Here is a 53,475-nt window from a genome sequence, read left to right on the forward strand (position 1 = left end):
CGGCGGCCAGGCGGACCATGGCGGCCCAGAGGCGGGTTTTCTTGTGGGTCTTCGGGTCCAGGGAGAGTTCCAGCAGGAGCCGGTCCTCCTCAGGGGTCAGCTGGATCTGAAGAGGGGCTGCCATGTTGACATGATAAGGGGTTGGCACTTAGCTAGTAGGGTAGGGGCCAGGTGCGGAAGTAGTTGCGCATCCTTCCCCAAAGCCCCACCAATCCCAGGGGTTCCAGGATCAGAAAGGCCAGGATGAGGAGGCCGAAGGCCACGTTGCGCCAGGCGGCCAGGGTGGCGGCGTACTGGGGGCCAAGGGCCCCCACCAGGCTGTTCAGAACCTCAGGGATGAGGAGGACGAAGAAGGCGCCCAAAACCGCCCCCAGCACCGTGCCCGCCCCCCCTACGATGACCATGGCCAGGTACTGGATGCTCACCGTGAGGGGGAAGTACTCGGGGGTTACCGCCTTGTAAAGCTGGGTCAAAAGCCCCCCCGCCACCCCAGCGTAAAAGGCGGAAAGGGCAAAGGCCATGAGCTTCACCCGCACCAGGTCCACCCCCGCCACCCTGGCGGAGAGGTCGTTGTCCCGCACCGCCATGAAGGCCCGTCCTGCCCGGGTCATGAGGAGGCGTTTTCCGTAAAAGAAAAGGGGAAGGGTAAAGAAGAGGACCAGGTACCAAAGCTTCTCCGGCGTGTCCAATGCGAGGCCGAAAAGCTCTGCCGGGGGTAGGGTCCTTCCCCGGATACCCCCGGTGACCCCTTCCCAGTTCTTGAAGACGTAATCGGCCAGGAACTGGAAGGCCAGGGTGGCGATGGCCAGGTAGACCCCCTTGATGCGCAAGGAGGGAAGGCCCAGAACCAGACCCAAAAGGGCGGCGATTCCCCCTCCCAGGAGGATGCCCAGGAAGGCCAAAGGGCCGTAAAGGTGGCTTGCGGTGTAGGCGCCTACCCCCATGAAGGCGGCATGCCCCAAGGAGATCTGTCCCGCACCGCCCACGAGAAGGTGGAGGCCCAAGGCGCTTAAGGCGCCAATGGCCACCAGGGTGGCCACGTACATGGGGTAGGGGGAGAGAAGGAAGGGTAGGAGCACGAGAAAAAGCAGGAAAACCCCCAAGGCCAGACGCCCCAAGGGCGTGCTGGCGTAGGCTTCGTCCTCCCGGTAGGTTTCCCGCACCGCCCGGGCGAAGCGGCGGCTAAAGGCATCGGTAAGCTGTTTGCTAAGAGGGTACATCCTAGACCTCCTGCACCTCTAAGGTGGCCTCGAGCCTCCCTTCTCCTTCCAGGTAGCGGATGGGAAGCACCACCTCCACCCTTCCGCCCTCGCCGTAGAGGGCCTGGATCACCGGGCCGTAGCGGGCCTCCACCACCTGGCGGCGCACCTTGCGGGTACGGGTGATCTCCTCGTCGTCGGGGTGGAGCTCCTTGGGAAGGATGGCGAAGCGCTGGATCTTGAGCTTTTCGGGAAGGGTCTGGTTCACCATGCGGATCTCCTCGGCGATCAAGGCCTTGACCTCGGGCCGTTCCGTGAGGGATAGATAGGTGGTAAAGGGAATGCCCCGTTTCCTGGCCCAGTTCTGCACGTTTTCCGGATCCAGCTCGATGAGGGCCGTGACAAAGGGTCTTCCGTGCCCCAGCACCACGGCCTCGCGGATATAGGGGGAGTATTTCAGGCGGTTTTCCATAAACTGTGGGGCAAAGCGGGTCCCATCCGCAAGGGCACCCACCTCCTTCACCCGGCCCAGGATCACCAGATGCCCCCTTTCGTCAAAGAAGCCCGCATCCCCGGTGCGGAAGAAGCCATCCTCGGTGAAGCTTTCCTCGGTGGCCTTCTCCTGGCGGAAATAGCCCTGGAAGACCTGGGGCCCCTTGACCTGGATCTCCCCTTCCTCGCTGATGCGCACCTCCGTGTGGGGCAGGGGTGGTCCCACGGTCTCCGGCGGGGCATCCCCGGTGGTGTGGGCGGTGGTGGCGGCTGCGGTTTCCGACTGGCCGTAGACTTGGCGGATGTCCAGGCCTAGGGCCCGGAAGAAGGTGAAGACCTCGGGGCCTAAAGGGGCACCCCCGGTGACGGCGATGCGGCAGGCGGCAAGGCCTAGCCTGGCCCTTAGGGGCCTGGCGATGAGGGGGTAGAAGAGGGCCCGCTTTAGGTTGAGCCAAAGGCTCACCTTCTCCCCCCGGAACTCGCGGCTCGCCCCTTCCAGAAGGGCTCCCATCCCCACGCGGTAGAAGAAGGCCTTCAGGAGATCGGCATCCACCATGCGGCTTTGGATGAGGCTGGCCATGTCCTCCCAAAGCCTCGGGGGGGCCAGGAAGAAATCGGGCTGGACCTCTTTCAGATCTTCCCGGAGAGTGGTGGGGTCCTCGGGGAAGTGCACGGTGGATCCTTCCACCAGGCCTTGCACCACGGTGAGCATCTGTTCCCCGATCCAGGGGAGGGGCAGGTAGCTGAAGACCCAGGCCCCTTTCTGGAAGCCCAGGGCTTCCCGCAGGGCATAATGGCCGGCGAGAAGATTCTGGTGGGAGAGCATGGCCAGCTTGCTCCTCCCCGTGGTGCCCGAGGTGGGGGCGAGGAGGGCCACCTCCTCGGGGCGGCGCTTTTTCAGGGCTTCCTCGCCCACCCTGGGATCCCCGAAGGCCTGGCTGAAGCGCCGCACCTTGCCCTGGAAGTGACGGGACATCCCCGCCTCCTCCCAGACCAGGACGAACTGCACCAGGTGCAGGTGCGGGTAGACCTTGTCCAGCTGCTCCTCGTCGGAGACCACGATGCCCTTGGCCCCGGTGAACTCCAGGAAGTAGCCCACTTCCTCGGGCATAGCGTCCGCGTAGATGCCCATGGGCAAGGCTCCCAAGGCTTGGGCAGCCAGCTCGGCCTCCACCCACTCGGGGGCGTTGTGCCCAAGAATGGCCAGGACCTCACCTTCCCCCAGGCCCAAGGCCCATAACCCCCCGGCCAGGCTTAGGGTGCGGTCCAAAAGGTCCTTCCAGGAGGTCTTCTGCCAGACCCCAAGCCGCTTCACCCTAAGGGCTGGGGCCTCTGGCTCCCGGCTAGCATGCTGGTACAGGTAAGCGAGCAACGTTCCTTCCATGTTTCCTCAAGGTCAGCCTGCATGGGCTTACTACGCCTGCCCCAGATAGGCCTCCGCCACCTTGGGGTCCTGGCGTACCCCTTGTGGCGGGCCATGGTAGAGCACCTCTCCGTAGGAGAGAACCAAGACCCTGTCGGAAAGCTCCAAAACGGCCCTTAGGTCGTGTTCTACCCAAAGAAGGGTTACTCCCCATTCCTCCTGGGCATCCAGGAGGAAGCGGGCCAGGTCCTGCTTTTCCTCGAGGGACAGACCGGCCATGGGCTCGTCCAGGAGGAGGAGTTTGGGCCGACTGGCCAGGGCCCGGGCCACCTCCACCCGCTTTTGCAGCCCGTAGGGAAGCATGCCCGCAGGGGCGTGGCGGAAGGGGGAGAGGTGGAGGTAGTCCAGAACCTCCTCGGCCCAAGCCCTAATCTGCCATTCCCGCTGGGCCCGGGGGAGGGCCAGGGGGTAGGTGGACAGGGCTAGCTCGGCCCCTAGCTTCACGTTATCCAAAACGCTCATGCCCCGGAAGATCTCCAAGCCTTGGAAGGTGCGGGCCAGGCCCATCCGGGCCCTTTCCTGGGGGCTTTTCCCCCGGAGGTTTTGGCCCAGGAAGGTTACCTCTCCCTCGTCGGGCTCGTACACCCCGGAAAGGACGTTCAAGAGGGTGGTTTTCCCTGCCCCGTTGGGCCCGATCACCGCGAAGAACTCCCCCTCAGCTACGCGGAACTCCACCCCCACCAGGGCCTTGACCCCCTTGAAGGCGAGGTGGAGGTTCTTGGCCTCGAGGATCACACCCATCGCTTCCTCCTGCGGTAGCGCTTGGACTGGCGGAAGCCCACCTCTTCCTTGCCCAGGTAGAACTCCAACACATCCTGGTCCTCCTGGGCAGCTTTGGCATCCCCCTCAAACACCACCCGGCCCCGCTCCAGCACGTAAACCCGGTCCACGATGGAGAGGGCCGCCCGGGCGTTTTGCTCCACCAAGAGGAGGCTCAGGTTTTTCTCCCGCCTTAGGGCCTCCAGGGTGCGCATCACCTCTTCCACCAGCTTGGGGGCGAGGCCCAGGGAAGGCTCATCCACCACCAGCACCTTGGGCCGGGTGAGAAGGGCCATCCCCAGAAGGAGCATCTGCTGCTCGCCCCCCGAAAGGTAGCCCGCCTGCTCGTGGCGCCTTTCGTAAAGCCGGGGAAAGCGGGCGAAGACCTCCTCCATGCCCTCTTTGAGCTCCCGTGGGGAAAGGCGGTGTCCCGCCGCCACCAGGTTCTCCACCGGGGTCAGGTAGCGGAAGATGGGGCGCCCCTCGAGGACCGCGGTAAGCCCAAGGCCCGTGATGCGCACCGGGTCCAGGTGGGTGGTGTCCTCCCTGAAGAGGCGGACGTGCCCGTCCAGCACCCGCCCTTCAAACTGGGATAGCAGGCCGGCTACGGCCCGCACCAAGGAGCTCTTGCCGGCCCCGTTGGGGCCCAACAGGGCCACCGCTTCTCCCTCCCTGACCTCCAGGGAGACCCCATCCAGGGCCAGGATCACCCCCCGGTAGACTACCTTGAGGTTCTCTACAGCTAGGATCATGCTTTGGCAACCTCCATGCCCACGGAGTTTGGAGAAGGGTTCTCCCTGGGTTCCCACCCTGGCGTCAGCCAGGGCGGGGTGGTGTCACGCCCTCTCAATCTGCCGCTCGCCCAATAGCCCATAGGGCCTCACCAGAAGGACCAGGAGCACCACCACGAAGGGCAGGGCCTCGGTGAAACCGGGAAGGAGGGGTTCCAGATAGCGCTGGGAGAGGGCCTCGAGGACCCCAAGGATCAACCCCGCCAAAAGCGCTCCCCCCACCGAGTCCAATCCCCCCAGGATGGCCACGGGGAAGACCTTTAGTCCCAAGAAGACCAGGTTGGGCCCTACCCCGCTGGCCGCAGCCAGAAGGGCCCCGGCGAGGGTGGCCAGGAGGGCGGAGATCCCCCAAACTCCCGCCAGGATGCGGGCGGTGGGGATGCCCAGGGCCAGCGCGGCCACCTCCCGCTCGGAGATGGCCCGGACCAGGATGCCGTAGCGGCTCCGCCTTAAGGCGAAAAGGAGGCCCAAGCCCAGGGGCAGGGCCAGGAGCAGATTCCAGACGGCCCGGGAGGAGACGAAAATTCCCCCAGCCTGAAACCCCAGGTTGGGGAGGCTTCCGGAGAGGTACTTGAGGTCCGGACCCCAAAGGAGCTGCACCACCCCGTCCAAAGCGGCCGCCAGGCCGATGGTGGCCATGATCACCGCCACCACGCTCCTGCCCAAAAGCGGTCGCACGAAACCCCGTTCCACCAGGAGTCCAAAGAGGAAGGCGAGGGGCAAGGCAGCCAGTATCGCCAGGGGTAAGGGGAGGAAGAGGGCGAAGGTATAGGTCAGGTAAGCCCCCACCAGGAGGAACTCGCCGATGGCGAAGTTCACCACGCTGGTGGCCCGGTAGACCAAGACGAAACCCAAGGCCAGAAGGCCGTAGAGGGCTCCGTTGGCTAGGCCGCCGATGAGATACGGTAGAAGGTCGGGCATAGGCGTGTTGGGCTGCCCCCAGGCACGGGAAGCCTGGGGGCGGAACAGGGGTCAGGCCAGCTTGATCCAGTCGGTGATGGCGTTGAAGCGCCCGTCCTTCACGCTGGCCCGGTAGAGCTTGGTATAGGGGAGGCGGTGGTTCACGAACTGGAAGCCCCGCGTTAGGCCCATGGCGTTATAGTCCCCGATCTTCTCCAGTTGCTCCACCAGCCCGGCCCGGGTGAGCTTTCCCGCCTGGGCTGCCCGGCGCATGGCCTCGGCGATGGCCAAGGCCACGGCCACGCTCCCCATGTAGTAGGTGGGCCGGTAGGAGGTGTCCCGTCCCTTTTTCTGGCGGAACTTCCTTAGCTCGTTCACCGCCGGCACCAGGGTGTCGTACCAGTAGGCGTTGTGGTAGGTCACGGTGAAGCCCTCGGCGGCGGGGCCTGCCCGCTGGATGAGGGCCAGCTCTGCCGAGTAGTAGGTGCCCATGAACTGGGCCCTTAAGCCTTGCTCCCTGGCGGTGCGGAGGATCAAGGGTTCCGCGGAAAGGACGTAGCCCTGGAGGATCACGAAGTCGGGATTGGCCCGGCGCAGGTTGAGGACCACGGGGGTGGCGTCCGTGAAGGCCGGGGGCGTGACTTCCTCGTGGACTATCTCCATCCCTAAGGCCTTGGCCCGCTCCTTGGCGTAGGGGATGGGATCGCGGCCGAACTCCGTGTTGGAGTAGACCAAGGCGATGCGGGCCCGGCCCTTTTGCAGGCGTATCTGGCGTAGGAGGGCCTCCATCATGTCGTTGTACGTGGGCCCGAAAACGAAGATGGTGGGGTAGGTCTTGGGATCGGCCAGCTCGTTGGCGAAGCTGGTGGCGGAGTAGGGAAGGCCCATGCGGGCGATCTCCGGGGCCAAGGCTTTGGAGAGCCCCGTGGAGTCCCCGTATACGAAGAGGAGCTCATCGGGGCGTTCCCGGGATACCACCCGGTTGAAGGCGGCCGTGCCCTTGGCCACGTCGTAGCCGGTATCCTCCACAATGAGCTCCAGCTTGCGGCCACCCACGCCCCCCAGGACCTCGTTCACGTAGTCCACCCCATCCACGAAGCCTTCGCGAGAGGCGTTACCTGCAAAGGCGAAGGGTCCTGTGAGGGGAAGGAGTGTGGCCAGCTTCACCGGTCGAGCCTGGGCGGTGGCGATATAGGGCATGCCCACCGCGGCCAATGCACCTACACCCAGCTTCTTCAAAAACTCCCTGCGCTTCATCGTACGCCTCCTTTCGGGTTGTAGTCGGCGAAAAGATACCATGCCCGAAGCCACCCGTCAAGTCCTTCGGGAAGGTCTAGGATGAAAGCATGCGTTGGCACACCGTTTACCGCCGCTTTGTCCTGGGCCGCCACTACCGCTTTGCCCGCGAGGCCCTGGTGCCCCATTTCTTTGATGCCCTGACCGCCTACGCCATGGAGCTTTCCCGGTTGGGCATTCCCAGGGCGGAGGAGGCGGTGGCGGCCCTAAGGGAACTCCGTACCCTTCCGCTTCCCAGCTTCACCGGTGAGGTGGAGGATGTCTTCTTCTCCATCTACGCCCAGCTTTCCGAGCACTGGGGGGAGGAGGTGGCGGGGGCCATACGCCGGGGGCTATCCCGGAACGACCTGGACCTCACGGCCTTTCGCGCTTACCTGAGGGACCGGGTGTTGGCCTTGCTGGGGGATTTCCTCCGCCTGCGGGAGGTGCTTTTGCGGGTGGCGGAAACCCATGCTGGGGTTCCTCTGGTCCTGCGCACCCATCACCGGCCGGCCCAGCCCTCCACCCTGGACCATTACCTTCTGGGGGTAGCGGCCCTTTTGGAGAGGGATTTCCGCCGCCTGAGGCAGGCTTTGGATACCTTGGACCGCTGCCCTTTGGGGGCCAGTGCCCTGGCGGGGAACCCCTATCCTGTGGACCGGCGGCGGCTCGCCGCCCTTTTGGGTTTTGCGGGACCGGTGGAGAACACCTTGGATGCCGTGGCCTCTGGGGATTATGCCCTGGAGCTGGCCTCGGCCCTGGCGGGACTGGGCACCAGCCTCTCCCGTTTCCTCACCGACCTGCTGGCCCTGGCGGAGCGGGGGGCCTTCGTGGTAGGGGAGGGGTTGGCCCAGGGTTCCAGCTTTATGCCGCAAAAGCGGAATCCCGTGGTGCTGGAGCACGCCCGCATCTATGCGGGCCAGCTGGTGGGTGGAATGGGTACCTTAGCTTTCCTAAACCACAATACCCCCTTCACCGACTTGAACGACCACTCCACGGGGGTACTGGAGCCTTTGACGGCCCTTTTGGGAAGCGCCGAGGCGGCGTTGGAGCTTACCCGGGTGGCCCTCGAGGAAAGCCAGTTTGAGCCAGCCCTCCTCCTGGAGGAGCTCTCCCCGGAGGTCCTGGCCTCGGAGGCGGTGGACCTGTTGGTGCGCAAGGGGGTGCCCCTTGCCGAGGCGTACCGGCGGGTACAGGGCGCCCTACCCGGGGTCCGGCCCGAGCTCTTAGGGGTGGAGCGGGAGGAACTCATCGCCTGGATGAGCCTCGAGGGCTTTTTCGCCCGCCGGGAAGTCCTGGGGGGTGTGGGGCCCAAGGCCCGGGCGGAGGCGATGGCCCGGGCCAGGAAGCGGCTTAAGGAAGACCGGAAGGCCTTAGTGGCCCTGAGGGCTCGGGTGCGCCTGGCCAGGCGCCTGTTGGCCAAAGGGCCTGAGGGTTTCCAGGCGGAGGAAGGCGAGAAGGCTACGGATCAGCAGGGGCAGGTAGAAGGCCAGGAGCACCAGGAAGAGCCCCGGGGCTAGGAGGTACAGGAGCCCGCTTCCCCCCATGACCAAGGCGAACCAGGCGGGGTGAAAGAAACGAGCACTCATACCCCCCATCATCTGATAGGGGTGGGGGGTATGTCAACGGGTGCGGAAGTATTCCACGGTGAGCCGGATGCCCTCCTGGAAACCCACCTCGGGCCGCCAGCCGTGGGCCATGAGCTTCAAGGGAGAGAGCACGCTTCTTTCCAGATCACCGGGACGCGGAGGGGCTGGGTTGACCTCTGGATGCTTACCGGCGGCCTCGGCCACCGCCAGGAGGACCTCCTGGGTGGTGTGTCCCTCCCCCGTTCCCACGTTGTAGATTCCCTCCAGACCCTTCAGGGCCAGGTTGTGGGCCCGCACCACGTCGGCCACGTAGATGTAGTCCCGCACGCACCCCTCGTCCCCGGGGGTCCTTCTGGCGTAGAGGGTGACCGGTTCTCCCTTGAGGATCCTTTCCGAGAAAATGGCCACCACCCCGGCCTCCCCGTGGGGGTCCTGCCGGGGGCCATAGACGTTGCCGTAGCGCAGGGACACCCACTTGAGCCCGTAGTTTTGCCCGTAGGCGGAGAGGTAGTGCTCAAAGGAGGCCTTGCTGGCGGCATAGGGGCTTTTGGGTTTGGGGGGCCAGGTTTCCTCGGCCCGTTCCCCTTCGGGAACCTCCCCGTAGATGGCTCCCCCGGTGGAGGCGAAGACCATTTTCTCCGTCCCCCACTTTCGCATGGCCTCGAGGAGGTTCAAACCGCCCAGGAGGTTCACCTCGAAGTCCAGGGTGGGGTTATCCACGCTTACCTTCACCGAGGCCTGGGCCGCCTGGTGGGAAACGTGGGTGGGGCGGAACTCCCTAAAGACCCTTTCCAGGCTTTCCTTGTCCCTGAGGTCCACCTTGTAGAAGTAGATGCCTTTGGGGACGTTTTCCCGTCTGCCCGTGGAGAGGTTGTCCAAGACCGCCACCTCCACACCCTCGCGCACCAGGCTTTCCGCGATGTGGCTACCGATGAAACCTGCTCCGCCCGTTACCAATACGCGCATGCATATCCTCCCCAACCGCCCGTAGCAGGGCGGGGTAAACCGCCTCCATCCTATAAGGCCCTCGTCTGGGGATTAGCCGATTTTGACCTCGGGCTCATTCCCAGGCCGCCACTTGATGGTGCAGCCGATGGCGGGAGCCTCCTTAAGGGGTGGCTCCTCCCCCCTGAGCAGGGCTTCGATGGCGGCCTCGAGGTCATGGCTTTGCACCTGCTCCGGGAACTTGGGGCTGTCGTTGACGCGGCCGTGGTAGCGGAGCAGGCGCCTTTCGTCAAAGAGGAAGACCTCGGGGGTGCGCAGGGCCTTGTAGGCCTTGGCCACCTCCTGGGTTTCGTCCAGAAGGTAGGGGAAGAAGATGCCGTACTCCTTGGCGAACTCCACCATCTTTTCCGGGGCGTCGTCGGGGTAGCGCTCGTAGTCGTTGGGGTTGATGCCCACGAAGGCTACCCGGCCCCGGTACTTCTCCGCCAGGCTCACGATCTCCTGGATGGAGCCCTTCACGTAAGGGCAGTGGTTGCACATGAAGATCACGGCCAAGAGGGGTTCCTGGAACTGGGAAAGCCGGTACCGTCCTCCCCGCGGGTCGGGAAGCTCGGCGTCGATCAAGGGGCTTCCTAGGGGTAGCTCCGGGTACTGCAGCATGGCGCCATCTTACCGCAGGGCCCAGGCGGGGGACAATAAGTCCCCGGCTCTCCAGGTATCATGCCCCTATGCGGGGGCTTACCTCACAGGAGGCGCAAAAACGCTTCGTAGAATACGGCCCCAACGCCCTTCCGGAAAATCCCTCTGAACCCCTTTGGCAACGGTTCCTGCACCAGTTTCAAAGCCCTCTCATCTACATCCTCCTCTTTGCTTTGGCGGTGGACCTGGGCCTTTGGCTCTATGAGGGAGCCCAGGGGCTTCCCCTGGAGGCCTTGGCCATTCTGGCCATCCTGATCCTCAACGCTACCCTGGGTACCCTGCAGGAGAAGCGCTCCGAGGAGGCCCTTAGGCGTCTTAAAGCCCTGGCGGAGCCCATGGCCTGGGTCCTCCGAGATGGTCGCTTCCAGCACCTCCCCAGCCGGGAGATCGTGCCCGGGGATGTGGTGCGCCTGGAGGCAGGGGACCGCATACCGGCAGATGGGGTGCTCCTGGAGGCCAGCGGGGTCTTGGTGGATGAAAGCCTCCTTACCGGGGAAAGCGTTCCGGTGGAGAAGAGGGTAGGGGACGAGGTCTTTTCCGGCACCCTGTTGGTGCGGGGAAGGGCCCTAATGGAGGTAAGCCGTACCGGCCTAAGGAGCGCCATGGGCCGCATCGCGGGGCTTCTTTCGGAGATGGAGGAGGAAAAAACTCCGCTGGAGCGGCGCCTCGAGGCCTTTGGCCATCGGGTGGCCCGCTGGGTGCTGGTCCTCGCCGCGGCCCTGGTGGTTCTGGGCTTTCTGGTGGAGGGCCTTTCCGGCAAGGTCCTCCTCTTCGCCGTGGCCCTGGCGGTGGCGGCGGTGCCTGAGGGGCTTCCTGCGGTCCTCACCCTGGCCTTGGCCCTGGGGGTAGAGCGGATGGCCCGCCGCAAGGCGGTGGTGCGGCGCCTTGCTGCGGTGGAGGCCTTGGGGAGCGTCACCGTTATCGCCACCGACAAGACGGGTACCCTCACGGAGAACCGCATGGAGGTGCAAAAGGTGGTGGGGCCGGACCCCCAAAGGGCCCTTCTCGCCATGGTCCTTTGCAACGACGCCGACCTGGAAACCGGGGCGGGGGACCCCTTGGAGATAGGCCTTTTGCGTTATGCAGCGGAGCACCTGGACGTGAGGCGGGTCCGCCAAGAAAACCCCAGGCTTTCCGAAAGACCCTTTGACAGCGCTTGGAAGTACATGCGGGTTACCACGCCCCAGGGTAGCTTCCTCAAAGGGGCTCCCGAGGCCCTTATCCCTCGCCTTGCTCTAAGCCAAGAGGACAAGGCTTCCCTTTTGGAACAGGCGGAAGCCTATGCAAAGGAGGGCTTTCGGGTGCTGGCCCTAGCCCATGGTGAGGGTGAGAAGGAAGAGGAGTTAAGTTTTCTTGGCTTTGTCCTCCTCCTGGATCCTCCCCGCCCGGAGGTGCCGGAGGCGGTGGCCCAGGTTTTGAAGGCGGGGGTCAGGGTGGTGATGGTGACGGGGGACCATCCGGCTACTGCCTTGGCCATCGCCCGTAAGGTGGGCATTCCTGCCGAAGTGGTGGCCACCGGGGAGGAGATAGGGGAGCTCTCCGATGAGGAGCTTCTTGAGGTAGACGTCTTTGCCCGGGTCAAGCCGGAAGACAAGCTGAGAATCGTGGAGGCTTTCCAGAAGGCTGGAGAGGTAGTGGCCATGACCGGGGATGGGGTGAACGATGCCCCGGCCCTCAAGCGGGCGGACGTGGGGGTGGCCATGGGGCAAAGGGGATCGGACGTTTCCCGGGAGGTGGCGGACCTGGTTCTCATGGATGATAACTTCGCCACCATCGTGGCGGCCATTGAGGAGGGGCGGAGCATCTACGAGAACATCCAGAAGTTCATCCGCTTTCTCTTCTCCACCAACCTCTCTGAGGTCTTGGTGGTGGCCTTGGGGATGGTGTTCGCCGCCCTTTTAAACCTGAGGGACGGAGCGGGCCATTTGCTCCTTCCCCTTACCGCGGTGCAGATTCTCTGGATCAACCTGGTGACCGACGGCCTTCCTGCCCTGGCCTTGGCCTTGGACCGTAATCCCCGGGTATTGGAGCGGCCGCCCAGGCCCAAGGACAGCCCCCTTTTGGACGCCCCCTCCTTGCGGTTCATCCTCCTCACGGGAACCATCAAGGCCGCCTTTGCCTTGTTGCTTTTGGCCCTTCTGCCGGGATGGGGACGGATCCAAGCCCCTTTAAGTGCCACCGAGGTGGCGCGTACCGCCACCTTCCACTTCATGACCCTGGGCCAGCTCTTTTTTGCTTACGCTGCCCGGCACACGCACCTGATACCCCTTCCAAACCCTTACCTGCACGGGGCGGTGGCTCTGGGCATCCTGATCCAGATCCTTCTCGGCACCCTGGCCCCTGGGGTGTTGGAGGCGGTGCCGGTTCCGGTATGGGTCTGGGGATTGGTTTTGGCGCTTGCCCTCTTGGCTTGGCTCATGGCCGAAGGGGTGGACCGGTTAATATGGCGGAAGGAGGCTAGGCGATGAAGGCAAGGGATGCCATGACCGGCCCCGTGGTGAGTACATCCCGAAACCACCCTGGCAGAGGTGGCCCGGCTTATGTTGGAAAAGGGTTGGTCACCACCTTGCCCGAGGCCACCGTGACCCTGGCCGCCGCCCGCCTGGGGGCGGTGGACCTGGCTTTGGGCAACGTGCTGGGGAGCGTCATGTTCAACACGTTTCTTCTCTCCTATGCCGATCCCCTGTTTCCTGGCCCCCTTTTGGCCCAGGTGGAGGGAAGCCACCTTTTCAGCGTCTTGGTCCTCTTGGGTATGGCGGGGACGGTGCTTACGGGGCTCATGTACTAGAGCCTGAGGAAGCTTTGGGTTTTGGCCTACGACTCCTGGGCCATCCTGGTCCTTTATCTACTGGCGGCCTCGCTGCCCCTGGTGCGGTAAGGGACCACCAGGACCGGCTTGGGGCTACGGCGGACCACCTCCTGGGTCACGCTACCCAAAAGCATTGCGTCCAGCCCCGTGCGCCCATGGGTGGCCATGACCAAAAGGTCGTGCTTTTCCGCCTCCTTCAGGATCACCTCTGCCGCCCGCCCCTCCGGGAGATGGGCTTCAAACCCCACCCCCATTTCCTCCGCCATGCGGGTTGCGCGGTCCAGGGCGGCTAGGCCCTCCTTCCGCATATCGTCCACCAGGGCCTGGTAATAGGGCAGGGTTTCTGGGCCTAGAAGCAGCCTGGGTCCCAGGGGCTCCAGTGCGTAAAGGAAGGCCACCTTTGCGCCCAAGGCCTTGGCCAGGCGGAGGCCTTCTTGCACCCCGGCCTCGGCAGCCGGGCTACCGTCCGTGGGTAAGAGGATGCTTTGGTACATGGTCTACCCCTCTATGACCACGGGCAGGATTACGGGGTCCCGACCCGTGGCCTTCTTTAAAAACTTCTTTACCGGGAAGTAGATGTCGTCGCGGATGCGCTCCAAGGGTTTTTTCTCCCGCACCCCGTTTTGCAGGGCCTCGAGGGCCATGCGCTTCACCTCGCCCAAAAGCCGCTCCCCGGCCTTGACAAACCCCCGGGACACCACCTCCACCACCGGGTCCTGGCTCGCTAAGGCGGTGATGACCACGATTCCCTCCTCGGCCATGTGCTGGCGGTCGACCAGGATCTCCTCGGTGATGTCCCCAACCCCCAGGCCGTCCACATAGAGGACCCCGGAGGGCACCTGGCCCACCTTCTCAAAGGTGTCCCGGGTTAAGCGGTAAATGGCCCCGTTCTCCCCGATGAGGGTTTTCTCCGGGGGGCGGCTCATGGACTCCGCCAGCCACTTGAAGTTGGTCTGGTGGCGCACCTCCCCGTGCCAAGGGAGGAAGAAACGGGGGGTGGTGAGGTTCAGGATGAGCTTGAGCTCCTCTTGGGAGGCGTGCCCCGAGGCGTGAACCTTGTAGGTAGGGGGGTAGAGGACGTAAGCCCCCAGGGCGTAGAGCCGGTTGATGACCCGGTTCACCGCCTCCTCGTTGCCGGGGATGGGGCTACTGGAGAGGATCACCGTGTCCCCGGGCTTGATGGCCATCTTGGCGTGGCCTTCAAAGGCCAGGCGGTGGAGGACGGACATGGGCTGCCCCTGGCTTCCCGTGGCCAGGATCAGCACCTGGTGGTCGGGGAGGTCCTTGACCTCCTCCAGGGTGTAGAGGCGGTCCTTCACCTTGAGGTAGCCCAGCTCCATGGCGATGCGGCTGAACCGCACCATGCTCCGCCCCTCCATGGCCACCTTGCGCCCGTACTTCTCCGCCGCCCAGATCACCGCCTGGATGCGATGGATGTGGCTGGCGAAGGTGGTGACGAAGACCCTGCCCGGGGCCCGGCCGATGACCCGGTCCAGCTCCTTGGCGATCTCCATCTCGCTCGGGGTGTAACCGGGGCGCTCGGCGTTGGTGGAGTCGGCGATGAGGAGCAAGACCCCTTCCGCCCCCGCCTGGGCCACCTTGGCCAGGTGGGAGAGTTTACCGTCTATGGGGGTGGCGTCCAGCTTGAAGTCCCCGGTGTGCACGATGGTGCCGACGGGGGTGCGGATGACCAGACCGGAGTTATCGGGGATGGAGTGGGTCATGCGGAAGAGGTCCAGGGTGAAGTAGCGCCCCACGCTGATGCGGTCATCGGGGGAGATCTCCTTGAGGTTGAAGCTTCCTGACCTCAAACCGAACTCTTCCAGCTTCCCCTTTAGGAGGCCCAGGGTGAGCTTGGCCCCGTAGATGGGCACCTGGCTTTCCTTTCCGAAGACCATGGGGAGGATGAAGGGAAGCCCCCCGATGTGGTCCTCGTGTCCGTGGGTCAGGATCCAGGCCTTGATGAGGTGCCGGTTTTCTATGAGGTAGTCCACCCGGGGGATGAGGAGGTCCACCCCGGGCATGGCTTCGTCGGGGAAGGCAAGCCCCCCGTCCAGCACGAAAATCTCGTCCCGGAAGCGGAAAACGGTGATGTTCTTGCCGATCTCCCCCATCCCCCCTAGGGGAATGATCTCCACATAGTCCTTGCCCTCTCCAAGGCCCAGGGAAGCGGCGTCCGATGGCCTTCTGCGCCGTCTTTTCCTTGGCTTGCGTTCTTTGTTTTCCATAAACCTCCCATCTCCCCGGCCTGGCCGGGATCTTGCCCTAAGGAAAACCCCCCAGGGCTAGCTGCGCCGCCTGGGAGGGATCTTGCCCTCCAGCTCGGGCCGGATCAGGTCGATCTTGCCCCGCTCGTCGATGCGGTGCACCTTGACCTTGATCACGTCCCCCACCTTCAAGTGGTCCTCCACCCGCTCCACCCGGCCGGGGGCGATCTGGCTGATGTGAAGGAGCCCTTCGGTGCCGGGGAACAGGCTCACGAAGGCCCCAAAGGGGGTGATCTTGGTGACGGTACCCTCGTAGATCTCGCCCACCTTGGCCTCCAAGGTGAGCTCCTCTATGCGCTTCTTGGCCTTCTGGGCCGCCTCGAGGTCGCTGGAGTAGATGCGCACCGTCCCGTCCTCCTGGATGTCCACCTCCACCCCAAGCTCCTCGAGGGCCCGCACGTTCTTCCCCCCGGGCCCGATGACGAGGCCGATCTTCTCCACCGGGACCTTTAGGGAGAGGATGCGGGGAGCGAAGGGTTTGAGCTCGGGGCGTGGGGCAGGAAGGACGCTTTCCATGAGGTCCAGGATCTTCATGCGGGCCTCACGGGCCTGCATAAGGGCTTCCTTCAGCACCTCCCGGGGAAGCCCACCCACCTTGTTGTCCATTTGCAAGGCGGTGACCCCTTTTCGGGTTCCCGCCACCTTGAAATCCATGTCCCCCAGGGCATCCTCCAGTCCCAGGATGTCGGTGAGGATCACCGCCCGCTCCCCCTCCCACACCAGACCCATGGCCACCCCGGCCACCGGGGCCCGGATGGGTACGCCGGCATCCATCAAGGCCAGGCACCCGGCACAGACCGTGGCCATGGAGCTACTGCCATTGGACTCCAGCACATCCCCCACCACCCGGATGGTGTAGGGGAAGGCCTCTTCGGGAGGCAGGACCGCCTTGAGGGCCCGCTTGGCCAGGTTTCCGTGGCCTATCTCCCGGCGGGAAACCCCCCTCAGGCGCTTGACCTCCCCGGTGGAGAAGGGGGGGAAGTTGTAGTGGACCAGGAACTTTTCCGTTTCGTCAATCCCCAGGTCATCGATGATCTGCTCGTCCCGTCCCGTGCCCAGGGTGACGGTGCCCAGCACCTGGGTCTCCCCCCGGGTGAAGACGGCGGAGCCGTGGGTGCAGGGCAGGACGTCCACCTCGATCCAGATGGGCCGGAGGTCCTTGGGTGTGCGCCCGTCCGCCCGCTTGCCCTCCTCCAGGACCAGCCGCCTGAGTTCCTTGCGCACCACCTCGGCAAAGGCGCTCTCGTAAAGGGGCTTTTTGCTTTCGTCCGGGGTACCGTCTTCCCCCTTCGGCAGGGCCTCGGCCACCAGGGCCTCGGCAAAGGCCTCGAGGGCCCGGCTCCTCTCCCCCTTGCTGGCGGTTTGGAGCACGGCGGAAAGCCCCCGCTCCACGGCCAAGCGGTAGAAGGCTTCCTTCTCCTCCTCGCTGAGGGCCTCGGGTGGGGTCCAGGCCATCTTGGGTTTGCCCAGGGCCCGGGCTATCTCCTCCTGCAGGTCCAGGATGGGCTGCATCTCCCGGTGGGCGAACTCCAGGGCCTGGACCAGCATTTCCTCGTCCACCTCCTGGGCCCCGGCCTCCACCATGAGGATGGCGTCCCGGCTTCCCGCCACCACCAGGTCCAGGGCGCTTTCCGAAAGCTCCTGCAGGGTGGGGTTCAGGACGAACTGCCCCCCAATGAGGCCCACCCGCACCGCGGCCACGGGGCCTTCCCAGGGAATGTCCGAAAGCATGAGGGCGGCGCTGGCCGCCGTGGGCCCCAGGATGTCCGGGGGGTTCTTCTGGTCGGCGGAGAGCACGGTGACGATCACCTGTACCTCGTGCCGGAACCCCTTGGGGAAGAGGGGGCGGATGGGCCGGTCCGTCATGCGGGCGGAGAGAATGGCCTTTTCCCCAGGCCGCCCTTCCCGGCGCATGAAGCTTCCCGGGATCTTGCCCACGGCATAGTGCCGCTCCTCAAACTCCACGGTGAGGGGAAGGAAGTCCGCCTCTATGGGCTCCTCGGAGGCCTGGGCGGTGGCCAGGACCACGGTGTCGCCGTAGCGCACCAGGACCGAGCCCGAGGCCTGTTTGGCGTATTTCCCTGCCTCCAACACCAGGGGGCGGCCAGCCACCTGGGTTTCGTACCTATGGGCCTGTGGGGTGTTGGGTGTGGCTTCCGGCATAGTTCCCTCAAGCGAAAGGCGGAGCCCTAAGGCCCCGCCCCCGACCTGGTTACCAGTTTACTTCCTAAGGCCCAGTTTCTCAACCAGGGCCTGGTGGCGCTCGGGGTCTTCCCGCTCCAGGTAGCGGAGAAGCCTGCGCCTTTGCCCCACCAGCATGAGAAGGCCGCGGTGGGAATGGTGGTCGTGCTTGTGGACCTTGAGGTGCTCGGAAAGCCGGTTGATGCGCAAGGTGAGTAAGGCCACCTGCACCTCGGTGCTCCCCGTATCCCCGGGGAAGCGGGCGAACTCCTCTATGACCTTTTGCTTTTCCTCTTTGCTGATGGGCATCTCTACCTCCGTCAGGGGGGAAGGCGCTTTTGGCCCCTTCCTCCTCGAGGCCCCGAAGGACCTCTATCAGGTTAGGGCCTGGCCCTCCTTCCGTCAAGCAGGAAAAACAGGAGAGCCAAAAGGGCCAGACCCGCCCCCACGCCGAAGGCCAGCTCAGGCCCATAACTTTGCCAGAGAAAGCCGAAGATCAAGCTGGCCGGCAGGAGCAAAACCCCCACCACCGTGTGGTAAAGCCCGATGGCGGTGGCCTTGGTCTCAGGGGGGACCAAGGTGGCCAAGTAGGCGCGGCTTGCCCCCTCGAAGGCGGCGGAGTACAGGGCGTAAAGAAGCAGAAACGCCACACCCCCCAAAGCCGACTGGGCAAAGGCAAAGCCCAGGTACACCAGGGCATAGAGGGCAAAACCCAAGGCCACCACCCGCCTCAGCCCAATGGCATCGGCTAAGCTCCCGAGGGGATAGGAGAGGAGGGCATATATCAGGTTGTAACCCGTGTAGGCCAAGGTTACAGCCTCCTGGGAAAGCCCGAGCTCCTTCAGGCGGAGGAGCAGGAAGGCATTGGAGGATAGGGCCAGGGCAAAGACGCCGGAAACCAGAAGGAAGCGTCGGTAAGGGGAGGGAAGGGTACCCAGGTAGGTGATGCGGAAGGGGGAAGGCGGGGCCTTAACCCCTTGGGGCTTGGCTTCCTTTACCCAGAAGAGGGCCATGAAGGCTAGAAGGGCCGGTATGGCGGAGATCCAGAATACCCCCCGGATTCCCAGATGCGGTAGAAGGAGAAAGGCCAAAAAGGGCCCCACGGTGGCCCCCAGGGTGTCCAGGCCCCTGTGCAAGCCGTAGGCCCGGCCTAAGGCACCCCGGTCCACACTCTCTGCCAGGAGGGCATCCCGGGGAGCGGTGCGCAAGCCCTTGCCCGTCCGGTCTAGGAAGCGGTAGAGACGTGCCCAGGGGTTTGGGCGAGGGCCAGGATAGGGCGGAAAAGGGCGGGCAGGCCGTACCCCAAGAGAAGGAGAGGTTTTCGCTGGGCCAGGCGGTCGGAGATCCCTCCGCCCACCACCTTGAAAAGGCTGGCGGTGGCCTCGGCGATGCCTTCTACCAGCCCAAGAACACCTGCGCCTGCCCCCAGGCTGGTTAGGAGGAGGGGCAAAAGGGGATAGACCATCTCGCTGGCCACATCCATGAGGAAGCTGACCAGGCCCAGCAGGTATACCTGGGGAGGGAGTCTCATGGTCGGTGGCGGAAGTAAAGCCAAAGGAGGAAGGGCTCAGGGAGGACCATCATCACGGATAAAGGGTCCAGGGGGGCGGGGGAAAGGAGGGCTGGGCCTAGGGGGGTGAGGAAGGGGAGGGGTAGGGTGCGGGTGACCAGGAAAAGAAGAAGGAAAACCGCCGAAAGCCCAACCCCCACTCCCCAGACCAGGGGGGCGAAGGCGGGGTCCTTACCGGGATACATGAGGCGAAGGACCCAAAGCACCAAGGCGTAGGTTACCTTCAAGGCCAGGAGGACCAGGAAGAGCTGGCCGTAAAGGTAGTACTCGTTCACCAAGCCGTACATGACCGCCTCAGCTTCGGAAACCCCCAGGGCGCTTCCGCAAAGCCCCTGGCCCAGCTTATCCCCCAAGCCCAGTCCCAGAAATTGCAGGAAGAAGGGAAGGAGGGAGAGGACCACCGCCCAAGGGAGACTCCTACCAGGGATAAACCCCACGCCCATAGCCTTTTCCTTTGTGGCAAAAAGGTCAAGGGCCGGAAGTCTCCGGCCCTTGCACCACCCATGATCTACCAGAGGCGCATCCCCGGCACCGGGTTCAGGTTGCTGAAGAGCTGCACCAGGGTGGGGCCATAGGCCAGCACCACCAGGATCACCGCCACCAGGAACCAGAAGCCGATCCGGTCCATGGCCTGGACCAAGGGACGGTCCTCGGGGCCGGAGATGACCTCGGCGAAGGGCACCGGGGCCTCGGCCAGCTCTGCCTTGCGCTCCCGGCCCAGAAGGACGCTGAAGAGGCCGTAGATGAAAAGGAGGAGGGCCACCAGCAGGATGATGCCCGCCAGGATGTTGAAAACCATGGGAAGGGCGGCATGGGTGTAGGCATCCGGCACCTGGGCGATGTAGGACCGACGGGGCACGTTGAGGAGCCCCTGCCAGTGGAGCCCCAGGGCCATGACCATCATGCCGATGAACCAAAGCCAGACCACTGCCAGGCCCAGCCGCCTCTGCCCGTCGGAGATGGGCTTGCCAGTGAGGTTGGGGATGAGCCAATAGAGGGAGCCCATGGCGGTGAGGGTGACGAGGCCCGCCACCTGGAGGTGGAAGTGGCCGGGAATCCAGGCGGTGTTGTGGACCACGTAGTCCAGGGTGAAGCTGGCGTTCACGATACCCCCCGCCCCTCCCGGGATGAAGCCCAGGAGGCCCAGGACCGGGGCCACGAAGGCGGGGTTGTCCCAGGGGAGGGTTCGGATCCAGCCCAAAAGCCCCCTGCCACCCCGCATCCTGCCGGCGAACTCCAGGCTGGCGGCAATGGTGAAGGCAGTCATCAAGCTGGGAACGGCTACGAATATGGTGAGGACGGAGTGGATCATCTTCCAGGTGGGATCGATCCCAGGGTCGGCGAACTGGTGGTGGAACCCCACGGGGGTGGAAAGGAGCAGGAAGAGCAGGAAGGCCAGGCGGGCCATGGGATCGGAAACCAGCTTGCCTCCCGCCTGCTTGGGCAGCACGGTGTAAATGAGGGCGTAGGCGGGCATGAGCCAGAAGTAGACGATGGGGTGGCCCGTCCACCAGAAGAGGGTGCGGGCAAGAAGGGGATCCGCACCTTCCACCAGGCCGAAGGACCAGGGCAGGAGAATGAGGACAGCCTCCAGCACCAATCCGATGGAGGCGATGAACCACATGAGCCAGAAGACCACCGCCATGTAGGTGGCCAAGGGGGTCACCTTGCCGGGATTCTGGGCCTTCCAGCGCCGCCAAAGATCCAAGACGAGGTAGATGCTTACCCAGGTGGACAGGACGAAGATGCTGGCCCCAAGGTAGAAGGCCCAGTGGCCTTGGAGGGGAGGGTAGAAGGTGTAAAGGACAGTGGCCTCGTTGGCCAACAAGGGCAAGGCGGCCATGACCAGGCCGATAAAGGCCATCCACCAGGAGAGCCACATAAGCCCCATGTTGGGGCGCATGTTCAGCTCCCTGGCGGGTAGATAAACCATGATGGCCTGGGCGAAGAGCTGGGTAAAGACGATGGCGTTCAGCACCCCGTGCAGGGTCAGGCCCTGGTAGTAGGACTGGACAAAGGGGAGAAGGCGCTTAAGCAGAGGGTAGGCGTCCACGTTCCCGTAGTTCAGGGCCTGGAAGGGGCCGAAAAGGCTCCCGATGATAAGGGCGATGAAGCCCAGGACCAGGAAGTAGAGGGTGGCCTTCTTTTCCGGGTAGGCCTCGTAAACTCGGCTGAAATCAGAGGTACGCACCGCCATGGCTCACTCCTTCACCACGATCTTGCCGAACATGTTTTGATGGCCGAGGCCGCAGTACTGGTTGCAGATGATGCGGTATTCCCCCGCCTTCTTGAAGGTGTACCGCACCGTGGAAACCTCTCCAGGAAGCACTTCTACATTGATGTTGGTGCCTTCCACGTGGAAGCCGTGAATAACATCGGGGCTGGTGATCTTGAAGATGATCTCCGCTCCCTTGGGCACCTCAATGGGGTTGGGCTGGTAGCCGAAGGCAAAGGCCAGGGCGTAGACCGTGTACTGGTTGGGGCCGGTCTGCACCACCGCCTGGGTAGGATCGGCCCACGGGCCTTCTGTACGCACCTTGGTGGGATCAACCCGCTCCAGTTGTCCTGCGGGGATGACCCCGGCGCTGTGGGTGGCCAGGGTGTAGGCGATGAGGGCGATGAAGACCACCAGCATCACCAGAGAAAAGGCCAGCCACCCCTTCTCGTAGGCCAGGATCGCTTTGTGGGCTTTGTGCTCGTCCACCATACCCTACCCCCTAGCGAAAAAGATGGCGTATACTCCCAACCAGAAGACCAGGATGGTGAGGGTAAGAACCACTATCACTCCAATTGCGCCGACCGGTTTTTCCTCCATACCCTTCCTCCCTTACGGCAGGTTGCCGTATACGGGGCCCATGTTAGCCCAAAGCTGAGAAAAGGGTGAAGTACATTTGTCCCTACATGAGAAGGTACTGAGGGAATGAGAGCTCCATGCGAGAAAATAAGGGCGAGGCATCAGGCCTCGCCCCTTGGGAAGGGAGATCCCTAAGTGCTTCCCACTCGGGCCAGCACCTGGCGGCTCACTTCCTTTAGGGTTTCAAAAACTCCTTTACCCTCTGTAGCCACGGCCTCAAAGACAGGAAAGCGCCCTTCGGGGTCCACCACCGCCTGGATCATCTCCACGGGCAGGGCGTCGGGGAGGTCCCGTTTGTTCACCTGGAGCACCACCGGGATGTCCTCCACTTTGAGCCCGTATTCCGCCAGGTTCTCCCGCATGTTGCGCATGCTCTCGGCGTTGGCCCTAAGGCGGTTTGGGGCGGAGTCCGCCACGAAAACGATGCCATCCACACCCCTCAGGATCAGCTTGCGGCTGGCGTTGTAGAAGACCTGCCCCGGCACGGTGTAAAGATGGAAGCGGGTCTTGAAACCCTTGACCTCACCCAGGTCCAGAGGAAGAAAGTCAAAGAACAGGGTGCGCTCGTCCTCGGTGGCCAGGGAAACCATCTCCCCTTTGCGGCCTTCGGGGATGCGGCTGTATATCCACTTGAGATTGGTGGTTTTCCCGGAGAGCCCCGGGCCGTAGTAGACGATTTTGAAGTTGATCTCGCGGTTAGCGAAGTTGATGGTGCTCATGCTAGTTGCCGAAGAGTTCGTCCAAAAGGGCCTTGGCCTCCTCGCGGTACTGGGTGTCCAGGTTCAGCTTGGGTGGGTTGGCCAGGGCTTCCTCGGCCAGGCGGGCCAGGGTTTCCGCCGCCCGCTTCCCGTGGAGCTTGATCTTGCCCAGGGGAGCGTTCTCGTCAAAGACCAGGACCAGGAGGGCCGCCTCGCCGGCTTCGTCCACATAGAGCCCCATGTGTTCCCCTTGGTGCACCACCTCTTGGAAGCGTGCCTCTCCCAGCAGCTTGGCCAGGGCTTGGGTGGCGGCGGCGTTTCCCGCCACCAGGGTGGCCAGGGAATCCAGGGGCGGAGGCTTGGGGGCCCATAGGGCCTCTTTATGGGCCAGGACGAATCCCTTGCGGTCTATGAGGAGGGCGTAGCGGGCCCCGGTTTCCTGAAGAGTGTCTTGCAAAATATCCATGGCCCGCTGGTATAGGGCTCCGTAAAGGACCAGGGTGGGTTCCACCATAGTATGCTCAGTGTACCATGAGGGCTTTTGTGGAGGAGGCCAGGGTGCTTTTGGAGGAGCTGGTGGCCTTGCCCACGGTGAGCGCGGAGGGAAGGGCCCTCGAGGAGGGTGCGGCCAAGGTGGCCGAGGTGCTTCAGGACCTGGGCCTTAAGGCAGAGCTCCATCGGGGTTATGGGCCCCCGGTGGTCTACGCCGAGGGGGGTGAGGGGGAAAGGGTCCTTTTGTTTTACAACCACTACGATGTTCAGCCCCCTGATCCCTTGGAGTTATGGGAAACCGAGCCCTTTCGCCTGGTGGAACGGGACGGCCTCTGGTATGGCCGAGGTACCCACGACGATAAAGGGGAGCTGGTGGCCAGGGTCATGGCCCTGCGCTTATTCCGGGAAAAGCACGGCTTTCTTCCCCGGGTGAAGTTCGTGGTGGAGGGGGAGGAGGAGGTGGGAAGCCCCCACCTGGCGGACTACGTCCGGGATAAAAAGGACCTCCTGAAGTCCGGGGCCATCGTCTGGGAGGCAGGGGGGGTGGACGCCAAGGGGCGCCCCTACCTGTATGCGGGCCTTAAGGGCATCGTGACCCTCGAGCTTCGGGTGCGCACCGCTGCCTTTGACCTGCATTCCTCCTACGGGGCGGTGGTGGAAAACCCCATTTACCGCTTGAGCCGGGCCATCGCCAGCCTGCGGGATGAGGAGGGAAGGGTCCTCATCCCGGGTTTTTACGACCGGGTCCGCCCCCTTTCGCCCAAGGAGATGGAGGTGCTGGCGGAGATTCCCGATGAATCGGAAGCCCTGAAGGAAGCCTTTGGCGTGCGGGACTTCCTGGGCGGGGCCAGGAACCTGGAGTTCCATCAGCGCCTTTATGCGGAGCCCTGCGTCAACGTGAACGGTTTCCACTCGGGGTATGGCGGCCCGGGGTCCAAGACGGTCTTGCCCGCTGAGGCCTTCGCCAAGCTGGACTTCCGCCTGGTGCCCGACCAGGACCCTGAGGAGATCCCTGGGCTTTTGAAGCGGCACCTCGAGGCCCAGGGCTTCCACGACGTGGAGGTGGTGGTCCTGGAGAAGGGAGAGCACCCGGCCCGCTCGGATCTTTCCCATCCCTTCGTGGGCATGGTCCAAAGGGCTTTGGAAGAAGCCTTTGGGGCGAAGGCGGTGCTTTACCCCAACATGGCGGGGTCCGGTCCCATGCATCCTTTTCTGCACCACCTGGCAGCCCCGGCGGTGGGACTGGGGGTGGGGTATCCGGGAAGCCGGGTCCATAGCCCCAACGAGCACATCCGCATCCAGGATTTTGAGCGGGGCACCTTGGCCCTTCTTCGGCTTTTAGAGCTTTACTTCCTTGGGCGCTAGTAGGGGGTCTCATCTGCTAGGCTCTTAGGGGTATGCGTCTGGTCTTTGGCGAGCGCGATACCCCTTACGAGGAGGCCCGGGTGGTGGTCCTGCCCGTGCCCTACGACCTTTCCCTCTCCTTCTTGCCGGGGGCAAGGCGGGGCCCTGAGGCCATCCTCTTGGCCAGCCGGGAGCTGGAGCCCTTTCTCTTGGAGCTTGGAGTAACCCCGGAAGAGGTGGGCATCCATGCCGCAGAGCCGGTTCCCTGGGTGGCGGGAAGCGCGGAGGAAAGCCACGCCTTGATCCGGGAGGCGGCCCTTGGCCACCTGCGGGCGGGCAAGTTCGTGGTCTCTCTTGGGGGCGACCATTCCATCACCCATCCCCTGGTCCAGGCCCACCGGGAGGTCCTGGGGGAGTTTTCCCTTCTCCAGATGGATGCCCACGCCGACCTTTACCCGGTGTGGCAGGGTTCTATTTACTCCCACGCCTCTCCCTTTTACCGCCTGGTGGAGGAAGGGTTCTCCTTGGTCCAGGTGGGGATCCGGGCCATAGACCAAGACTCCTTGGCCTGGGCCAGAGGGAAGGGAGTTGCCCTTTTCCCCGCTCACCGCCTGCACCGGGAGGGGCTTCCTATAAGGGAGATCCTGGAGGCCTTGGGGGAAAGGGTGTATATCAGCCTGGACTTTGATGCCCTGGACCCCAGCGTCATGCCCAGCGTGGGTACCCCCTTGCCCGGAGGGCTTACCTACCGCCAGGTGGTGGACCTTCTGGAGGCGGTTTTCCGGGAAAAGGAGGTGGTGGGCATGGACTTCGTGGAACTATCCCCCACTGGCCAGTTCCACGCGGAGATGACCGCGGCCCAGTTGGTCTATCACGCCATAGGTCTAAAGGGTCTACAGGCCGGCTGGCTCGAGGCTCACGGCTAAACCACCTTCTCCCCTGGCCTTGGCCCTTATCCTGGGGTGGTGGTTCGCTGGATCCTGGGTCTGGGGTTGCTCCTCCAGGGGATGGGGCAGGCCCAGCCCCTCACCATTCCTGACCTCTGGAAGAGGACCTACGGGGAAGGGGGGTTCCGGATAGAGAAGGTCCTGGAGGAGAAATCTCGTTTCAGCCGGGTCCAGTTTTCTTACCTTTCCGATCATCTCCGGGTCCACGGCTTTGCCAACGTGCCCAAGGGCAGGGGCTCGTTCCCCGTGGTGGTGGTGCTCCACGGGTACGTGGAGCCGAGCCGCTATCGGCTGCTGGCCTACACTACTCCCTACGCCGACTTCCTGGCGGAGGAAGGGTATCTGGTACTGCATCCCAACTACCGGGGCCACCCGCCTTCCGAGGGGAAGCCGGCCACGGGCCTGCGCCACGCCTACGCGGTGGATGTGCTGAATCTATTGGCCGAGGTGCGCAAGGGCGTCCTGCCCCAGGCGGATGGGAGGCGCATCGGCCTCTTCGGCCACTCCATGGGTGGGGGGATTGCCCAGGTGGTGGCCCTGGTGGATCCCCGCCTGAAGGGTGTGGTGCTTTACGGGAGCATGAGCGGGGACGAGAGGCGGAATCTGGAGCGGATCCGCTACTGGTCGGGGGGTACTCGAGGCCAGGAGCTTCTCACCCTTCCTCCCAAAACCCTGGCGGAGGCTTCCGCCTGGACCTACCTGGAGAGGGTTGCCGTGCCCTTCAGCGTCCACCATGGCATCCGGGACGCCCAGGTGCCCCCGGAGTGGTCATGGGAGCTTTGCCGAAGGCTTAAGTCCTTGGGGAAGCCAGTGGAGTGCTTCAGCTACCCGGCGGGCCACCTCTTCCGCGGTCCGGTGGACCAGGCGTTCCGCCAAAGGGTTCTGGCCTTTTTCGGACGGGTCTCGCGGTAACCTTGGGCCATGCAGGCCTTCTTTGAGAACCTCGAGGCCCTCTTCTTCGCCCTTGCCTTCGGGAGTGTGGTCTTTGGCCTTCTAGCCCGCCTGCTGGGGGTGCGGCGCACCTGGCCCTTCTTCCTGCTCGCTGCCCTTTGGCTGGTCCTTGGCTTCCTCCTTCGGTTAGAATAGCCCTTCGTGGCCAAGCGCGTGGTTTCCGTGTCCCTGGGGGCTAGCCGCCGGGACTCCGTGGTCCAGGTGGAGCTCCTTGGGGAGGAAGTGGTGTTGGACAGGCGGGGCACGGATGGCGACTTCCAGAAAGCCTTGCGCCTCATTGCTGAGCTGGATGGAAAGGTGGACGCCATCGGCCTCGGGGGCATTGACCTTTACCTTTGGGCAGGGGGGCGGCGCTACACCATCCGGGATGCCAAAAGGCTTAAGGAGGCGGCCCGTAAAACCCCGGTGGTGGATGGCTCGGGCCTCAAGCACACCTTGGAGCGCCGGGCGGTGGCCCAGCTGGCGGGGCTGATAGACTGGAAGAGTACCAAGGTGCTTCTACCCTCCGCCGTGGACCGCTTCGGCCTGGCCGAGGCCCTGCACGAGGCCGGGGCCAAGGTTCTTTACGGGGACTTCATCTTTGCCCTGGGTTTACCCATCCCTCTTTACTCCCTCTCCTTCCTGCAGAAACTGGCCTTCGTCTTCCTCCCGGTCCTTACCCAGCTTCCCTTCCAGCTTCTTTACCCTATAGGGGAAAAGCAGGGGAAGCGGGCGGTGGACTGGCGAAGCCGCTACTACGCCTGGGCGGACCTGGTGGCGGGGGACTGGCACTACATCAAGCGGCACATGCCCGACGAGATGCGGGGGAAGATGGTGCTCACCAACACCACCACGGAGGAGGACGTGGCCTTCTTGCGGGAGAGGGGGGTGAAACGCCTCATCACCACCACCCCCCGCTTGAACGGGCGAAGCTTTGGCACCAACGTCATGGAGGCCCTTCTGGTGGCCCTGGCCGGGCGGGAGCTTGGGGAAGAGGAGTACCTCCGGTATATTGACCTCTTAGGGCTTAGGCCCCAGGTCCTGGACCTTCAGGAGGAAACATGATCAGCGTGACCGACCTTAGACCCGGAACCAAGGTGAAGATGGAGGGCGGCCTTTGGGAGTGCGTGGAGTACCAGCACCAGAAGATTGGCCGCGGGGGGGCCAAGGTGGTGGCCAAGTTCAAGAACCTGGAAACGGGGGCCACCATCGAGCGCACCTTCAACTCCGGGGAGAAGCTGGAAGACATCTACGTGGAAACCCGGGAGCTCCAGTACCTGTACCAGGAGGGGGACGACCTGGTCTTCATGGACCTGGAGACCTACGAGCAGTTCCACCTGCCCAAGGATCAGGTGGAGGCTGCCCGGTTTCTCAAGGAGGGCATGACCGTTCTGGGGGATATGTACGAGGGGCGACCCCTGAAGATTACCCCGCCCACCGTGGTGGAACTCAAGGTGGTGGACACGCCCCCGGGGGTGCGGGGGGATACGGTCTCCGGCGGGAGCAAACCCGCCACCTTGGAAACGGGAGCGGTGGTGCAGGTGCCCCTTTTCGTGGAGCCCGGCGAGGTGATCAAGGTGGATACCCGCACGGGCCAGTACGTGGGCCGGGCCTAGGCCAGGATAAGGGGCCTGGGGGAATCCCAGGCCCCTCTTGCCTCCGGCATATTTTGACCGAGTACAAAAGCCGTTTCGTGGGCACATGGGGTAAGCTTTATGCCGCGAGGTGTACCCATGACGCCTAAGGAGCTGAAACAGATCCTGCAGGCCCTGGTGGAGCACGGGGTGAGCGAGCTCACCCTGGAAACCCCTGATTACAAGCTGACCGTGCGCCGAGGAGGCGAGGTGCAGGTGGTGGCCTTGCCGCAACCGGTAACTGCCCCTGCGGCCCCGCCTCCCTCCCTGCCCACCCCCACCGCTCCCAGCGTCCCTGCCCCTGCGGATTTGGCTCCGGCAGCCGGAGCCCCGGGCCTCGAGGCCCAGGAGGCCAAGGGAGCCAAGGAGGCCAAGGACGAGTGCGCGGGTTGCGTGGAGGTGAGGGCTCCCATCGTGGGTACCTTCTACCGGGCACCGGCCCCGGATGCCCCCCCTTATGTGGAGGAAGGGGACCGGGTGGAAAAGGGACAGGTGCTTTGCATCATCGAGGCGATGAAGCTCATGAACGAGATTGAGTCGGAGGTTTCCGGGATCGTCAAGAAGATCCTGGTGAAAAACGGGGAACCCGTGGAGTACGGGCAGCCCCTCTTCCTCATCCAGCCCCTATGAAGAAGGTGCTCATCGCCAACCGGGGTGAGATCGCCCTCAGGATCATACGGGCGGCCAAGGAGCTCGGCCTCAAGACCGTGGTGGCCCACTCCACCGCCGACGAGAAGAGCCTTCCCGTGCTCCTGGCGGACGAGGCCATCTGCATCGGACCTCCTCCTTCCGGGCAGAGCTACCTGAACATCCCTAACCTGCTTTCCGCGGCCATCGTGACCGGGGCCGACGCCATTCATCCCGGTTACGGCTTCCTGGCGGAGAACGCCACCTTTGCCGAGATGTGCCGGGACCACGGCATCACCTTCATCGGTCCCACCCCGGAGAATATGCGGGCCCTTGGGGACAAGGCCACCGCCAGGAAGGTGGCCCGGGAGGCCGGGGTGCCCACGGTTCCGGGGACGGATGAGCTTACCAGCGTGGAGGAGGCCAAACGGGCCGCCCAGGAGATCGGCTATCCCGTGATCCTTAAGGCCTCCGCCGGGGGCGGGGGCAGGGGCATGCGGCTGGTGCACACCGAGGAGGAGCTGGAAAGGGCGGTCCAGCAGGCCCAGGAGGAGGCCCGGGCTGCCTTTGGCAACCCCGCCATCTACCTGGAGAAGTACATCGAGGAGCCGAAGCACATAGAAATCCAGGTTCTGGGGGACGGGGAGAACGTCATCCACCTTTGGGAACGGGACTGCTCCATCCAACGCCGGCACCAGAAGCTCTTGGAGGAAGCCCCCAGTACCTTGCCTTGGGAAACCCGGAAGGCCATTGCCGAGGCAGCCGCCCGGCTTGCCCGGCACGTGGGGTACGTGTCCGCGGGCACTCTGGAGTTCCTGGTGGATAAGGAGGGGAACTTCTACTTCATAGAGATGAACACCCGCATCCAGGTGGAGCACCCCGTGACCGAGATGATCACCGGCATTGACCTGGTTCAGGCCCAGTTCCGGATCGCCATGGGGGAGAAGCTTTGGCTCAAGCAGGAGGAGGTGGAGGTGCGGGGGCACGCCATAGAGGTGCGCATCAACGCCGAGGATCCGGAGAAGGGCTTCAGGCCCTCCATCGGCAAGGTGGAAACCTTGCTTTTCCCCGGGGGGCCAGGGATCCGGGTGGACAGCCACCTCTATGCGGGCTACCAGATCCCGCCCCACTACGACAGCTTGATCGCCAAGATCATCGCCTGGGCTCCCACCCGGGAGGAGGCCATCAAGCGCATGGAAAGGGCGCTTTCTGAAACGGTGATCGAGGGGCCCGGCCTCAAGACCACCATTCCCTTCCACCAGAAGGTGTTGCAAAACGCCTTCTTCCGCCGGGGGGCGGTCTACACCAACTTCGTGGCCCGGCGGATGGAGATGTAGACTGGGCGTGTGATGGTGGAGTACGAGATCAGCGACCATGCCCTCGAGGGGCTGGTGGCCCATGCCCTTTCCGACCTTCAGGGGGTGCGGCTCTTGGAAACCGCTCCCCGCTCCCTGGGGGAGGTTTTCCGCCGCATGAAGCCCATCAAGGTGGAGCGCACCCCCGAGGGGTTCACGGTGGACCTGGTGCTCTCCGTGGACTACGGGGTTTCCATTCCCGAGGCAGCCCAGGCGGTGCAAAAAGCCGTGGCGGAAGCCCTTTACCTGGCCACGGGGGAGAAGGTGCAGGCGGTGAACCTCACCGTGGCCCAGGTGGAGTACCGGAAGGAGGCCCATGCTTAGGCGAGCCAGGGAACTGGCCATGCGGGCCTTATTCGCCCATACCCAGGGGGGGGTGGATCTGGAGGAGGCCTTCCGCCACGCCTTGGAGGAGATGGGGGGCGAGGAGGACTCCTATGGGGATTCCCTGGACCAGGAGGGCGTGGCCTTCGCCCGGCGCTTGCTGGAGGGATACAAGGCCCATGCGGAAGAGGTGGACCAGGTGCTACGGGATACGGTGGAGGGCTGGGACTTCGCCCAGATGTCCAAAACCGATCTCACGGTGTTGCGCCTGGCAGCCTACGAGATGCTCTACGAGCCCACCCCCTTCGCCCCTTTGATCGAGGTGGCGGTGAAGATCGCCAACCGCTACGGGGGAGAGCACTCGGGAGCGTTTGTCAACGGGGTGCTGGGCCGCTTGTACCGGCGGATCCAGGGGGGTGAGCTGAAGGCGGTGCCCAAGGAGGACTGAGATGACCCTTGCCCGTACCCTTTCCGGCCATGAGGTGGCGGAGACCGTGTATCGGGAGCTGAGGGAAACCCTTAGCTCCCTGCCCTTTGTACCCTCCCTCAGGGTGATCCGCCTAGGAGAGGATCCCGCCTCGGTGTCCTACGTGCGCCTTAAGGACAAGAGGGCCAGGGAGCTTGGACTTTTGAGCCAGGTGGAGGTGTTCCCCGCGGATACCCCGGAGGAAGCCCTACTCGGGCGCATAGAGGCCCTTAACCAGGACCCGGAGGTGGACGGCATCCTGGTCCAGCTCCCCTTGCCCGCTCACATCCGCACGGAGCGGGTTTTGGAGGCCATCTCTCCCCTTAAGGATGTGGATGGTTTTCATCCCCTCAACGTGGGGAAGCTTTGGAGCGGGGGAGAGGGGCTTTTCCCCTGCACGCCCCTGGGTGTCGTCCACCTGCTCAAGCATTACGGGGTGGAGCTAAGGGGCAAGGAGGTGGTGGTCCTGGGCCGGTCCAACATCGTAGGGAAGCCCCTGGCAGGCCTCCTCCTGCGGGAGGACGCCACGGTGACCGTGGTCCATTCCCGTACCCGGAACCTTCCCGAGGTGACCCGGCGGGCGGAGGTGCTGGTGGTGGCGGTGGGGCGGCCCCATCTGGTGCGAAAGGAGTGGGTGCGGCCCGGGGCCATCGTGGTGGACGTGGGGGTGAACCGGGTGGAGGGCAAGCTTCTGGGCGATGTTCACCCCGAGGTGGCCGAGGTGGCCTCTGCCCTCACCCCTGTGCCCGGGGGCGTGGGGCCCATGACCGTGGCCATGTTGATGGCCAATACCGTGAAGGCGGCGTTGCTTAGGCGGCATGGAGCTCCTCGCTAACCAGGTCTTTTGGACAGCCATCCTGGCCAACTTCCTGGCCCAGACCCTAAAGCTTTTCTTTTACTACCTGCTGGAGGGCCGGTTCCAATGGGAGCGCTTCCTGGAAACCGGGGGGATGCCCAGCTCCCACTCTGCTACCGTCAGCGCCTTAGCCATGGGCGTGGGCTTCCAGGAAGGCTTTGGCAGCACCCTGTTCGCCGTGGCCGCCGTCTTTGCCCTCATCGTCATGTACGATGCCACGGGAATCCGCCGGGCGGCTGGCCTGCACGCCCAGCTCCTAAACCAGTTGGTTCAGGAGCTGCAACAGGTGCTGCAGAAAGGTCCTGCCCCTGAACCTCTTAAGGAACTCTTGGGCCACACTTACCTCGAGGTCCTGGTGGGTGCGCTTTTGGGGGCTCTGGTGGCCTATGTGGCGTTTCACCTCTTCCCGGCAGCGTAAAAGGCCAGGGTCTGTCCCAGGAGGAAGACGAGGAGCCCAAGCACGGGGGAGAGAAAGAAGGTGAAGAAGCCTGCGAACAAGGCCAGCACCAGGGGCAGGAGGGGCTTCTTGAAGCGGTGGAAGACCCAGAGGTTCAAAAGGCCGAAGAAGAGGAGGACGCCGAAGGCAACCGTTTCCACGGGGTTTTATTGTACGCCCTTGCCAGCTTGGTGGGATGGGGTAAACTTTTACTGAGTATAAGGAGGTCGTACCCATGCTGACCTTACCGGAGAAAATCCTCTTTATCCTACTCCTGGCCGGAAGCCTCTACTATGCCTACACGGGGTTTCGCCGGGTGTACCTGGCCATCCGCCGGGGACGGGCCGAGGATCGCTTTGACCGCTTGCCCGAGCGCATTGGCCGGGCCCTTTGGCTTACCCTTACCCAGCAGACCGTGTTCAAGAGGCGGCCTCTGGTTTCCCTCCTCCACGCTTTCGTCTTCTACGGCTTTGTCTACTACCTCCTGGTCAACCTGGTGGACCTTCTGGAGGGGTACTTCCCCCTGCACACTCGTGGGGGGCTTTGGAATCCCTATAACCTCGTGGCCGATCTCCTCACCGCCGCCATCCTGGTGGGCATCCTGGGGCTCATGCTCCGCCGCTACCTTCTCGCACCCCAGGATTTCACCTGGAATCCCAAGGTGCCTCTCCACGAACGGGTACGCCAGGGAATCCCCCGGGACTCGGCCATCGTGGGGGCCTTCATCACCTTCCACGTGGGAAGCCGCCTGCTTTCCAAGGCAGCGGGCCTGGCCCAAGGGGAGCCCGACCCCTTCCAGCCCGTGGCCAGCTTTCTGGCCACCCTGCTTGCGGGCCTTTCGCCCTCCAGCCTGGTGGTGTTGGAACATTTCTTCTGGTGGGGTGCGTTGGGTTCCATCCTCCTCTTCCTTCCCTACTTCCCCCGCTCCAAGCACATCCACCTGATGATGGGGCCCATCAACCTGGCCTTCCGCCAGGAGAAGCCCGGGGCCCTCTTGCCCCTGGACTTTGAGAAGGAGGAGGAAAAGTTCGGGGCGGAGAAGCTGGAAGACCTTTCCTGGAAGCGGCTTCTGGACGCCTATGCCTGCATCATGTGCAACCGCTGCCAGGAGGCCTGCCCAGCGTATACCACGGGCAAGGCCCTTTCCCCTGCGGCCATCGTCATCTCCGAGCGCTACGAGCTAAACGAGATCCTTCCCGCCTTTGCCAGCGGGCAGGAGAGCCCGAGGCCCCTCATGGACTTCGCCCTGAACGAGGAGGCCCTCTGGGCCTGCACCACCTGCATGGCCTGCGTGGAGGTCTGCCCGGTGGGCAACGAGCCCATGCTTCACATCCTGGATGTGCGCCGGGCCAAGGTGCTCATGGAGGGGGAGTTCCCCCAGGAGCTCAACAACGCCTTCCGGGGCATGGAGCGCTCGGGCAACCCCTGGGGCATTGGCCAGGATAAGCGCCTGGACTGGGCCGAGGGACTCAACGTGCCCACCGTGGAGGAGAAGCCTCATCCTGAGGTCCTCTACTGGGTGGGGTGTGCGGCCAGCTACGACCCCAGGGCCCAGAAGATCGCAAGAAGCATGGTGGAGATCCTGAACGCCAGCGGGGTGGACTGGGCGGTCCTGGGCCGAAAGGAAAAGTGCACGGGGGATTCCGCCAGGCGGGCGGGCAACGAGTACCTGTTCTTCCAGCTGGCCACGGAAAACGTGGAAACCCTAAACCAGGTGGCTCCCAAGACCATCGTCACCACCTGCCCCCACTGCTTCCACACCCTGGGCAACGAGTACAAGGCCTTTGGCGGGGAGTACCGGGTGGTCCACCACTCGGAGTTCATCGCCGAGCTATTGCGCGCGGGCCGGCTTAAGGTTTCCGAGGAAACCCAGCGGGTGGTCTTCCATGACCCCTGCTATCTGGGCCGGCACAACGGGGTGTACGAAGCACCCCGGGAGGTGCTCAAAGGGGTGGGCTTCGTCCTCAGCGAACCCCCCAGGAACCGGGAGCGGAGCTTCTGTTGCGGGGCCGGCGGAGCCCAGTTCTGGAAGGAGGAGGAACCCGGGGCCATGCGGGTTTCGGAAAACCGCTACCGGGAGCTTAAGGGCACGGGGGCGGAGGTCATCGCCACCGGCTGCCCCTTCTGCATGGCCATGATGAACGTGGAGGTGGCCCAGGACGAGACACCCCCGGAGGTTTTGGACATCGCCGAGCTGGTGGCCCGGGGCCTTAAGGCCTAGGATTTTGATAGACGGCGAAGACCCGGTAGCCCTCCATCCACCCATCCCCGAAGGCCCGCAGCACGAGGCCTGGGGGAGGGGTGAGGAGTTCGTAGGGCTCCCAGTAGAAAGGGCTTTCCGGCCTGTTGCGCCGCACGGCTTCCCGGCGGCTGAAGCCTTCCACCAGGAGAAGTCCCCCTGGGGCCAAGAGGGGAGGAAGGGCCTTAAGGAGAGGGCGGTTGACGTAATAGCTCATGAGGATGGCGGCGAAGGGGCCTTTGGGAAGGTGCATAAGGGCGTTGGGGTCCTCGAGGTCCAGCTCCACCAGGGTCAGGCCGCGGATGCCTTTAAGCTTTCTTAGGGCCTCGAGGCTCCTTTCCACCAGGGTCACGGGGTGGCCCCTTTGTAGGAAGTAGCGGGCATTCCGCCCCAGGCCCCCCGCCAGGTCCAGGACCGGGCCCCTTGGGACAAGGGGTCCATAGGCCCGCACCACAAAGGCGGGGGCGCGCTCCGCAGGGTTTTGGCGGTAAAACGCATCCCAGTCCCTAGGCATGCTTGCGCAAAGCCAGAAGACTTCCCCCCAAGAGGATGAGGAAGGTTACACCCCAGAAGACAGGTTTCGGCAGGCGCCAGGCCAGCTCCGGGCGATGCAGGAGCTCCGCCAGGGTGGCGCTTCCTTCCAGGAGGAGCTTGACCCCGGCCCAGCCCACCAGAGCGTAGGCTACCTTCTCCAGGCTGGGATAGCGTTCCATCACCGCCACCACATAGCCTGCCAGGACCAAGGCGTTGTCCCCGGAGAGGAGGGCCTCGAGGGCCGCCACGGAAAGAAGCGCCAAAAGGGCTTCCTCGTTCATACCTCCCCCAGAAGGTACCTGAGCCCTGGGGCCAGGGCTTGCTTCCAGGTGACCCAGTTGTGTCCCGATGGCCTTTCCCGGTAGGCGTGGGGAACCTTGCGGTCAGCGAGGAGGGCGGCAAAGCGGCGGACTGGGGCCAGGAGCCATTCTAAAAGACCCACCTCCAGATAGATGCGGGGCAGAACCTGGGCTTCGGCGTATCGTTCCAAAAGCCACTCCCGGTCCCGGTAGGCGTCGGTGCCCCCTGGGTGGGCCTTTAGGGCCGGGGAGAGGGCGAGGACCTTTGGGAAGCGGTTCGGGTGGCGCAGGGCCTGCCACAAGGAGAAAAGGCCTCCCAGGGAAGCCCCCACCAGAACGATCTCCCCCAAGGGGCCCTTGCTGCGTTCCACTTCCCCTAGCACCCGGTGGAACTCCTCCTCGTAGGCTTCCGAAAACCGGTACTCCCGGTTCCGGTCTATGGGCTCCACAAAAACCAGGCGCACCGGGGGGATTTCGCCTGCCTCCACCAGGGCCTGGGCCACCTTGTGGAGGCCTGCGGTGCGGTAGAAGGCCACCCCGTCTTGGGCCACCACCGTGGCCTTGGGGGAGGGCCCCGTCTCCGCCACGTAAAAGCGCCTCTCCCCCAGGCGGTGGCGGTGCACCTTGGGCTCCTCCTGGGGCTCTGGCGGGGCCTCGTAGCGGAAGCCGGGAAGCTTTATGGCCCTGGGGTAGCTCCACCACGGGTTTTCCGCCTTCTCGGGGTTGTCGGGGTCGGGAAAGGGCCTTCCCTCCCGGTCCAGGAAGGCATACTCCACGTAGGCCCCTTCGGGGAACTCCAGGGTGAGGGGGCCCTCGAGGGGGATGGGGTTCCTCTCCCAGTCGGTGAAGTCTCCGATGAGGGCGGTGGCCCCTTCCGGCGGGTAAAAGGTGACGCTTCTCCGTCCTACCCGTACCACGGCTATACTCTACCCATGAAGGCTCTACCCATGAAGGTCGGCATCGTGGGGAGCGGCATGGTGGGGAGCGCCGCCGCCTACGCCATGGTCCTTATGGGGGTGGCGCGGGAGGTGGTCCTGGTGGACCTGGACCGGAAGCTGGCCCAGGCCCACGCCGAGGACATCCTCCACGCCACGCCCTTCGCCCACCCGGTCTGGGTGCGGGCGGGGTCGTACGGGGACCTCGAGGGGGCGCGGGCGGTGGTGCTCGCCGCCGGGGTGGCCCAGCGCCCCGGGGAGACCCGCCTGCAGCTTCTGGACCGCAACGCCCAGGTCTTCGCCCAGGTGGTGCCCCGGGTTTTAGAGGCGGCCCCGGAGGCGGTGCTCCTCGTGGCCACGAACCCGGTGGACGTGATGACCCAGGTGGCCTACCGCCTCTCCGGCCTGCCCCCGGGGCGGGTGGTGGGCTCGGGGACGATCCTGGACACGGCCCGCTTCCGGGCCCTCCTGGCGGAGCACCTGGAGGTGGCCCCCCAGTCGGTCCACGCCTACGTGCTGGGGGAGCACGGGGACTCGGAGGTGCTGGTCTGGTCCAGCGCCCAGGTGGGCGGGGTGCCCCTCTTGGAGTTCGCCGAGGCCCGGGGGCGGGCCCTTTCTCCGGAGGACCGGGCCCGCATTGACGAGGGGGTCCGCCGGGCCGCCTACCGGATCATTGAGGGGAAGGGGGCCACCTACTACGGCATCGGGGCGGGCCTCGCCCGGCTTGTGCGGGCCATCCTCACCGACGAAAAGGGGGTGTACACCGTGAGCGCCTTCACCCCCGAGGTGGAGGGGGTCTTGGAGGTGAGCCTCTCCCTGCCCCGCATCCTGGGCGCAGGGGGCGTGGAGGGGACCGTCTACCCGAGCCTAAACGCGGAGGAACGGGAGGCCCTTAGGCGGAGTGCCGAGATCCTTAAGGAGGCGGCCTTCGCCCTAGGGTTTTAAAGTTTTTCCAGGTTTGGGTAGAGGGCGAGGAGCTCCTCTTCCGTGAGGCCCTCGCCCTCCTTCTCCGGCGTCCAGGCCAGGTGGAAGGCGAGGAGGGTGAAGGGGGTGCTTCCCGCGAAGGCGAGGAGGACTTCCTTCGCCTTTCCCCGGTCCAAAGGCCCCTCGGGGGGCAGGCTTCCCCGGACGGCGAGGACGAGGGAGGCCACCAGATAGCGCCCGCCCGGCTCCACCTTGGGGGTGTAGGCCGCCTCCACCTTCTTCCCCTCAAAGTGCCGGAAGGTCTCCCGGTAGGTGCTCCGGTCCTCCAGCATCCAGGCGTCAAACTGGCCCAGGACCTCTTCCTCCGTCCCTTCCCGCGCCTCGTAGCTTGCGAAGCGCCAGGCGGGGGCTTCCCGGAGGAGGACCAGGGCCACCTCGTCCACGAGGTCCGCAAGCCCCTTGGCCGTGGTGGTGTCCGCCTCCTCGGCGAGGCGCCTTAAGGTCCTTTGTACCAGGGGGCGGTGGAGAAGGGCCAGGCGCAGCCGGGCCACGCTGGCCGTAGGGCCATCAGGGTACGGCCCGTGGCTCCCCGCCTGCCTGAGGCCCCGCACCAGGTAAGCGGTCACCAGGACCAGGCCGAGGAAGACCAAAACGGGTAGAATGCCCAGGCTTCCCCCACCCCCTCCGGGATAGACCACCACCGGGCCTGGATAGGAGGGGTACGAGGGCGCCGGGGTGGGGAAAACGGGGGCGGGACCGGGGCTCATGGGGGGTGGGCTTGGACTGTACGGGCGCCCGCCCACCCCACCCCCGCTCTTCTGGGCCAAGGCCAGGGCCAGTACCAGAAGCAAAGCCCAGAGGAAGCGGCGCATGGCTTTAAGCTTACGCCAAGGGTGGGGCCTTTGTGCTAAAGCCCATGATGCAGTAAACTTGACATAGGTAGGCTTAGGATATGGACGAGATCAAGGAAAGGAGGGAAACCATGCTACCAGAAACCCTGCCCGTTTGCCCGGTGAGGGGCTCGGTCATCTACCCCACCATGGTGATGCCCATCGATGCCGGTAGGCCCATCTCCATCCGGGCCATCGACGAGGCCTTGGCCCGGGAGAGGGTGCTTCTCATCGTGAGCCAGAAGGACAAGGAGGTGGAAAACCCCAGACCCTCAGACCTTTACCCGGTGGGGACCGCCTGCAACATCCTCAAGATGCGCAAAAACCCCGATGGCTCGGTCCAGGTCCTGGTCCAGGCCTTTGCCCGGGTGCGGGTGAAGGAATGGCTGGACCTGGGGGACCACCTCGAGGCCAGGGGGGAGGTTCTCTCCGATGAACCCGCTGACCCCACCTTGGTCAAGGCCCTGGTGCGGGAGGTGAAGGACAAGTTCCAGGCCCTCCTTAAGGAGGGTAAGTACCTGGCTCCCGAGGTGGCCCAGTTCGTCCTCAACCTGGAAGACCCGAGCCAGCTCGCCGATTACATCGCCTTCCACATGGACTTCCGCCTGGAGGACAAGCAGAGGGTTTTGGAAACCCAAAATGTGGCGGAGAGGCTAAAGCGGGTTTTGGTTCTCCTCGAGGCGGAGCTGGAGCTCATCGAAACGCAAAGGCGCATCCAGCAACAGGTCAAGGAGGAGATCGACCGTAACCAGCGAGAGTACTTCCTGCGGGAGCAGATGAAGGCCATCCAGCGGGAGCTCCACGGGGAGGAGGGTGCCGAGGAGGTGGAGGAGTTCCGCAGGAAGGTGGAGGAACTCAACCTGCCCCCCGTGGTGCGCCAGGAGGTGGAGCGGGAGCTCAACCGCTTCGCCCGTATGCACCCCGATTCCGCCGAGGCCAGCGTCATTCGCACCTACCTGGACTGGATCGTGAACCTGCCCTGGAACACCCGCACCGAGGACAACCTGGATCTAAACCGGGCCAAGGAGATCCTGGAAAGGGACCACTACGGCCTGGAGAAGGTGAAGGACCGGGTCCTGGAGTACCTGGCGGTGCGGAAGCTAAAGGCGGAGCGGGCCAAGCGGGGGGAAATCCCACCGGACGAGGTGAACAAGGGGCCCATCCTCCTCTTCGTGGGGCCTCCTGGGGTGGGGAAGACCTCCATCGCCAAGAGCATCGCCGAGGCCCTGGGCCGCAAGTACGTGCGGATCTCCTTGGGCGGCGTGCGGGATGAATCCGACATCCGGGGGCACCGGCGCACCTACATCGGGGCCATGCCCGGACGCATCATCCAGGGCCTGCGCCAGGCGGGCACCAAGAACCCCGTCTTCCTGCTGGACGAGGTGGATAAGCTGGGCATCTCCTACCAGGGGGACCCCGCGGCGGCCCTCTTGGAGGTGCTGGACCCCGCCCAGAACAAGGAGTTTGTGGACCACTACCTGGGGGTGCCCTTTGACCTCTCCGAGGTGATGTTCATCTGCACCGCCAACTTTCCTCAGAACATCCCCGCCCCCCTCTGGGACCGGATGGAGGCCATCGAGTTCACCAGCTACATCGAGCAGGAGAAGCTGGAGATCGCCAAGCGCTACCTCCTGCCCCGGCAGATGCGGGAAACCGGCCTTAGCGAGGGCCAGGTGGTGATTACGGAGGCAGCCCTCATGCGCCTCATCACCCATTACACCCGGGAGGCCGGGGTGCGCCAGCTGGAACGGGAGATCGGATCCCTTCTGCGCAAGGCGGCCCGGCAGATCCTGGAAGAGGGCAAGAAACGGGTGCGCATCACGGAGAGGGACCTGGAAAAATACCTGGGCCCGCCCCGCTACTTGCCGGAAACCGAGGCCCGCGAGCCCCAGGTGGGGGTGGCCACGGGCATGTACTACACCCCGGTGGGCGGGGACATCATGTTCGTGGAGGTTTCCGTGATGCCCGGCAAGGGGAACCTGATCCTCACCGGGCAGCTTGGGGATGTGATGAAGGAATCCGCCCGCGCGGCGCTTTCCTACGCCAAGCGGAACGCCGAGCGCTTTGGCATTCCCCTGAAGCGCTTTGAGGAGTCGGACATCCACATCCACGTGCCCGCGGGGGCCATCCCCAAAGAAGGGCCTTCGGCCGGGGTGGCCATCGTGAGCGCCTTGGTCAGCGCCCTCACGGAGGTGCCCGTCCGCCACGACATCGCCATGACCGGGGAGATCACCCTCACGGGCAGGGTGCTTCCCATTGGCGGGGTCAAGGAGAAGGTGCTGGGGGCCAGGCGGGCGGGGATTAGGGAGGTGATCCTTCCCAAGCAGAACGAAGCCGACCTCAGCGACATCCCCAAGCCCCTGCGCCAGAACATGACCTTCCACTTCGTGGAGCATCTGGACCAGGTCCTGGACCTGGCCCTGGTGGGCGGGCTCAAGGCCTTGGAGCATAGGGCCCGGGAGGCCAAGGCCAAGGGATCCAGGGCGCGGTCCAAAAAGGAAGTGGTGGCCCATGCCTAGGGGTGATCTCTAGCGGGTTAAGGGGTGCCCTTTCTCCCCGCCGGGTGGCTTGCCCGGCGGGGCTTTGTTCCTATGATTCAAGGGCCTTTTGGTACACCTCCAGGTAGGCCTGGGTGATCCTTTCAGGGTGAAAGCGGGCGATGGCGTACTCCCGGGCGGCCTTGCGCATGCTGGGGAGCTTGGGATGGGCGAGGAGGTCCAGCACCGCCTGGGCGAAGCCTTCCAGGTCCCCAAGCTCCACCAGCCGACCCACCTCGGGCCGTACCAGCTCGGGAACCCCTCCCACGGCGGTGGCCACCACGGGAACCCCGCTGGCCAGGGCCTCGAGGGCCGCCTGCCCGAAGGATTCCTCCTCCGAGGCCAGCAGGAAAAGATCGGCGGCTCCCAGGATCTCCTCGGGATGGGGAGTGGGGGGATGGAAGGTGACCCAGCGTTCCACCCCGAGTTCTTCCGCAACCCGCTTCGCCTCCCCTTCCTCCGGTCCCTTCCCCAGAAGAAGGAGCCTGGCCTGCACCTTCCTCCGCACCTTGGCGAAGGCCCGCACGATATCCGGCACCCTTTTGATGGGGCGGAAGTTGGAAGCGTGCACCAAAAGCCACTCCCCTTCCTCCGCGTAGAGCTTCTTGCGCTCCGGCCTGGGGTAGAAGCGGTCCGGGTCCACGGCGTTATGGATGACCACGGGGCTGACCCCGAAGGCCTTCTGCGCCTCCTGGGCTAGGGCCCGGCTCACCGCGGTGGTGGCCTTGGCTCTTTGGAGGGCCTTTCGGGTGGGTCCGTGGAAGGCCGGGTCCATCCCTAGCACCGAGACATCGGTGCCGTGGAGAGTATGCACCAGGGGGAGTTCCTCGCCAAGCCCCAGGTAGGCGGCGGCGGCGTGGGGGATGGCGTAGTGGGTGTGAACCAGCTCCAGGCCGAGCCGCCTGGCCTCCCGCTCCAGCACCCCGGCCAGGGAGAGGGTGTAAAGGGGGCCGGGGAAGACAGGGTAAAAGGGCAGGTCCACGGGGATGTAGACCACAGGGCTATCCTTGGGCAGGCGGAAGGGCCTTTCCGTGGCGAAGAGGTAAACCCGGTGGCCCATCTGGGCCAGGCGGTGGGCCAGCTCCGTGGCCACGATGCCGCTACCCCCGAGGCCAGGGTAGGCCACCAGGCCCAGCCTCAGCACCCTCACGCCCAAACCCGCAAAAGGGGAGAGGAGAGAACCCATTCCCCCGGACCCTTGCCCATGGGAGACGCACCTTTAGGATGTTCCCCGATTGGTTGGCCAAAGAAGGTCATGCCCCCAGTTTACCGTAGGGGACGGGGAGCGCTCAGGGCCGCCAGCCTGAGGGGCTTGCGGGATAAGGGGGATTGGCCCCGCGGGGAACCTCGAGGCGGAATAACCGCGATAGAAGGACCACGCCCCCGGTGGTTTGAGCCTGGGTAAGGGCCTGGTGCAGGAGTTGAGAAAGCTCCAGGAGGAAGCGGTCTTGCCGCTCCTTGGGCACAGGAAGGGCTCCAAAGGTGAAGCAAGCAGGGTTCACCGCTGGGCAGTGGGGTTCAAGCCTTAGCTTCCCCCCCAGGAAGTAAACCCGCCAGGCCCCGAGGTCCACCCGGTATCCCGCGCGCAGGTGGTCCTGGTACTGGCTGGAAAGCTTGCGCCAAAGCTCCTGGGCTTCCTTGCCCGAAGGGCCAAGGGTGTACCGCCATTCCCGGGCCCCCGCCTGGGTTAGGGTTTGGCTGCGGGTAAGCCGCCAGTCTTGGGCCAGGGCCCCAGGTAGGGCCAGGAGGGCCAGGATCGCCAGCCACCTGGATATCCGCGCGCCCATGCCTTCATGGTGCCATGACAGGGGCAAAGGGCATGTGAGGAATGGGCCTGAATCTTGGAATAAAGAGGATGCCCTAGCCCCTCAAAGACTTCTCAGGATTTCCTCCCCCTCCTCCATGTAGGCATCCCAGGGAATCAACACGTACTCCTGGCCTGAACGGGCAGCGTAGTAGGAGAGGTCCAGGCGGAGGGGTTGGTGCACCTGCTTAAGCTCCTGCACCAGGGTGGGAGGGGGTTTTAGGTAAACACGAGGACGGAGCCTTTCCAGAAGAAGGCTCAAGCGGAAAACCCAGAGGGTTTTCCCGTTCCCCTTCCGGTGGGAGGCTCCCTGGCGCTTGAGGGGCTTCATGGCTCAGTTCCTTTGGACCTTCTTGTTCAGGAAGTCCAGGAGCAGGTACCGGCCGATGTTGCCGGGGTGGGTGAGGTAGGCCTTACCCCGGGTGATCTGGGAAAGCCTTTTCACGAAGGCCAGGAGCTCGGGTTCCCGGGCCAGCATGAAGGTGTGGATGGGGATGCCTTCCTTACGGGCTAGGGTGGCTTCCTTTAGGGTTTCCGCCAGGATCAGGGGATCGAGGCCCCAGGCGTTTTTGTAGATCTCCCCGCTGGGAAGGGTGATGGCCGAGGGCTTACCGTCGGTGATGAGGATGATCTGCCGCATCTCCCCGCCCATCTTTTTCAAGAGGGTCCTGGCCAGTTCCAGCCCCGCCTTGGTGTTGGTGTGGTAAGGGCCCACCTGGGCCAGGGGGAGCCGGGAAAGGGGGATCTCCTCGGCGGTGTCGTGGAAGAGGGCGAAGCGCACCCGGTCCCCGGGGTACTGGGTGCGGATCAGATGGGCCAAGGCCAAGGCCACCTTCTTGGCAGGGGTGAAGCGGTCCTCCCCGTAGAGGATCATGGAGTGGGAGCAGTCTAAGAGGACCACAGTGCTCATGCTGGCGGTGTACTCGGAGAGGTCGATGACCAAGTCCCCGTGGGAGAGTTCCGTAAGCCCCTTGGCCATGGCCTTTTTGAGGGTTTCCGGCACGTTGAGCTCCAAGGGGTCTCCCCACTCCCACTCCTTGGTTTCCCCTGTCTTCTCCACCCCTGGGGCGTGGTGGGGAGTGGGGTGGAGCCCAGGAGCGTTTCGGCCCAGAGCCCCGAGGAGCTCCCGCAGGCTTTTTAGGCCCAGGAAATCCGAGGCCTTTTCCGTGAGCTCAAAGCGGGCCTCACCTGCCTCGCCCTTGTACCCGCCTTGCGCGGGGTTGGTGGGATCCTCTCCGGGAAGGCGGATATACCCGGCTTCACGGAGCTTTTCCATCAGGCGGGTAATGGCCTGATGGAGCCGGGTTTCCTCCTTGCGGTCGGCGAAGCGGGCTTCCCTAAGCCAGTCCTCCGGCACTAGCTCGTTTTTGAGGAGGGCCTCGAGGAGCGCATCGTAGAGATCCTCCAGGGTGGGCTGGCGCTCGGGGTCAGGGTCGTAGCGCTGGAAGGGATCGGAAAACCCGGAGTCCAGGAGGAAGTCCTCGAGGAGGCTCAGGATCTCCTCGGGGGAGAGGTCCTCGAGGCTTCCCTCGTAGCGGCTATAGCGGATGGCCTTCATCTTTGCAACCTTCCCAAGACCTGTTCCATAAGCCTAGCGTATTCCGGAAGCCGCAGGAAGAGGGCCCGGGCCAGGCTTTCGTTATAGGTGTGGACCGTGAGGTTGCGGTCGTCCACCATGCCTAAGGCCAAGCGGGCCTCTTCCTCTTCCAAAAGCCCCACCTCGCGGGCTAGGCGGATGACCCTTTTGGGGCTTGCTCCCTCCAGCCCCTCCACTTCCCGAAGGTAGGCTTGGAGAGCTTTCCAAAAGGCCTCGAAGGTGTACTCAAAGCGCTGGATGGCCGCGTCCCGCTCCACGGGGCTTGGGTCTTTGAGGAAGGCAAGCTCTGCTAGGGTGGCCAGGGCCTTTTCCGCCACCCGGATCCGCTCTAGAGCTCGGCCCACAGGATTCCCTCCCTAAGCACCCGCTCCCGGAAGGCGGGCTCGGCCTCGGTGAGGTCCACCAGGTCCACCCGCCGCACCACGGGGGCCTCCTCCAGGGCCTCCTTAAGGAGGGGCAGGAGGTCCCTAAGGGGCCTTTCCGAGAGGAGGGCGAGGTCCAGGTCGGAGGCCTGCCGCCCTTCCCCCCGGGCGAAGGAGCCGAAGAGGTAAAGCCGGGTTCCCGTGCCCTGGAGGTAGGGCCTTAGGGCGGTAAGGACAGCCTCTTTGTCCGACTCCAGGCTAGTTGCCATAGCTCCTCGGGCGCTCTGCCGCCTGGTAGCTCGCCTCGCCCCGGGCAAGCTTCCTCCTCCCCACCAGCCCCTCCAGGACGAACTCCGCCGCCGAAAGGAGCACCTCGGGCTCCTGGCTTTCCGCCAGGGTCCTTGCCGCCTCCAGGAGGCCCGGCACCTCCTCCATGGCCTTTAGGGCTTCCTCCACGCTTCCCTCGGGCAGGGTGAGGAGGTTTCCCTCTTCAAAGTAGGCCACGATGGCATCGGTCCTCGGGCGGTAGCGGGGGAGGACCATGCCGAAGGCCCTTTGCACCAGGTCCCGGGCCACCTTTTCCGCCCCCTGGAGCTCCCCTTCGTACTCCAGCTCCAGCTTCCCGGTGATGGCGGGAAGCCCCGCATAGAGATCCAGGGGGCGGGCCACAGGCCGGGTGCCCTGAAGAAGGGCCCGCCTTTCGGCGCTGGCGGCCACCACCTCCAGAAGGCTTATAGAAAGGCGCTGGGAGACGCCGGCCGTCTGGTCCACCCGGCGGTCCTCCCGGGCGGCGAAGGCCACGGCCTCCACGGAAAGGCGGATCCACTCGGGGAGCACCACCTCTTCCGGCACGTAGGCCTCCTGGGCACTGATCCTAAGGCCCTCCTCGAGGGTTTTGGGGTAATGGGTGCGGATCTCGCTGCCGATGCGGTCTTTGAGGGGGGTCACGATCCGTCCCCTGGCCGTGTAGTCCTGGGGATTGGCGGTGAACACCAGCCAGACATCCAGGGGCAGGCGGATGGGGTAGCCCCTGATCTGCACGTCTCCTTCCTCGAGGATGTTGAACAAGGCCACCTGCACCTTGGGGGCCAGGTCCGCCAGCTCGTTCACCGCAAAGATGCCCCGGTTGGCCCGGGGAAGAAGGCCAAAGTGGATGCTTTCCAGGTCCGCCATCCCCGTTCCCTTGCGGGCTGCCTTGATGGGGTCCATGTCCCCCAGGAGGTCGGCCACCGTGGTGTCGGGGGTGGCGAGCTTTTCCACATAGCGCTCCTCCCGGGTTATCCAGACGATGGGAGCCTCGTCTTTGGCCTCCTCCAGAAGCCGCTTCCCTTCGGGCGAGATGGGCCATAGGGGGTTGTCCCTAAGCTCGGTGGCCAGGGCGGGGATCTCCTCGTCCAGAAGGTTAACCAAGCTGCGAAGGATGCGGCTTTTGGCCTGGCCCCGGGTGCCCAGGAGGATGAAGTTTTGCTTGGCCAGGATGGCCTGGACCAAGGCGGGGATGACGGTGTCCTCGTACCCGTGGATGCCTGGGAAAAGCCGCTCCCCTTTGCGGAGCTTTTCCTTGAGGTTTTCCCGGGCCTCGTCCTTGACGGTGCGCTTAAGCTTACCCAAGGGATAGGTGCGCCGGAGTTCGCCGAGGGTCTTGGCCTTCACCCCTCCAGTTTAGTCCGTGCGGCTTTGAAGGAGGGTATTCCCCCTTTCGAACGGGAGGAGGCCTGGGCTCGCCTGAGGGGCCTGGCATCCTTCCCCTCATAACCCTCGCCTAACGCCCTTCTCATCCCCTAGGGGTAAGGTGCCTCTCGTGGAGATCCATGGCACTACCATCTTGGCCGTGCGCAAGGATGGGGTCACCGCCTTGGCCGGGGATGGCCAGGTTACCTTCGGCCAGACCGTTCTCAAGCGGGGGGCGGTGAAGGTGAGGCGCCTCGAGGTGGGGGAGGGCATCCTGGTGGGTTTTGCCGGTGGGGTGGCGGATGCCTTAAGTCTCCTCGAGCGCTTTGAGGAGAAGCTCAAGGAGGCCAGGGGCAACCTGCTCAAGGGGGCGGTGGAAACCGCCAAGCTCTGGCGCACCGACCGGGTGTTGCGTCACCTCCAGGCCATGATCATCGCCGCCGACCGGGAGGGGATGGTGCTCCTCTCCGGGAGCGGCGAGGTCATCACCCCGGAAGAACCTCTTTTGGCGGTGGGGTCTGGGGGTCCCTACGCCTTGGCGGCCGCCAAGGCCCTGTACCGGCACTCCAGCCTTTCCGCTCGGGAGATCGCCGAGGAGGCCCTTAGGATTGCGGCTGAGGTGGACCTTTACACCTCGGGCCAGGTTACGGTCCTCACCCTGGGGGAAGCATGAACCTCACGCCTGCGGAGATCGTCCGGGAGCTTTCCAAGCACATCGTGGGACAGGAGGCGGCCAAGCGGGCGGTGGCCGTGGCCTTAAGAAACCGGTACCGCCGGAAGAAACTTCCGCCCGAGGTGGCCCGGGAGGTGACCCCCAAGAACATCCTCATGATCGGGCCCACAGGGGTGGGCAAGACGGAGATCGCCCGCCGCCTGGCCCGCCTGGCGGGGGCTCCTTTTGTCAAGGTGGAGGCCACCAAGTTCACCGAGGTAGGCTATGTGGGCCGGGATGTGGACGCCATCGTGCGGGACCTGGCCGAGGCCAGCTACCAGCTGGTGATGGAGGAAATGAAGAAGAAGGTGGAGGAAAGAGCCCTGGCCTTGGCCGAGGAGGAGCTGGCCACCCTTCTGCGCGCCTCCGTGACCGAGGTGCGCGCGGGGCGGCTGGATAGCCTCTCGGTGGAGGTGCAGGTGGAGGAGGAGATGAGCCTGCCCTTCATGGGCGTCCTCGGGGGTGAGGGCTTTGGCGGCATGGGGGAGATGCTTAAGGGCCTTCTTCCCAAGCGGCCGGTGCGCAAGCGCATGACGGTGAAGGAAGCCCGGGAGGTCCTCAAAAACCAGCACGCCGAGCGCCTCATCGACAAGGAGGAGTTGAAGGAGGAGGCCAGGAGGCGGGCCCAGGAGGACGGAATCGTCTTCATCGACGAGATCGACAAGGTGGCCCGCCGGGAGGGTACGGTGGGGCCGGATGTGTCCGGCGAGGGGGTCCAGCGGGACCTCCTGCCCATCGTGGAGGGCACGGTGGTTTCCACCCGCATCGGTCCGGTCTCCACCGAGCACGTGCTCTTCATCGCTGCGGGAGCCTTCCATGTGGCTAAACCCTCGGACCTGATCCCCGAGCTCCAGGGCCGGTTCCCCATCCGCGTGGAGCTTTCTCCCTTGGGCCCGGAGGAGTTTTACCGCATCCTGAAGGAGCCGGAAAACTCCCTGATCCGCCAGTACACGGAGCTTTTGAGGGCAGACGGCACGGAACTCGTCTTTCACGAGGACGCCCTGAAGGCCATTGCTGAAGCGGCCTACCGGGCCAATCAGGAGCTCGAGGACATCGGAGCCAGGAGGCTGGCCACGGTCTTGGAGCGGGTGCTGGAGGAGGTCAGCTTCCAGACGGACCTGGGCCGGGTGGAGATCACCCGGGCCTATGTGGAGCAAAGGCTCGAGGCGGTTTTCGCCTCGCCCGACCTGACGCGGTTCGTGCTATAGGAGGGAAAGATGCGCTGGTTCCTTTTGGCATTAGGTTTGTTAGTGGTACCCGGCCTGGCCCAGACCCCGCCTCCGCCAACCAACCAGGTGGAAAAGCAGGATCCCTTGAAGCTGGGCGTGCAGCTTTACGCCCTGGGCCGGTACGAGGCGGCGCTGGAACTCTTTGAGCGCGCCTTGCGGGAAAGGCCTCAAGACCCCGATGTCCTGTACTGGTTGGCTCGGGCCCAGCTGAAAGTGGGGCTTTTGAACCCAGCTTTGGAAAACGCCAAGGGCCTGGTGGCCCGGAACCCCCGGTACATTGGGGGATACATGGTTCTTTCCGAGGCCTATGTGGCCCTCTATCGGGCCTCGGAGGACCGGGAAAAGGGAAAGGCTTATCTGGAGCAGGCTCTGACCGTGCTGCGGGATGCCGAGCGGGTGAATCCCCGCTACGCCCCCCTCTTTGCCCAGCGGGGCTTGGTCTACGCTTTTTTGGGCCAGGTGGACAAGGCGGAGGAGGCCTTTAAGAGGGCCCTTAGCCTGCAGGATTCCGCAGAGGTGAGGGCGGCCTTGGCCGAGCTCTATCTGGCCGCGGGCCGGTTGGACGAGGCCCTAGAGCAGTACGCCAAGGCGGTGGGGCTTTCCCCCAAGGATGGAAGCTTGCGGGTGCGTTATGCCTCGGCCCTTATGGTGAAGGGGCGGGCCGAGGAGGCGGTGCGGGTTCTGGAGGAGGGGCACCGGCTCAAGCCCCTGGACGCGGAGGGCTGGTACACCCTGGGCCAGGCCTATTTCGTCCTGGGCCGCCATAAGGAGGCAGGGGTGGCCCTGGAGAATGCGGTGGCTTTGGCTCCCTTGCGCTTCCCCGCCGCTTACTACTACTTGGGCCAAGTCTACCTGGCTTTAGGGGATGCCCAGAAGGCCAAAAGCCGCCTTACGGTGGCGGTGCGCCTCGAGCCCAAGCGGGCCGAGTACCGATACCAGCTCTGCCTGGCCAACGAGAAGCTGGGGGACAAAGAGGGTGCCCGCTACCAGTGCAAGGAGGCTTTAAAGTTGAAGCCCGGCTACAGGGAAGCGGAGGAGGTGCTTAGGCGCCTGTAGGGTATTGGGTGTGGAAAATGTAACGGGTGGACTCCTGGCTTCCAGTGCCAGGAGTAACCTTTATTGGGGGAAAGAGGATATGGAGGTTTGAAGGAGGCTGCACCTACCCGGGGCTCCCGAGAGGGGGGTGGGGGTGCGGGATAGCGGTTGCGCTGCGGGGCTACGCTATGGTGAACCCAGGCCAGGCTTTCCCCCTTGCCGAAGATACCCCTGGATCCCGAACTTCCCCTGGAGCTCATGGCCCAACTGCACCAGCATGCGGTGCGCTACGCCTGGACCCGGGGCATACATGGAGCGGCCCTCTTTGACCTTTCCGGACAGCTTCTCTACCTCAACGAGGATATCGGCCGCCACAACGCCGTGGACCGCTTGGCAGGGTACATGCTCCTGGAGGGCGTACGGCCTCCCGTGCTCTTGGCGGTAACCGCAACAGCCCCTGCGGTGAGCCTGGCCCAACGCTACGGCCTGGCCCTGGCCGCCTATGTGCGCCCAACAGGCTACCGCCTCTACGCCCCAGGTGGTATGCCGGTGCCCGAGGGAGTCCTCAGGCCTTAGGCTCTTCCTTCTTCTCCTCGCCTTCCTGGAGGCCCTTTTTGAACTCCTTGGCCGACTGGCCAATGCCCCGGGCCAGCTCGGGGAGCTTCTTGGCGCCGAAGAGGAGGAGGATGACGAGAAGGATGAGGAGGATTTCCACCGGACCTAATTGCATGGGGCCATTGTAGCACGCCTTGACCCTCTTGAGGTCAAGTGTTATCGTGGCCTCTGGGGTGGCCTTAGGCCCCGGGGCGTAGCGCAGGCCGGTAGCGCACCTGCTTTGGGAGCAGGGGGTCGCCCGTTCAAATCGGGCCGCCCCGACCACGCGGGAGTAGCTCAGTTGGTAGAGCATCGGCCTTCCAAGCCGAGGGTCGCGGGTTCGAGTCCCGTCTCCCGCTCCAGATGGCCGGGGTGAAGGTTCACCCCGGCTTCGCGTATGGGCCCGTAGCTCAGGGGACAGAGCAGCCGCCTTCTAAGCGGTAGGTCGGGGGTTCGAATCCCTCCGGGCCCGCCATTTCCAGGACGCAATGCTTTACCCCCCGGTAGCATGGCCGGGGGTCTTTGGTACGGTTGAGGTACTGCTTTTGCCGGCGGTTCCCCTTGCCGAGGGGGCTGGGAAGCGGGCTCAGGCGTGGTATCCTCAAGGCCGGCCCTCGAGGCCCGATCCATGCTGAAGCTGGAGAACATCACTAAGCGCTTCGGTTCCGTGGTGGCCAACCGCCGCATCACCCTCGAGGTGGCCCCGGGAGAGGTTCTGGCCCTCCTGGGGGAGAACGGGGCGGGGAAGACCACCCTGGTGAGCATCCTCTACGGCCTTTATGCCCCGGATGAGGGGAGGATTCTGCTGGAGGGCAAGGAGGTGCGGATCCCGTCCCCCAAGGCCGCCCAGCGCCTGGGCATCGCCCTCGTGCCCCAGCATCCTGAGCTTATCGAGGCCCACACCGTGGCCGAGAACCTGGCCTTGGGGCTTGACCTTCCGGCCGTGTTCTCCCGCCGGGCCTTGGTGCGGCGGCTTAGGGCGCTATTGGAAGGCCACCCTTTGGGCGTGGACCTCGAGGCGCCCGTGGCCCGGCTTTCCGCGGGGGAGAAGCAGCGGGTGGAGCTTTTGCGCGCCCTCCTGAACCGCCCCAAGGTCCTCATCCTGGACGAGCCCACCAGCGTCTTGACCCCCAAGGAGGCGGAGGCCCTTTTCCAGGAGATCCAACGCCTGAAGGCCGTGGGCCTTTCCGTGATCTTCATCAGCCACAAGCTGGACGAGGTTCTGGCCATTGCCGACCGCATCGCCGTCCTCCGGGCCGGGGAAAAGGTGGGGGAGGTCTTGCGCCAGGAGGCCGACAAGGACCTCCTGGTGCGCCTCATGGTGGGCCGGAGCCTGGCCCCGCCCCCCAAGGTGCCCCCGCCCCGGGAGGAAGTGATCCTCGAGGTGGAGGACCTTCTGGTGCCCCGGCACGGTTTCCCCGTCCAGGGGGTTTCCTTCAGCCTAAGGGCAGGGGAGGTCTTGGGGATAGCGGGGGTGGCGGGAAGCGGACAGGCCGAGCTGGTGCAGGCCTTGGCGGGCCTTAGGCCCTTCCGGGGAAGGATAAGGTTTAGGGAAGGCCCGTGGCCCCGGGACCCGGCCCGGCTTTTCGCCCTGGGGGTGGCCCACATTCCCGAGGAGCGGAGCATGGGCGTGGTGGAGGGCATGAGCGTGGCGGAGAACCTGGCCTTGAGGACCTACCGCCGCTTTGCTCCTGGGGGCATCCTGAACCACCGGGCCATGGAAAAAGAGGCGGAGGCCCTCATCGGGCGCTACGGCATCCGTACCCCCTCCCCCCGGACCCCTGTGCGTTTCCTTTCCGGTGGGAACGTGCAAAAGGTCATTTTGGCCCGTGAGCTCCAGGTAAGCCCCCGCTTGCTTCTCGCCATGCACCCCACCTATGGGGTGGACGTGGGGGCCAGCGAGGAGGTCCACGGACGCATCCTGGACCTGGTGCAGGCAGGCTCGGCCGTGCTTCTGGTGAGCGAGGACCTGGATGAGATCCTAAGCCTTTCCCACCGGGTGGCGGCCTTGTACCATGGCCGCTTCGTGGGACCCATTCCCCGGGAAGAGGCGGACCGGGAGCGCCTGGGGCGGATGATGACGGAGGGGCGGGTATGAGGTGGGAGCTGGAGCCAAACCCCACCCGGGGAAAGGTGTTGGGAGCCTATGCCCTCTTTCTCCTCCTGGCCCTTTTTCTTTTGGGCCTCATTTTCCTGGCTTACGGCGTACCCCCACTTAAGGCGTACGCCCTCCTTTTCTCCCCCCTCACGGATACCCTGGGCTTGGCGGAGGTGGCGCGGCGCACCATCCCCCTTCTCCTCATCGGCTCGGGCCTAGCCCTGGCCTTCCGGGTGGGCTTTTTCAACATCGGAGCGGAGGGGCAGCTCCTTTTGGGGGCGGTGGGGGCCGCTTACGTGGCCCTTTTCCTTCCCCCGGGTCCTTGGACCCTGCCCCTGATGTTTCTCCTGGGGGGTAGCCTGGGAGCAGTATGGGTGGGGATTGCCGCTTGGCTTCGGGTGCGCTTCGGGGCCAACGAGATCCTCACCACCCTCATGCAGAACTACCTGGCTTACTACCTGGTGGTTTACCTGGTGGCCGGTCCCTGGAAGGGAAGGCAGGTTTTCGGCTTCCTCTATACGGACCGCTTTCCCCCCGAAGCCCAGCTTCCCCGCCTGGGGGATACCTTGGTGCACTGGCCCACCCTGGTTTTGGGGATCGCAGCAGCCTTGCTCCTTCAGACTCTCCTTTTCCGCACCCCTTTGGGCTTTGAGTGGCGCATCCTGGGCGAAAATCCCAAGGCGGCGCGGTACCTGGGCTTGAAGCAGGGAAGGCTCCTCCTTCTGGCCGCGCTTTCTTCCGGCCTCCTAGCTGGGCTTTCGGGGGTGGGGGAGGTGGCGGGGATCCACCTGAGGCTTTTGGAGCCGGCCCAGATCTCCCTGGGCTACGGCTTCACCGCCATCCTGGTGGCCTGGTTGGCCAGGGGGAGGCCTCTCGGGGTTCTCCTCACCGCTCCCCTCTTGGGGCTGGTCCTGGCGGGAGGGGATGCGTTGAAGCTTGCCCTTTCCATGCCCTTCCGGGTGGTGGACGTGGTGGCGGGGCTTTTGCTTTTGAGCTTCATCGGGGCGGAGGCCTTAAGCCGCCACCGCCTGGTCTGGAGGCGCTGATGGAAGAGGCCCTTTTGCGTGCGGTCCTTTTCGGTACCCCCATCCTGCTGGCCTCGCTCGGGGCCCTTCTCTCCGAGCGGGGCGGGGTGGTGAACCTGGGGGTGGAGGGCATGATGGCCCTTGCCGCCCTGGCGGCCTTTGCCGTGGGTCTGGAAGCCCACCCGGTCCTGGGGGTGCTGGCCGGGGTGGGGGTGGGGTCTTTGCTGGGGTTATTCCTGGGGGTGTTCGCCGTTTCCCTGAGGGCCAACCAGTTCGTGGCGGGGCTGGCCCTGGCCGCCTTGGGGCTTGGGGCCTCGGGGCTTTTGGGGAAGCGGTACGAGGGGGTGCCCCTCCCCAACCCCTTGCCGGAAGGGGTTTTGGCGGCGCTGGCTTTGGCCTTGGCCTTCGGCCTTCACCTCCTTTTCTTCCGCACCCGGTTTGGCCTTTACCTGAGGAGTGTGGGGGAAAACCCCAAGGCGGCGGATCTCTTCGGGGTCAGCGTGGATGGGGTGCGCTACGGGGCCTTGGCCCTGGGAGGCGGGCTTATCGGGATGGCGGGGGCCTACCTTTCCCTGGCCTACCGGCCTTCCTGGACGGATGGCATGACCTCGGGGCTGGGGTGGGTGGCCATCGCCTTGGTGATCCTGGCCGCCTGGCAGCCCCTAAGGGCGGTTTTCGGGGCCTATCTTTTTGGCCTTTTGTTCTTCCTGCAGTTCCGGTTGCAGGGCAGTGTACCTATACCGTCGGAGGCCTTCGCCGCCATGCCCTACCTTTTGGTTATCCTGGTTCTGGCCCTTTCGGGCCGTGCCCGGGCCCCTAAGGCCCTGGGCCAGCCCTTTGACCGGGGGAGGTGAAGGATGAGGAAGGCATTAGGCGTTTTGTTGCTGGCGTTGGGGTTGGCATGGGCCCAAGGGGATAAGCTCAAGGCCTGTTTCATCTACGTGGGGCCCATCGGGGATGCCGGGTGGACCTACGCCCACGACCAGGGGCGTAAGAAGGCGGAGGCAGCCCTTCCCTGGCTGGAAACCCGGTATGTGGAAAGCGTGCCCGAGGCCCAGGCCCTTCCGGTCATGGACCGGTTCGTGAAGGAAGGGTGCCAGGTGATCTTTGCCACCAGCTTTGGGTACA

57 protein-coding genes, 3 tRNA genes and 3 pseudogenes (1 of these 63 only partly in view) are annotated in these 53,475 nt (G+C 64.6%); 29 read left to right on the forward strand and 34 right to left on the reverse strand.

All coding sequences use genetic code 11. The features are described 5' to 3' along the window. From F604_RS12860 to F604_RS0103895, 8 genes and pseudogenes are all read right to left on the reverse strand, one after another. Positions 1-124: pseudogene (locus F604_RS12860) on the reverse strand (IS630-like element ISTth6 family transposase); the annotation flags it as partial. A gap of 28 nt (positions 125-152) precedes the next feature. Then, complete coding sequence (locus tag F604_RS0103870; RefSeq protein ID WP_019550495.1) at positions 153-1,220, reverse strand: branched-chain amino acid ABC transporter permease; 1,068 nt, start codon at positions 1,218-1,220, stop codon at positions 153-155. Position 1,221: 1 nt separating this feature from the next. Beyond that, on the reverse strand, positions 1,222-3,075 hold the full coding sequence (locus F604_RS0103875; RefSeq protein WP_015716854.1) for an AMP-binding protein: 1,854 nt from the start codon (positions 3,073-3,075) through the stop codon (positions 1,222-1,224). Between the two features lie 30 nt (positions 3,076-3,105). Next, positions 3,106-3,333, reverse strand: coding sequence for an ABC transporter ATP-binding protein C-terminal domain-containing protein (locus F604_RS13540; protein WP_420804984.1), 228 nt, complete (start codon positions 3,331-3,333; stop codon positions 3,106-3,108). A 6-nt stretch (positions 3,334-3,339) separates the two neighbouring features. After that, positions 3,340-3,855 (reverse strand): annotated as a pseudogene (locus F604_RS0103880) (ABC transporter ATP-binding protein); the annotation flags it as partial. Continuing rightward, a complete protein-coding gene (locus tag F604_RS0103885) occupies positions 3,846-4,622 on the reverse strand; it encodes an ABC transporter ATP-binding protein (protein WP_026328951.1) in 777 nt (258 codons plus the stop codon). The pseudogene F604_RS0103880 and the gene F604_RS0103885, both read right to left, overlap by 10 nt. A gap of 87 nt (positions 4,623-4,709) precedes the next feature. Beyond that, entirely contained in the window at positions 4,710-5,585 is an 876-nt protein-coding gene (locus F604_RS0103890; RefSeq protein WP_015716857.1) for a branched-chain amino acid ABC transporter permease, read from the reverse strand. Positions 5,586-5,636: 51 nt separating this feature from the next. Next, positions 5,637-6,821, reverse strand: coding sequence for an ABC transporter substrate-binding protein (locus F604_RS0103895; RefSeq protein ID WP_019550497.1), 1,185 nt, complete (start codon positions 6,819-6,821; stop codon positions 5,637-5,639). 89 nt (positions 6,822-6,910) lie between these two features. On the opposite strand from F604_RS0103895, the gene F604_RS0103900 reads away from it, so the two are divergent. Continuing rightward, entirely contained in the window at positions 6,911-8,359 is a 1,449-nt protein-coding gene (locus tag F604_RS0103900) for a lyase family protein (protein WP_019550498.1), read from the forward strand. A 102-nt stretch (positions 8,360-8,461) separates the two neighbouring features. On the opposite strand, the gene F604_RS0103905 is transcribed toward F604_RS0103900, so the two are convergent. Both F604_RS0103905 and F604_RS0103910 read right to left on the reverse strand, forming a co-directional pair. Then, on the reverse strand, positions 8,462-9,394 hold the full coding sequence (locus F604_RS0103905) for an NAD-dependent epimerase/dehydratase family protein (protein ID WP_019550499.1): 933 nt from the start codon (positions 9,392-9,394) through the stop codon (positions 8,462-8,464). A gap of 72 nt (positions 9,395-9,466) precedes the next feature. Continuing rightward, on the reverse strand, positions 9,467-10,033 hold the full coding sequence (locus F604_RS0103910) for a thioredoxin family protein (protein WP_019550500.1): 567 nt from the start codon (positions 10,031-10,033) through the stop codon (positions 9,467-9,469). Positions 10,034-10,101: 68 nt separating this feature from the next. Here F604_RS0103910 and F604_RS0103915 point away from each other — a divergent pair, with 68 nt between their 5' ends. Continuing rightward, a complete protein-coding gene (locus tag F604_RS0103915) occupies positions 10,102-12,540 on the forward strand; it encodes a cation-translocating P-type ATPase (protein WP_019550501.1) in 2,439 nt (812 codons plus the stop codon). 86 nt (positions 12,541-12,626) lie between these two features. After that, entirely contained in the window at positions 12,627-12,860 is a 234-nt protein-coding gene (locus F604_RS0103920; protein WP_019550502.1) for a hypothetical protein, read from the forward strand. A 53-nt stretch (positions 12,861-12,913) separates the two neighbouring features. On the opposite strand, the gene F604_RS0103925 is transcribed toward F604_RS0103920, so the two are convergent. From F604_RS0103925 to mglB, 11 genes and pseudogenes are all read right to left on the reverse strand, one after another. Then, complete coding sequence (locus tag F604_RS0103925) at positions 12,914-13,375, reverse strand: universal stress protein (RefSeq protein WP_019550503.1); 462 nt, start codon at positions 13,373-13,375, stop codon at positions 12,914-12,916. A gap of 3 nt (positions 13,376-13,378) precedes the next feature. Continuing rightward, positions 13,379-15,109: a ribonuclease J gene (locus F604_RS0103930; protein WP_019550504.1), complete on the reverse strand. Its 1,731-nt coding sequence runs from the start codon at positions 15,107-15,109 to the stop codon at positions 13,379-13,381. Between the two features lie 57 nt (positions 15,110-15,166). Continuing rightward, positions 15,167-17,311: a polyribonucleotide nucleotidyltransferase gene (pnp, locus tag F604_RS0103935; protein ID WP_019550505.1), complete on the reverse strand. Its 2,145-nt coding sequence runs from the start codon at positions 17,309-17,311 to the stop codon at positions 15,167-15,169. Positions 17,312-17,368: 57 nt separating this feature from the next. Then, the gene (gene rpsO / locus F604_RS0103940) at positions 17,369-17,638 is read right to left on the reverse strand and encodes a 30S ribosomal protein S15 (protein ID WP_015716867.1); all 270 of its coding nucleotides are present in this window, start codon (positions 17,636-17,638) and stop codon (positions 17,369-17,371) included. Between the two features lie 71 nt (positions 17,639-17,709). Continuing rightward, positions 17,710-18,860 (reverse strand): annotated as a pseudogene (locus F604_RS11870) (MFS transporter). Continuing rightward, positions 18,857-19,342 (reverse strand): hypothetical protein, encoded by a 486-nt coding sequence (locus tag F604_RS0103950; protein ID WP_019550506.1) that lies wholly within the window; start codon positions 19,340-19,342, stop codon positions 18,857-18,859. Before F604_RS0103950 ends, F604_RS11870 begins: the two are co-directional and overlap by 4 nt. Before the next feature lie 65 nt (positions 19,343-19,407). Next, complete coding sequence (locus F604_RS0103955) at positions 19,408-21,096, reverse strand: b(o/a)3-type cytochrome-c oxidase subunit 1 (RefSeq protein ID WP_019550507.1); 1,689 nt, start codon at positions 21,094-21,096, stop codon at positions 19,408-19,410. 3 nt (positions 21,097-21,099) lie between these two features. Then, positions 21,100-21,606, reverse strand: coding sequence for a cupredoxin domain-containing protein (locus F604_RS0103960; protein ID WP_019550508.1), 507 nt, complete (start codon positions 21,604-21,606; stop codon positions 21,100-21,102). 3 nt (positions 21,607-21,609) lie between these two features. Beyond that, a complete protein-coding gene (locus F604_RS0103965) occupies positions 21,610-21,714 on the reverse strand; it encodes a cytochrome c oxidase subunit 2A (RefSeq protein WP_019550509.1) in 105 nt (34 codons plus the stop codon). Positions 21,715-21,884: 170 nt separating this feature from the next. Next, a complete protein-coding gene (gene mglA / locus F604_RS0103970; protein WP_015716872.1) occupies positions 21,885-22,472 on the reverse strand; it encodes a GTPase MglA in 588 nt (195 codons plus the stop codon). Position 22,473: 1 nt separating this feature from the next. Next, entirely contained in the window at positions 22,474-22,965 is a 492-nt protein-coding gene (gene mglB / locus F604_RS0103975) for a GTPase-activating protein MglB (RefSeq protein WP_015716873.1), read from the reverse strand. Between the two features lie 17 nt (positions 22,966-22,982). On the opposite strand from mglB, the gene F604_RS0103980 reads away from it, so the two are divergent. The 12 genes from F604_RS0103980 (at position 22,983) to F604_RS0104035 (ending at position 31,844) form a co-directional block, all read left to right on the forward strand. After that, a complete protein-coding gene (locus tag F604_RS0103980; RefSeq protein ID WP_026328953.1) occupies positions 22,983-24,308 on the forward strand; it encodes a M20/M25/M40 family metallo-hydrolase in 1,326 nt (441 codons plus the stop codon). A 32-nt stretch (positions 24,309-24,340) separates the two neighbouring features. Beyond that, positions 24,341-25,213: an agmatinase gene (gene speB, locus F604_RS0103985; protein ID WP_019550511.1), complete on the forward strand. Its 873-nt coding sequence runs from the start codon at positions 24,341-24,343 to the stop codon at positions 25,211-25,213. A gap of 81 nt (positions 25,214-25,294) precedes the next feature. Continuing rightward, entirely contained in the window at positions 25,295-26,146 is an 852-nt protein-coding gene (locus tag F604_RS0103990) for an alpha/beta hydrolase family protein (RefSeq protein ID WP_049775662.1), read from the forward strand. 9 nt (positions 26,147-26,155) lie between these two features. Then, on the forward strand, positions 26,156-26,320 hold the full coding sequence (locus F604_RS13010; RefSeq protein ID WP_015716877.1) for a hypothetical protein: 165 nt from the start codon (positions 26,156-26,158) through the stop codon (positions 26,318-26,320). Between the two features lie 6 nt (positions 26,321-26,326). Next, positions 26,327-27,229 (forward strand): PHP domain-containing protein, encoded by a 903-nt coding sequence (locus F604_RS0104000; protein ID WP_019550512.1) that lies wholly within the window; start codon positions 26,327-26,329, stop codon positions 27,227-27,229. Further along, positions 27,226-27,780, forward strand: a complete 555-nt coding sequence (gene efp / locus F604_RS0104005; protein WP_015716879.1) for an elongation factor P — start codon at positions 27,226-27,228, stop codon at positions 27,778-27,780. Before F604_RS0104000 ends, efp begins: the two co-directional genes overlap by 4 nt. A 117-nt stretch (positions 27,781-27,897) precedes the next feature. Next, entirely contained in the window at positions 27,898-28,428 is a 531-nt protein-coding gene (gene accB / locus F604_RS0104010) for an acetyl-CoA carboxylase biotin carboxyl carrier protein (protein WP_015716880.1), read from the forward strand. Beyond that, positions 28,425-29,762, forward strand: coding sequence for an acetyl-CoA carboxylase biotin carboxylase subunit (gene accC / locus F604_RS0104015; protein WP_019550513.1), 1,338 nt, complete (start codon positions 28,425-28,427; stop codon positions 29,760-29,762). The genes accB and accC overlap by 4 nt, the downstream gene beginning before the upstream one ends. 12 nt (positions 29,763-29,774) lie before the next feature. Continuing rightward, positions 29,775-30,104, forward strand: coding sequence for an Asp23/Gls24 family envelope stress response protein (locus F604_RS0104020; RefSeq protein WP_015716882.1), 330 nt, complete (start codon positions 29,775-29,777; stop codon positions 30,102-30,104). Beyond that, positions 30,097-30,552 (forward strand): transcription antitermination factor NusB, encoded by a 456-nt coding sequence (gene nusB, locus F604_RS0104025; protein ID WP_015716883.1) that lies wholly within the window; start codon positions 30,097-30,099, stop codon positions 30,550-30,552. Before F604_RS0104020 ends, nusB begins: the two co-directional genes overlap by 8 nt. Position 30,553: 1 nt before the next feature. Further along, positions 30,554-31,405 carry a bifunctional 5,10-methylenetetrahydrofolate dehydrogenase/5,10-methenyltetrahydrofolate cyclohydrolase gene (locus tag F604_RS0104030; protein WP_015716884.1) on the forward strand — a complete coding sequence of 284 codons (852 nt, stop codon included), beginning with the start codon at positions 30,554-30,556 and terminating at the stop codon, positions 31,403-31,405. Then, positions 31,389-31,844 (forward strand): divergent PAP2 family protein, encoded by a 456-nt coding sequence (locus F604_RS0104035; RefSeq protein ID WP_019550514.1) that lies wholly within the window; start codon positions 31,389-31,391, stop codon positions 31,842-31,844. Before F604_RS0104030 ends, F604_RS0104035 begins: the two co-directional genes overlap by 17 nt. Here the strand turns inward: F604_RS0104035 and F604_RS0104040 are convergent. Next, positions 31,823-32,023, reverse strand: coding sequence for a hypothetical protein (locus F604_RS0104040; RefSeq protein ID WP_019550515.1), 201 nt, complete (start codon positions 32,021-32,023; stop codon positions 31,823-31,825). The genes F604_RS0104035 and F604_RS0104040 overlap by 22 nt on opposite strands. 74 nt (positions 32,024-32,097) lie before the next feature. Here F604_RS0104040 and F604_RS0104045 point away from each other — a divergent pair, with 74 nt between their 5' ends. After that, the gene (locus tag F604_RS0104045) at positions 32,098-34,083 is read left to right on the forward strand and encodes a (Fe-S)-binding protein (protein ID WP_019550516.1); all 1,986 of its coding nucleotides are present in this window, start codon (positions 32,098-32,100) and stop codon (positions 34,081-34,083) included. Here the strand turns inward: F604_RS0104045 and F604_RS0104050 are convergent. From F604_RS0104050 to F604_RS0104060, 3 genes are read right to left on the reverse strand one after another with little or no spacing between them, the layout of a single operon-like run. Further along, entirely contained in the window at positions 34,073-34,615 is a 543-nt protein-coding gene (locus F604_RS0104050) for a class I SAM-dependent methyltransferase (protein WP_019550517.1), read from the reverse strand. The genes F604_RS0104045 and F604_RS0104050 overlap by 11 nt on opposite strands. Beyond that, the gene (locus F604_RS11875; protein ID WP_019550518.1) at positions 34,608-34,916 is read right to left on the reverse strand and encodes a TerC family protein; all 309 of its coding nucleotides are present in this window, start codon (positions 34,914-34,916) and stop codon (positions 34,608-34,610) included. The genes F604_RS0104050 and F604_RS11875 overlap by 8 nt, the downstream gene beginning before the upstream one ends. After that, the gene (locus F604_RS0104060) at positions 34,913-35,851 is read right to left on the reverse strand and encodes an alpha/beta fold hydrolase (RefSeq protein WP_019550519.1); all 939 of its coding nucleotides are present in this window, start codon (positions 35,849-35,851) and stop codon (positions 34,913-34,915) included. The genes F604_RS11875 and F604_RS0104060 overlap by 4 nt, the downstream gene beginning before the upstream one ends. A gap of 30 nt (positions 35,852-35,881) precedes the next feature. Between F604_RS0104060 and F604_RS0104065 the strand changes: the two genes are divergently transcribed. After that, complete coding sequence (locus F604_RS0104065; RefSeq protein WP_019550520.1) at positions 35,882-36,814, forward strand: L-lactate dehydrogenase; 933 nt, start codon at positions 35,882-35,884, stop codon at positions 36,812-36,814. On the opposite strand, the gene F604_RS0104070 is transcribed toward F604_RS0104065, so the two are convergent. Beyond that, on the reverse strand, positions 36,811-37,665 hold the full coding sequence (locus F604_RS0104070; RefSeq protein WP_019550521.1) for a DUF1517 domain-containing protein: 855 nt from the start codon (positions 37,663-37,665) through the stop codon (positions 36,811-36,813). The genes F604_RS0104065 and F604_RS0104070 overlap by 4 nt on opposite strands. Before the next feature lie 110 nt (positions 37,666-37,775). Here F604_RS0104070 and lon point away from each other — a divergent pair, with 110 nt between their 5' ends. Continuing rightward, positions 37,776-40,202, forward strand: coding sequence for an endopeptidase La (gene lon / locus F604_RS0104075; RefSeq protein WP_026328955.1), 2,427 nt, complete (start codon positions 37,776-37,778; stop codon positions 40,200-40,202). A gap of 70 nt (positions 40,203-40,272) precedes the next feature. On the opposite strand, the gene bshA is transcribed toward lon, so the two are convergent. The 7 genes from bshA to F604_RS0104110 all read right to left on the reverse strand — a co-directional run bounded on the left by bshA (position 40,273) and on the right by F604_RS0104110 (position 45,636). After that, complete coding sequence (gene bshA, locus F604_RS0104080; RefSeq protein WP_019550523.1) at positions 40,273-41,406, reverse strand: N-acetyl-alpha-D-glucosaminyl L-malate synthase BshA; 1,134 nt, start codon at positions 41,404-41,406, stop codon at positions 40,273-40,275. Between the two features lie 103 nt (positions 41,407-41,509). Then, on the reverse strand, positions 41,510-42,007 hold the full coding sequence (locus tag F604_RS0104085; RefSeq protein WP_015716894.1) for a hypothetical protein: 498 nt from the start codon (positions 42,005-42,007) through the stop codon (positions 41,510-41,512). An 81-nt stretch (positions 42,008-42,088) separates the two neighbouring features. Continuing rightward, positions 42,089-42,355, reverse strand: coding sequence for a hypothetical protein (locus F604_RS0104090; RefSeq protein ID WP_019550524.1), 267 nt, complete (start codon positions 42,353-42,355; stop codon positions 42,089-42,091). 3 nt (positions 42,356-42,358) lie between these two features. Beyond that, positions 42,359-43,582: a vWA domain-containing protein gene (locus F604_RS0104095; RefSeq protein WP_019550525.1), complete on the reverse strand. Its 1,224-nt coding sequence runs from the start codon at positions 43,580-43,582 to the stop codon at positions 42,359-42,361. Continuing rightward, positions 43,579-43,965, reverse strand: coding sequence for an HI0074 family nucleotidyltransferase substrate-binding subunit (locus F604_RS0104100; protein WP_026328958.1), 387 nt, complete (start codon positions 43,963-43,965; stop codon positions 43,579-43,581). Before F604_RS0104100 ends, F604_RS0104095 begins: the two co-directional genes overlap by 4 nt. Then, entirely contained in the window at positions 43,950-44,252 is a 303-nt protein-coding gene (gene mntA / locus F604_RS0104105) for a type VII toxin-antitoxin system MntA family adenylyltransferase antitoxin (protein WP_019550526.1), read from the reverse strand. The genes F604_RS0104100 and mntA overlap by 16 nt, the downstream gene beginning before the upstream one ends. Then, positions 44,242-45,636, reverse strand: a complete 1,395-nt coding sequence (locus F604_RS0104110) for a sigma 54-interacting transcriptional regulator (RefSeq protein ID WP_019550527.1) — start codon at positions 45,634-45,636, stop codon at positions 44,242-44,244. The genes mntA and F604_RS0104110 overlap by 11 nt, the downstream gene beginning before the upstream one ends. Positions 45,637-45,784: 148 nt before the next feature. Between F604_RS0104110 and hslV the strand changes: the two genes are divergently transcribed. From hslV to F604_RS11880, 4 genes are all read left to right on the forward strand, one after another. Further along, positions 45,785-46,327, forward strand: coding sequence for an ATP-dependent protease subunit HslV (gene hslV / locus F604_RS0104115; protein WP_019550528.1), 543 nt, complete (start codon positions 45,785-45,787; stop codon positions 46,325-46,327). After that, on the forward strand, positions 46,324-47,574 hold the full coding sequence (gene hslU / locus F604_RS0104120) for an ATP-dependent protease ATPase subunit HslU (RefSeq protein WP_019550529.1): 1,251 nt from the start codon (positions 46,324-46,326) through the stop codon (positions 47,572-47,574). The genes hslV and hslU overlap by 4 nt, the downstream gene beginning before the upstream one ends. A gap of 9 nt (positions 47,575-47,583) precedes the next feature. Beyond that, positions 47,584-48,651, forward strand: coding sequence for a tetratricopeptide repeat protein (locus F604_RS0104125; RefSeq protein ID WP_019550530.1), 1,068 nt, complete (start codon positions 47,584-47,586; stop codon positions 48,649-48,651). Positions 48,652-48,846: 195 nt separating this feature from the next. Next, entirely contained in the window at positions 48,847-49,206 is a 360-nt protein-coding gene (locus tag F604_RS11880) for a formate dehydrogenase accessory sulfurtransferase FdhD (protein ID WP_248644121.1), read from the forward strand. Here F604_RS11880 and tatA read toward each other — a convergent pair. Then, positions 49,196-49,360, reverse strand: coding sequence for a twin-arginine translocase TatA/TatE family subunit (gene tatA, locus F604_RS0104135; RefSeq protein ID WP_019550531.1), 165 nt, complete (start codon positions 49,358-49,360; stop codon positions 49,196-49,198). The genes F604_RS11880 and tatA overlap by 11 nt on opposite strands. 72 nt (positions 49,361-49,432) lie before the next feature. Between tatA and F604_RS0104140 the strand changes: the two genes are divergently transcribed. The 7 genes from F604_RS0104140 to F604_RS0104170 all read left to right on the forward strand — a co-directional run. Continuing rightward, positions 49,433-49,509, forward strand: a tRNA-Pro gene (locus tag F604_RS0104140). Between the two features lies 1 nt (position 49,510). Beyond that, positions 49,511-49,586, forward strand: a tRNA-Gly gene (locus F604_RS0104145). Between the two features lie 37 nt (positions 49,587-49,623). Continuing rightward, positions 49,624-49,699, forward strand: a tRNA-Arg gene (locus tag F604_RS0104150). Between the two features lie 153 nt (positions 49,700-49,852). Continuing rightward, a complete protein-coding gene (locus tag F604_RS0104155) occupies positions 49,853-51,322 on the forward strand; it encodes an ABC transporter ATP-binding protein (protein ID WP_026328959.1) in 1,470 nt (489 codons plus the stop codon). Further along, positions 51,319-52,368, forward strand: coding sequence for an ABC transporter permease (locus F604_RS0104160; protein WP_019550533.1), 1,050 nt, complete (start codon positions 51,319-51,321; stop codon positions 52,366-52,368). The genes F604_RS0104155 and F604_RS0104160 overlap by 4 nt, the downstream gene beginning before the upstream one ends. Next, a complete protein-coding gene (locus F604_RS0104165; RefSeq protein ID WP_019550534.1) occupies positions 52,368-53,201 on the forward strand; it encodes an ABC transporter permease in 834 nt (277 codons plus the stop codon). Before F604_RS0104160 ends, F604_RS0104165 begins: the two co-directional genes overlap by 1 nt. Before the next feature lie 3 nt (positions 53,202-53,204). Then, positions 53,205-53,475: the start of a BMP family ABC transporter substrate-binding protein gene (locus tag F604_RS0104170; protein ID WP_019550535.1), read on the forward strand. 869 nt of this gene lie beyond the right edge of the window; the window shows 271 of its 1,140 coding nt (coding positions 1-271); its start codon is at positions 53,205-53,207; the stop codon falls past the right edge of the window.

The organism is Thermus scotoductus DSM 8553, from assembly GCF_000381045.1.
Lineage (GTDB): Bacteria > Deinococcota > Deinococci > Deinococcales > Thermaceae > Thermus > Thermus scotoductus.

Excerpts from the sequence above, each read along its gene's own strand:
- F604_RS0104160 (WP_019550533.1), top strand. The coding sequence starts at position 51,319 with ATGAGGTGGGAGCTGGAGCCAAACCCCACCCGGGGAAAGGTGTTGGGA.
- F604_RS0104050 (WP_019550517.1), bottom strand. The coding sequence starts at position 34,615 with ATGCCTAGGGACTGGGATGCGTTTTACCGCCAAAACCCTGCGGAGCGC.
- F604_RS0104095 (WP_019550525.1), bottom strand. The coding sequence starts at position 43,582 with ATGAAGGCCATCCGCTATAGCCGCTACGAGGGAAGCCTCGAGGACCTC.
- mglB (WP_015716873.1), bottom strand. The coding sequence starts at position 22,965 with ATGGTGGAACCCACCCTGGTCCTTTACGGAGCCCTATACCAGCGGGCC.
- accC (WP_019550513.1), top strand. The coding sequence starts at position 28,425 with ATGAAGAAGGTGCTCATCGCCAACCGGGGTGAGATCGCCCTCAGGATC.
- nusB (WP_015716883.1), top strand. The coding sequence starts at position 30,097 with ATGCTTAGGCGAGCCAGGGAACTGGCCATGCGGGCCTTATTCGCCCAT.
- F604_RS0104125 (WP_019550530.1), top strand. The coding sequence starts at position 47,584 with ATGCGCTGGTTCCTTTTGGCATTAGGTTTGTTAGTGGTACCCGGCCTG.
- F604_RS0103910 (WP_019550500.1), bottom strand. The coding sequence starts at position 10,033 with ATGCTGCAGTACCCGGAGCTACCCCTAGGAAGCCCCTTGATCGACGCC.
- F604_RS0104085 (WP_015716894.1), bottom strand. The coding sequence starts at position 42,007 with ATGGGCGCGCGGATATCCAGGTGGCTGGCGATCCTGGCCCTCCTGGCC.
- F604_RS0103990 (WP_049775662.1), top strand. The coding sequence starts at position 25,295 with ATGGGGCAGGCCCAGCCCCTCACCATTCCTGACCTCTGGAAGAGGACC.
- bshA (WP_019550523.1), bottom strand. The coding sequence starts at position 41,406 with ATGGGTTCTCTCCTCTCCCCTTTTGCGGGTTTGGGCGTGAGGGTGCTG.
- F604_RS0103890 (WP_015716857.1), bottom strand. The coding sequence starts at position 5,585 with ATGCCCGACCTTCTACCGTATCTCATCGGCGGCCTAGCCAACGGAGCC.
- F604_RS0103950 (WP_019550506.1), bottom strand. The coding sequence starts at position 19,342 with ATGGGCGTGGGGTTTATCCCTGGTAGGAGTCTCCCTTGGGCGGTGGTC.
- F604_RS0103895 (WP_019550497.1), bottom strand. The coding sequence starts at position 6,821 with ATGAAGCGCAGGGAGTTTTTGAAGAAGCTGGGTGTAGGTGCATTGGCC.
- F604_RS13540 (WP_420804984.1), bottom strand. The coding sequence starts at position 3,333 with ATGGCCGGTCTGTCCCTCGAGGAAAAGCAGGACCTGGCCCGCTTCCTC.
- F604_RS0103875 (WP_015716854.1), bottom strand. The coding sequence starts at position 3,075 with ATGGAAGGAACGTTGCTCGCTTACCTGTACCAGCATGCTAGCCGGGAG.
- F604_RS0104070 (WP_019550521.1), bottom strand. The coding sequence starts at position 37,665 with ATGCGCCGCTTCCTCTGGGCTTTGCTTCTGGTACTGGCCCTGGCCTTG.
- F604_RS0104065 (WP_019550520.1), top strand. The coding sequence starts at position 35,882 with ATGAAGGTCGGCATCGTGGGGAGCGGCATGGTGGGGAGCGCCGCCGCC.
- F604_RS0104155 (WP_026328959.1), top strand. The coding sequence starts at position 49,853 with ATGCTGAAGCTGGAGAACATCACTAAGCGCTTCGGTTCCGTGGTGGCC.
- F604_RS13010 (WP_015716877.1), top strand. The coding sequence starts at position 26,156 with ATGCAGGCCTTCTTTGAGAACCTCGAGGCCCTCTTCTTCGCCCTTGCC.
- mntA (WP_019550526.1), bottom strand. The coding sequence starts at position 44,252 with ATGGCAACTAGCCTGGAGTCGGACAAAGAGGCTGTCCTTACCGCCCTA.
- F604_RS0103915 (WP_019550501.1), top strand. The coding sequence starts at position 10,102 with ATGCGGGGGCTTACCTCACAGGAGGCGCAAAAACGCTTCGTAGAATAC.
- pnp (WP_019550505.1), bottom strand. The coding sequence starts at position 17,311 with ATGCCGGAAGCCACACCCAACACCCCACAGGCCCATAGGTACGAAACC.
- F604_RS0103955 (WP_019550507.1), bottom strand. The coding sequence starts at position 21,096 with ATGGCGGTGCGTACCTCTGATTTCAGCCGAGTTTACGAGGCCTACCCG.
- F604_RS0104020 (WP_015716882.1), top strand. The coding sequence starts at position 29,775 with ATGGTGGAGTACGAGATCAGCGACCATGCCCTCGAGGGGCTGGTGGCC.
- tatA (WP_019550531.1), bottom strand. The coding sequence starts at position 49,360 with ATGCAATTAGGTCCGGTGGAAATCCTCCTCATCCTTCTCGTCATCCTC.
- F604_RS0103870 (WP_019550495.1), bottom strand. The coding sequence starts at position 1,220 with ATGTACCCTCTTAGCAAACAGCTTACCGATGCCTTTAGCCGCCGCTTC.
- F604_RS0104035 (WP_019550514.1), top strand. The coding sequence starts at position 31,389 with ATGGAGCTCCTCGCTAACCAGGTCTTTTGGACAGCCATCCTGGCCAAC.
- F604_RS0103905 (WP_019550499.1), bottom strand. The coding sequence starts at position 9,394 with ATGCGCGTATTGGTAACGGGCGGAGCAGGTTTCATCGGTAGCCACATC.
- F604_RS0104165 (WP_019550534.1), top strand. The coding sequence starts at position 52,368 with ATGGAAGAGGCCCTTTTGCGTGCGGTCCTTTTCGGTACCCCCATCCTG.
- mglA (WP_015716872.1), bottom strand. The coding sequence starts at position 22,472 with ATGAGCACCATCAACTTCGCTAACCGCGAGATCAACTTCAAAATCGTC.
- F604_RS0103900 (WP_019550498.1), top strand. The coding sequence starts at position 6,911 with ATGCGTTGGCACACCGTTTACCGCCGCTTTGTCCTGGGCCGCCACTAC.
- F604_RS0103965 (WP_019550509.1), bottom strand. The coding sequence starts at position 21,714 with ATGGAGGAAAAACCGGTCGGCGCAATTGGAGTGATAGTGGTTCTTACC.
- speB (WP_019550511.1), top strand. The coding sequence starts at position 24,341 with ATGCGTCTGGTCTTTGGCGAGCGCGATACCCCTTACGAGGAGGCCCGG.
- accB (WP_015716880.1), top strand. The coding sequence starts at position 27,898 with ATGACGCCTAAGGAGCTGAAACAGATCCTGCAGGCCCTGGTGGAGCAC.
- rpsO (WP_015716867.1), bottom strand. The coding sequence starts at position 17,638 with ATGCCCATCAGCAAAGAGGAAAAGCAAAAGGTCATAGAGGAGTTCGCC.
- hslU (WP_019550529.1), top strand. The coding sequence starts at position 46,324 with ATGAACCTCACGCCTGCGGAGATCGTCCGGGAGCTTTCCAAGCACATC.
- F604_RS0104045 (WP_019550516.1), top strand. The coding sequence starts at position 32,098 with ATGCTGACCTTACCGGAGAAAATCCTCTTTATCCTACTCCTGGCCGGA.
- F604_RS11875 (WP_019550518.1), bottom strand. The coding sequence starts at position 34,916 with ATGAACGAGGAAGCCCTTTTGGCGCTTCTTTCCGTGGCGGCCCTCGAG.
- F604_RS0103925 (WP_019550503.1), bottom strand. The coding sequence starts at position 13,375 with ATGTACCAAAGCATCCTCTTACCCACGGACGGTAGCCCGGCTGCCGAG.
- F604_RS0104030 (WP_015716884.1), top strand. The coding sequence starts at position 30,554 with ATGACCCTTGCCCGTACCCTTTCCGGCCATGAGGTGGCGGAGACCGTG.
- F604_RS0103930 (WP_019550504.1), bottom strand. The coding sequence starts at position 15,109 with ATGGAAAACAAAGAACGCAAGCCAAGGAAAAGACGGCGCAGAAGGCCA.
- efp (WP_015716879.1), top strand. The coding sequence starts at position 27,226 with ATGATCAGCGTGACCGACCTTAGACCCGGAACCAAGGTGAAGATGGAG.
- F604_RS0104090 (WP_019550524.1), bottom strand. The coding sequence starts at position 42,355 with ATGAAGCCCCTCAAGCGCCAGGGAGCCTCCCACCGGAAGGGGAACGGG.
- lon (WP_026328955.1), top strand. The coding sequence starts at position 37,776 with ATGCTACCAGAAACCCTGCCCGTTTGCCCGGTGAGGGGCTCGGTCATC.
- F604_RS0103960 (WP_019550508.1), bottom strand. The coding sequence starts at position 21,606 with ATGGTGGACGAGCACAAAGCCCACAAAGCGATCCTGGCCTACGAGAAG.
- F604_RS0103980 (WP_026328953.1), top strand. The coding sequence starts at position 22,983 with ATGAGGGCTTTTGTGGAGGAGGCCAGGGTGCTTTTGGAGGAGCTGGTG.